This window comes from Ectopseudomonas composti, from assembly GCF_001567565.1.
Taxonomy (GTDB): Bacteria; Pseudomonadota; Gammaproteobacteria; order Pseudomonadales; family Pseudomonadaceae; genus Aquipseudomonas; species Aquipseudomonas composti_A.
Window position 1 is genome coordinate 502,011 of record NZ_LSSW01000029.1, and the last position, 55,973, is coordinate 557,983.

The 55,973-nt window shown below is 62.3% G+C and carries 54 protein-coding genes and 2 pseudogenes (2 of these 56 cut by a window edge); 43 read left to right on the forward strand and 13 right to left on the reverse strand.

The window, feature by feature from the left end; translation table 11 throughout:
* The 18 genes from iscU to PCLY_RS18910 form a co-directional block, all read left to right on the forward strand.
* Window positions 1-161 carry the end of a Fe-S cluster assembly scaffold IscU gene (gene iscU / locus PCLY_RS18825; protein WP_017362576.1) on the forward strand. It extends 226 nt beyond the left edge of the window, so only the last 161 of its 387 coding nucleotides appear in the window; its start codon lies beyond the left edge, outside the window; the stop codon is at window positions 159-161.
* A 13-nt stretch (window positions 162-174) separates the two neighbouring features.
* On the forward strand, window positions 175-498 hold the full coding sequence (iscA, locus tag PCLY_RS18830; RefSeq protein WP_061241133.1) for an iron-sulfur cluster assembly protein IscA: 324 nt from the start codon (window positions 175-177) through the stop codon (window positions 496-498).
* A 9-nt stretch (window positions 499-507) separates the two neighbouring features.
* Complete coding sequence (gene hscB / locus PCLY_RS18835) at window positions 508-1,029, forward strand: co-chaperone HscB (RefSeq protein WP_061241134.1); 522 nt, start codon at window positions 508-510, stop codon at window positions 1,027-1,029.
* 45 nt (window positions 1,030-1,074) lie between these two features.
* Window positions 1,075-2,940 carry a Fe-S protein assembly chaperone HscA gene (gene hscA / locus PCLY_RS18840; RefSeq protein WP_061241135.1) on the forward strand — a complete coding sequence of 622 codons (1,866 nt, stop codon included), beginning with the start codon at window positions 1,075-1,077 and terminating at the stop codon, window positions 2,938-2,940.
* A 3-nt stretch (window positions 2,941-2,943) separates the two neighbouring features.
* Window positions 2,944-3,285, forward strand: a complete 342-nt coding sequence (gene fdx / locus PCLY_RS18845) for an ISC system 2Fe-2S type ferredoxin (protein ID WP_061241136.1) — start codon at window positions 2,944-2,946, stop codon at window positions 3,283-3,285.
* A gap of 16 nt (window positions 3,286-3,301) precedes the next feature.
* Entirely contained in the window at window positions 3,302-3,502 is a 201-nt protein-coding gene (gene iscX / locus PCLY_RS18850) for a Fe-S cluster assembly protein IscX (RefSeq protein ID WP_061241137.1), read from the forward strand.
* Between the two features lie 101 nt (window positions 3,503-3,603).
* Window positions 3,604-4,035: a nucleoside-diphosphate kinase gene (ndk, locus tag PCLY_RS18855; protein ID WP_061241138.1), complete on the forward strand. Its 432-nt coding sequence runs from the start codon at window positions 3,604-3,606 to the stop codon at window positions 4,033-4,035.
* A 26-nt stretch (window positions 4,036-4,061) separates the two neighbouring features.
* A complete protein-coding gene (gene rlmN / locus PCLY_RS18860) occupies window positions 4,062-5,210 on the forward strand; it encodes a dual-specificity RNA methyltransferase RlmN (protein WP_061241139.1) in 1,149 nt (382 codons plus the stop codon).
* Window positions 5,211-5,223: 13 nt separating this feature from the next.
* Entirely contained in the window at window positions 5,224-5,985 is a 762-nt protein-coding gene (gene pilW / locus PCLY_RS18865) for a type IV pilus biogenesis/stability protein PilW (RefSeq protein ID WP_061241627.1), read from the forward strand.
* Window positions 5,982-6,971 (forward strand): RodZ domain-containing protein, encoded by a 990-nt coding sequence (locus PCLY_RS18870; RefSeq protein ID WP_061241140.1) that lies wholly within the window; start codon window positions 5,982-5,984, stop codon window positions 6,969-6,971. The genes pilW and PCLY_RS18870 overlap by 4 nt, the downstream gene beginning before the upstream one ends.
* Before the next feature lie 3 nt (window positions 6,972-6,974).
* Window positions 6,975-8,087: a flavodoxin-dependent (E)-4-hydroxy-3-methylbut-2-enyl-diphosphate synthase gene (gene ispG, locus PCLY_RS18875; protein WP_061241141.1), complete on the forward strand. Its 1,113-nt coding sequence runs from the start codon at window positions 6,975-6,977 to the stop codon at window positions 8,085-8,087.
* 23 nt (window positions 8,088-8,110) lie between these two features.
* Window positions 8,111-9,400, forward strand: coding sequence for a histidine--tRNA ligase (gene hisS, locus PCLY_RS18880; RefSeq protein WP_061241142.1), 1,290 nt, complete (start codon window positions 8,111-8,113; stop codon window positions 9,398-9,400).
* A gap of 32 nt (window positions 9,401-9,432) precedes the next feature.
* Entirely contained in the window at window positions 9,433-10,071 is a 639-nt protein-coding gene (locus PCLY_RS18885; RefSeq protein ID WP_061241143.1) for a tetratricopeptide repeat protein, read from the forward strand.
* Window positions 10,064-11,215: an outer membrane protein assembly factor BamB gene (bamB, locus tag PCLY_RS18890; protein WP_061241144.1), complete on the forward strand. Its 1,152-nt coding sequence runs from the start codon at window positions 10,064-10,066 to the stop codon at window positions 11,213-11,215. The genes PCLY_RS18885 and bamB overlap by 8 nt, the downstream gene beginning before the upstream one ends.
* Before the next feature lie 98 nt (window positions 11,216-11,313).
* Window positions 11,314-12,789, forward strand: a complete 1,476-nt coding sequence (gene der / locus PCLY_RS18895; RefSeq protein WP_061241145.1) for a ribosome biogenesis GTPase Der — start codon at window positions 11,314-11,316, stop codon at window positions 12,787-12,789.
* 145 nt (window positions 12,790-12,934) lie between these two features.
* On the forward strand, window positions 12,935-14,083 hold the full coding sequence (locus PCLY_RS18900) for a pyridoxal phosphate-dependent aminotransferase (RefSeq protein ID WP_061241146.1): 1,149 nt from the start codon (window positions 12,935-12,937) through the stop codon (window positions 14,081-14,083).
* A gap of 28 nt (window positions 14,084-14,111) precedes the next feature.
* Window positions 14,112-14,894, forward strand: a complete 783-nt coding sequence (locus PCLY_RS18905) for an amidohydrolase (protein ID WP_061241147.1) — start codon at window positions 14,112-14,114, stop codon at window positions 14,892-14,894.
* Between the two features lie 16 nt (window positions 14,895-14,910).
* Window positions 14,911-15,366, forward strand: coding sequence for a hypothetical protein (locus PCLY_RS18910; RefSeq protein ID WP_061241148.1), 456 nt, complete (start codon window positions 14,911-14,913; stop codon window positions 15,364-15,366).
* A gap of 234 nt (window positions 15,367-15,600) precedes the next feature.
* Here PCLY_RS18910 and leuA read toward each other — a convergent pair whose 3' ends face one another.
* From leuA to PCLY_RS18935, 5 genes are all read right to left on the reverse strand, one after another.
* A complete protein-coding gene (leuA, locus tag PCLY_RS18915) occupies window positions 15,601-17,277 on the reverse strand; it encodes a 2-isopropylmalate synthase (protein ID WP_061241149.1) in 1,677 nt (558 codons plus the stop codon).
* Between the two features lie 335 nt (window positions 17,278-17,612).
* Complete coding sequence (locus PCLY_RS18920) at window positions 17,613-18,869, reverse strand: mechanosensitive ion channel family protein (protein ID WP_061241150.1); 1,257 nt, start codon at window positions 18,867-18,869, stop codon at window positions 17,613-17,615.
* Window positions 18,870-18,986: 117 nt separating this feature from the next.
* Complete coding sequence (locus PCLY_RS18925) at window positions 18,987-19,829, reverse strand: peptidoglycan DD-metalloendopeptidase family protein (protein ID WP_061241151.1); 843 nt, start codon at window positions 19,827-19,829, stop codon at window positions 18,987-18,989.
* Between the two features lie 6 nt (window positions 19,830-19,835).
* Window positions 19,836-21,215, reverse strand: a complete 1,380-nt coding sequence (gene xseA / locus PCLY_RS18930) for an exodeoxyribonuclease VII large subunit (RefSeq protein ID WP_061241152.1) — start codon at window positions 21,213-21,215, stop codon at window positions 19,836-19,838.
* A gap of 27 nt (window positions 21,216-21,242) precedes the next feature.
* Window positions 21,243-22,121 (reverse strand): LysR family transcriptional regulator, encoded by an 879-nt coding sequence (locus tag PCLY_RS18935; RefSeq protein WP_394326857.1) that lies wholly within the window; start codon window positions 22,119-22,121, stop codon window positions 21,243-21,245.
* An 88-nt stretch (window positions 22,122-22,209) separates the two neighbouring features.
* Here PCLY_RS18935 and PCLY_RS18940 point away from each other — a divergent pair, with 88 nt between their 5' ends.
* Together PCLY_RS18940 and PCLY_RS18945 are read left to right on the forward strand one after the other, a co-directional pair.
* Entirely contained in the window at window positions 22,210-22,677 is a 468-nt protein-coding gene (locus PCLY_RS18940) for a multidrug/biocide efflux PACE transporter (RefSeq protein ID WP_061241629.1), read from the forward strand.
* A 55-nt stretch (window positions 22,678-22,732) separates the two neighbouring features.
* A complete protein-coding gene (locus PCLY_RS18945) occupies window positions 22,733-23,287 on the forward strand; it encodes a hypothetical protein (RefSeq protein ID WP_061241631.1) in 555 nt (184 codons plus the stop codon).
* A 90-nt stretch (window positions 23,288-23,377) separates the two neighbouring features.
* On the opposite strand, the gene PCLY_RS18950 is transcribed toward PCLY_RS18945, so the two are convergent.
* Window positions 23,378-25,495: a TonB-dependent siderophore receptor gene (locus tag PCLY_RS18950; RefSeq protein ID WP_061241154.1), complete on the reverse strand. Its 2,118-nt coding sequence runs from the start codon at window positions 25,493-25,495 to the stop codon at window positions 23,378-23,380.
* A 144-nt stretch (window positions 25,496-25,639) separates the two neighbouring features.
* Between PCLY_RS18950 and guaB the strand changes: the two genes are divergently transcribed.
* Together guaB and guaA are read left to right on the forward strand one after the other, a co-directional pair.
* Window positions 25,640-27,109 carry an IMP dehydrogenase gene (guaB, locus tag PCLY_RS18955; protein WP_061241155.1) on the forward strand — a complete coding sequence of 490 codons (1,470 nt, stop codon included), beginning with the start codon at window positions 25,640-25,642 and terminating at the stop codon, window positions 27,107-27,109.
* A gap of 74 nt (window positions 27,110-27,183) precedes the next feature.
* Window positions 27,184-28,761: a glutamine-hydrolyzing GMP synthase gene (gene guaA / locus PCLY_RS18960; RefSeq protein WP_061241156.1), complete on the forward strand. Its 1,578-nt coding sequence runs from the start codon at window positions 27,184-27,186 to the stop codon at window positions 28,759-28,761.
* A 58-nt stretch (window positions 28,762-28,819) separates the two neighbouring features.
* On the opposite strand, the gene PCLY_RS18965 is transcribed toward guaA, so the two are convergent.
* A complete protein-coding gene (locus tag PCLY_RS18965) occupies window positions 28,820-29,335 on the reverse strand; it encodes a hypothetical protein (protein ID WP_061241157.1) in 516 nt (171 codons plus the stop codon).
* Window positions 29,336-29,337: 2 nt separating this feature from the next.
* On the reverse strand, window positions 29,338-29,808 hold the full coding sequence (locus PCLY_RS18970; RefSeq protein ID WP_061241158.1) for a hypothetical protein: 471 nt from the start codon (window positions 29,806-29,808) through the stop codon (window positions 29,338-29,340).
* 181 nt (window positions 29,809-29,989) lie between these two features.
* Here PCLY_RS18970 and PCLY_RS18975 point away from each other — a divergent pair, with 181 nt between their 5' ends.
* The 9 genes and pseudogenes from PCLY_RS18975 to PCLY_RS19010 all read left to right on the forward strand — a co-directional run bounded on the left by PCLY_RS18975 (window position 29,990) and on the right by PCLY_RS19010 (window position 39,755).
* A complete protein-coding gene (locus PCLY_RS18975; protein ID WP_061241634.1) occupies window positions 29,990-31,363 on the forward strand; it encodes a multicopper oxidase family protein in 1,374 nt (457 codons plus the stop codon).
* A gap of 57 nt (window positions 31,364-31,420) precedes the next feature.
* A complete protein-coding gene (gene tadA, locus PCLY_RS18980) occupies window positions 31,421-31,897 on the forward strand; it encodes a tRNA adenosine(34) deaminase TadA (RefSeq protein WP_061241159.1) in 477 nt (158 codons plus the stop codon).
* Window positions 31,898-32,535: 638 nt separating this feature from the next.
* Window positions 32,536-33,921: a sensor histidine kinase gene (locus tag PCLY_RS18985; RefSeq protein WP_061241160.1), complete on the forward strand. Its 1,386-nt coding sequence runs from the start codon at window positions 32,536-32,538 to the stop codon at window positions 33,919-33,921.
* On the forward strand, window positions 33,900-34,586 hold the full coding sequence (locus PCLY_RS18990) for a response regulator transcription factor (protein WP_061241161.1): 687 nt from the start codon (window positions 33,900-33,902) through the stop codon (window positions 34,584-34,586). Before PCLY_RS18985 ends, PCLY_RS18990 begins: the two co-directional genes overlap by 22 nt.
* A 515-nt stretch (window positions 34,587-35,101) precedes the next feature.
* A pseudogene (locus PCLY_RS25410) lies at window positions 35,102-35,200 on the forward strand (ESPR-type extended signal peptide-containing protein); the annotation flags it as partial.
* Window positions 35,201-35,426: 226 nt separating this feature from the next.
* Window positions 35,427-35,705 (forward strand): hypothetical protein, encoded by a 279-nt coding sequence (locus PCLY_RS25230; RefSeq protein ID WP_061241162.1) that lies wholly within the window; start codon window positions 35,427-35,429, stop codon window positions 35,703-35,705.
* A gap of 38 nt (window positions 35,706-35,743) precedes the next feature.
* A complete protein-coding gene (locus PCLY_RS19000) occupies window positions 35,744-38,803 on the forward strand; it encodes an autotransporter outer membrane beta-barrel domain-containing protein (protein WP_061241163.1) in 3,060 nt (1,019 codons plus the stop codon).
* Window positions 38,804-39,058: 255 nt separating this feature from the next.
* Window positions 39,059-39,266: pseudogene (locus PCLY_RS24585) on the forward strand (tRNA-specific adenosine deaminase); the annotation flags it as partial.
* 21 nt (window positions 39,267-39,287) lie between these two features.
* A complete protein-coding gene (locus tag PCLY_RS19010) occupies window positions 39,288-39,755 on the forward strand; it encodes a hypothetical protein (protein WP_082768110.1) in 468 nt (155 codons plus the stop codon).
* 4 nt (window positions 39,756-39,759) lie between these two features.
* On the opposite strand, the gene mltF is transcribed toward PCLY_RS19010, so the two are convergent.
* On the reverse strand, window positions 39,760-41,226 hold the full coding sequence (mltF, locus tag PCLY_RS19015; protein WP_061241165.1) for a membrane-bound lytic murein transglycosylase MltF: 1,467 nt from the start codon (window positions 41,224-41,226) through the stop codon (window positions 39,760-39,762).
* 167 nt (window positions 41,227-41,393) lie between these two features.
* Between mltF and purL the strand changes: the two genes are divergently transcribed.
* From purL to PCLY_RS19025, 3 genes are all read left to right on the forward strand, one after another.
* The gene (gene purL, locus PCLY_RS19020; protein ID WP_061241166.1) at window positions 41,394-45,290 is read left to right on the forward strand and encodes a phosphoribosylformylglycinamidine synthase; all 3,897 of its coding nucleotides are present in this window, start codon (window positions 41,394-41,396) and stop codon (window positions 45,288-45,290) included.
* Between the two features lie 230 nt (window positions 45,291-45,520).
* Entirely contained in the window at window positions 45,521-45,697 is a 177-nt protein-coding gene (locus tag PCLY_RS24590) for a CDGSH iron-sulfur domain-containing protein (protein WP_231740189.1), read from the forward strand.
* 156 nt (window positions 45,698-45,853) lie between these two features.
* On the forward strand, window positions 45,854-46,171 hold the full coding sequence (locus PCLY_RS19025; RefSeq protein ID WP_061241167.1) for a YqfO family protein: 318 nt from the start codon (window positions 45,854-45,856) through the stop codon (window positions 46,169-46,171).
* A 45-nt stretch (window positions 46,172-46,216) separates the two neighbouring features.
* Here the strand turns inward: PCLY_RS19025 and PCLY_RS19030 are convergent, their stop codons facing one another.
* Together PCLY_RS19030 and PCLY_RS19035 are read right to left on the reverse strand one after the other, a co-directional pair.
* Window positions 46,217-46,720: a L,D-transpeptidase family protein gene (locus PCLY_RS19030; protein ID WP_061241168.1), complete on the reverse strand. Its 504-nt coding sequence runs from the start codon at window positions 46,718-46,720 to the stop codon at window positions 46,217-46,219.
* A 17-nt stretch (window positions 46,721-46,737) separates the two neighbouring features.
* Window positions 46,738-47,292: an NUDIX hydrolase gene (locus tag PCLY_RS19035; protein ID WP_061241169.1), complete on the reverse strand. Its 555-nt coding sequence runs from the start codon at window positions 47,290-47,292 to the stop codon at window positions 46,738-46,740.
* Between the two features lie 323 nt (window positions 47,293-47,615).
* Here PCLY_RS19035 and PCLY_RS19040 point away from each other — a divergent pair, with 323 nt between their 5' ends.
* The 5 genes from PCLY_RS19040 to PCLY_RS19060 are packed head-to-tail and all read left to right on the forward strand — an operon-like array spanning window position 47,616 to window position 50,894.
* On the forward strand, window positions 47,616-48,221 hold the full coding sequence (locus tag PCLY_RS19040) for a CoA pyrophosphatase (protein ID WP_061241170.1): 606 nt from the start codon (window positions 47,616-47,618) through the stop codon (window positions 48,219-48,221).
* Between the two features lie 21 nt (window positions 48,222-48,242).
* Window positions 48,243-48,770 carry a gamma carbonic anhydrase family protein gene (locus tag PCLY_RS19045; RefSeq protein WP_061241171.1) on the forward strand — a complete coding sequence of 176 codons (528 nt, stop codon included), beginning with the start codon at window positions 48,243-48,245 and terminating at the stop codon, window positions 48,768-48,770.
* Complete coding sequence (locus tag PCLY_RS19050; RefSeq protein WP_061241172.1) at window positions 48,763-48,960, forward strand: DUF1289 domain-containing protein; 198 nt, start codon at window positions 48,763-48,765, stop codon at window positions 48,958-48,960. Before PCLY_RS19045 ends, PCLY_RS19050 begins: the two co-directional genes overlap by 8 nt.
* A gap of 21 nt (window positions 48,961-48,981) precedes the next feature.
* On the forward strand, window positions 48,982-50,163 hold the full coding sequence (gene purT, locus PCLY_RS19055; RefSeq protein WP_061241173.1) for a formate-dependent phosphoribosylglycinamide formyltransferase: 1,182 nt from the start codon (window positions 48,982-48,984) through the stop codon (window positions 50,161-50,163).
* Window positions 50,160-50,894: an SGNH/GDSL hydrolase family protein gene (locus PCLY_RS19060; protein ID WP_061241174.1), complete on the forward strand. Its 735-nt coding sequence runs from the start codon at window positions 50,160-50,162 to the stop codon at window positions 50,892-50,894. The genes purT and PCLY_RS19060 overlap by 4 nt, the downstream gene beginning before the upstream one ends.
* Here the strand turns inward: PCLY_RS19060 and PCLY_RS19065 are convergent.
* Window positions 50,866-52,152 (reverse strand): HlyC/CorC family transporter, encoded by a 1,287-nt coding sequence (locus PCLY_RS19065; protein ID WP_061241175.1) that lies wholly within the window; start codon window positions 52,150-52,152, stop codon window positions 50,866-50,868. The two genes, PCLY_RS19060 and PCLY_RS19065, sit on opposite strands and share 29 nt — an antisense overlap.
* Before the next feature lie 10 nt (window positions 52,153-52,162).
* Window positions 52,163-52,963, reverse strand: a complete 801-nt coding sequence (locus PCLY_RS19070; RefSeq protein WP_061241176.1) for a cytochrome C assembly family protein — start codon at window positions 52,961-52,963, stop codon at window positions 52,163-52,165.
* 157 nt (window positions 52,964-53,120) lie between these two features.
* Between PCLY_RS19070 and ffh the strand changes: the two genes are divergently transcribed.
* The 4 genes from ffh to trmD form a co-directional block, all read left to right on the forward strand.
* A complete protein-coding gene (gene ffh / locus PCLY_RS19075; RefSeq protein WP_061241177.1) occupies window positions 53,121-54,500 on the forward strand; it encodes a signal recognition particle protein in 1,380 nt (459 codons plus the stop codon).
* Window positions 54,501-54,641: 141 nt separating this feature from the next.
* Window positions 54,642-54,893, forward strand: a complete 252-nt coding sequence (gene rpsP / locus PCLY_RS19080; RefSeq protein ID WP_021220791.1) for a 30S ribosomal protein S16 — start codon at window positions 54,642-54,644, stop codon at window positions 54,891-54,893.
* Window positions 54,894-54,902: 9 nt separating this feature from the next.
* Window positions 54,903-55,439: a ribosome maturation factor RimM gene (rimM, locus tag PCLY_RS19085; RefSeq protein ID WP_061241178.1), complete on the forward strand. Its 537-nt coding sequence runs from the start codon at window positions 54,903-54,905 to the stop codon at window positions 55,437-55,439.
* 5 nt (window positions 55,440-55,444) lie between these two features.
* Window positions 55,445-55,973: the 5' portion of a tRNA (guanosine(37)-N1)-methyltransferase TrmD gene (trmD, locus tag PCLY_RS19090; RefSeq protein WP_061241179.1), read on the forward strand. Its footprint extends 215 nt past the window's final position; 529 of the gene's 744 nt are visible here — the first part of the coding sequence; the start codon lies at window positions 55,445-55,447; the stop codon falls past the right edge of the window.

The following is a 55,973-nucleotide window of genomic DNA, read 5'->3' on the forward strand; positions in this document are numbered from 1 at the left end:
GGATGAAGGGCAAGACTCTGGATGAAGCCGAGAGCATCAAGAACACCCAGCTCGCCGAAGAACTGGCGCTGCCGCCGGTGAAGATTCACTGCTCCGTACTCGCCGAGGACGCCATCAAGGCTGCCGTGCGCGACTACAAGCAGAAGAAAGGCTTGCTCTGATACGAGGTTTGTAATGGCCATCACCATGTCTGAAGCAGCAGCTCGTCATGTGCAGCGTTCCCTCGAGGGGCGCGGCAAGGGCGAGGGCATTCGCCTCGGTGTGCGTACTACCGGTTGCTCCGGCCTGGCCTACGTGCTCGAGTTCGTCGATGAACCGGCAGCGGAAGATCAGGTTTTCGAGAGCCATGGCGTCAAGGTGATCATTGATCCCAAGAGCCTGGTGTATCTCGATGGCACCGAATTGGACTTCGTCAAGGAAGGCCTCAACGAGGGCTTCAAGTTCAATAATCCCAACGTGCGTGGCGAATGCGGCTGCGGCGAGAGCTTCAACGTTTGAGGCTCTGTCGTGGGTAATCCGTGCCATTTCGCTTTGTTCGATCTGCAGCCGAGTTTTCGCCTCGATCTGGATCAGCTGGCCGTCCGTTATCGTGAACTGGCGCGCCAGGTGCATCCCGACCGATTCGCTGATGCGGGCGAGCGCGAGCAGCGCCTGGCGCTGGAGCGTTCGGCCAGCCTCAACGAGGCCTATCAGGTCCTGAAAACACCTTCGCAGCGTGCGCGCTACCTGCTGGCGATGCGCGGCCCCGAGCTGCCGTTGGAAGTGACGGTGCAGGATCCGGATTTTCTGCTGCAGCAGATGCAGTTGCGCGAAGAGCTGGAGGAATTGCAGGACGACGCCGATCTTGCTGGCGTTGCCGCCTTCAAGCGTCGCCTGAAGTCGGCGCAGGAGCTGCTCAATGACAGCTTCGCGGCGTGCTGGGACGATGAGGCTCGCCGCGAAGAGGCCGAGCGTCTGATGCGCCGCATGCAGTTCCTCGACAAGCTCTCTCATGAAGTGCGCCAGTTAGAAGAGCGCCTCGACGATTAACCTGTAGGTCGCCTGGGCGGCCTGCCTGATGATTTCAAGAAGACCATGGCCTTATTGCAGATCGCCGAGCCAGGACAGAGTCCGCAACCGCACCAGCGTCGGCTGGCAGTGGGCATCGACCTGGGTACTACCAACTCGCTGGTTGCCGCTGTACGCAGCGGTCTGGCCGAGCCTCTGGCTGACGCTGATGGCGAGGTCATCCTGCCTTCCGCCGTGCGCTACCACGCAGCAAGCGTCGAGGTTGGTGGGTCGGCCAAGCTGGCCGCCGCCTCTGATCCTTTCAATACCGTGCTGTCAGTCAAGCGCCTGATGGGGCGTGGCATTGCCGATGTTCATCAGCTTGGTGAGCAGATGCCGTATCGCTTCTCCGCGGGCGAGTCGCATATGCCCTTCATCGAGACGGTGCAAGGGGCGAAGAGCCCGGTAGAAGTGTCGGCAGAAATTCTCAAGACCCTGCGCCTGCGCGCCGAGCAGACCCTGGACGGGGAGCTGGTTGGTGCGGTGATTACCGTTCCGGCTTATTTCGACGATGCTCAGCGTCAGGCCACCAAGGACGCTGCGCGCCTGGCGGGTCTCACCGTTCTGCGTCTGCTCAATGAGCCGACTGCTGCTGCGGTCGCTTATGGCCTGGATCAGAAGGCCGAGGGCGTGGTCGCCATCTATGACCTCGGTGGCGGTACCTTCGATATTTCCATCCTGCGCCTGACTGGCGGTGTGTTCGAAGTGCTGGCCACCGGCGGCGACAGTGCGCTGGGTGGCGATGACTTCGATCATGCCATTGCCGACTGGATCATCCAGCAGGCTGGCATTTCCAACGATCTCGACCCGGCGACCCAGCGCAGCCTGTTGCAGGCCGCCTGTGCGGCCAAGGAAGGACTGACTGAGGCAGCCTGTGTCGAGCTGAGCCACGGCGACTGGCGTGGTTCGTTGTCGCGTGAGCAGTTCGAGGCACTGATCGAGCCGATGGTGGCGCGCAGCCTCAAGGCTTGCCGCCGCGCGGTGCGCGATTCGGGTGTCGAGCTGGAAGAGGTCAGTGCAGTGGTCATGGTGGGCGGTTCGACCCGTGTGCCGCGTGTGCGCGAGGCGGTTGGCGAGCTGTTCGGTCGTGCGCCGCTGACCAATATCGATCCGGATCAGGTGGTGGCCATTGGCGCCGCGATCCAGGCCGATGCCCTGGCCGGCAATCAGCGTAGCGATGGCGAAGAGTTGCTGTTGCTGGACGTGATTCCGCTGTCGCTCGGCCTGGAAACCATGGGCGGGTTGATGGAGAAGGTGATTCCGCGCAATACCACCATTCCGGTGGCGCGTGCGCAGGAGTTCACGACTTACAAGGATGGCCAGACGGCCATGATGATTCACGTGCTGCAGGGTGAGCGCGAGCTGATCGCCGATTGTCGCTCCCTGGCGCGCTTCGAATTGCGCGGCATCCCGCCGATGGTGGCAGGGGCGGCGAAGATTCGCGTGACCTTCCAGGTCGATGCCGACGGCCTGCTCAGTGTCGCGGCTCGCGAGCTGAGTTCGGGTATCGAGGCGAGCATTCAGGTCAAACCCTCTTACGGTCTGACCGATGGCGAAATCGCCCGCATGCTGCAGGACTCCTTCCAGAACGCTGGAGATGACAAGGCGGCCCGTGTACTGCGTGAGCAGCAGGTCGATGCCCAGCGCCTAATCGAGGCGGTCGAAGCTGCGCTGGAGGCCGATGGTGAGCGTTTGCTGGATGCCGAGGAGCGCGAGGTCATCGAACTGCAGGTGCAGGAGTTGCGTGATCTGCTTGCGGGTAGCGATGGCGCGGCGATCGAGCGGCAGACCAAGCGTCTGTCGCAGGTGACCGATGCGTTTGCTGCCCGCCGCCTGGATTCGACGGTAAAAGCCGCGTTGGCAGGGCGTAATCTGAATGAGATCGAGGAATAATTGATGCCGCAGGTAATTTTTCTGCCCCACGAGCGATTCTGCCCGGATGGTCTGGTGGTAGAGGCCGAGCCTGGCGTTTCCATCCTCGAGCTGGCGCATGAGCACCACATCGAGATGGAGAGCGCCTGCGGTGGTGTATGTGCCTGCACCACCTGTCACTGTATCGTGCGCGAAGGCTTCGATTCGCTGAACGAGGCCGACGAGCTGGAGGAAGACTACCTGGACAAGGCCTGGGGGCTCGAAGCTCAGTCGCGCCTGGCGTGTCAGGCCATAGTCGGTGAGCAAGACCTGACCGTCGAGATTCCCAAGTATTCGCTTAATCACGCGGCTGAAGCGCCGCATTAATCCAGGAAGCATCATCATGAGTCTGAAATGGGCCGATGTACTGGACATCGCCATCGAGCTGAGCGAGCAGAAGCCGGATGTCGATCCGCGCTACGTGAACTTCGTCGATCTGCACCGTTGGGTCGTATCCTTGCCAGAGTTCTCCGATGACCCGCAGCGCGGGGGGGAGAAAGTGCTGGAGGCGATACAGGCCGCCTGGATCGAAGAACTCGATTGAAACAGGCGCTTACGGCGCCTGCCCTACGCTTTTAACCGGAACCCGCGTATAATTCGCGGGTTTAATTTTTCGCTTTAACCCTAAAGTTTCTGGAGCTTCACATGGCTGTTCAACGTACTTTCTCCATCATCAAGCCTGACGCCGTTGCCAAGAACGTCATCGGTGAGATCACCACCCGTTTCGAAAAAGCCGGCCTGCGCGTTGTCGCTTCGAAGATGGTGCAACTGTCCGATCGCGAAGCTGCTGGTTTCTACGCTGAGCACAGCGAGCGTGGCTTCTTCAAGGATCTGGTTGCCTTCATGACTTCCGGCCCGGTCATCGTTCAGGTTCTGGAAGGCGAAGACGCCGTCCTGAAAAACCGTGAACTGATGGGCGCTACCAACCCGAAAGAAGCTGCTGCCGGCACCATCCGTGCTGACTTCGCCGTTTCCATCGACGAAAACGCCGTTCACGGTTCGGATTCCGAAGCGTCCGCTGCTCGCGAAATCGCTTACTTCTTCTCCGCTACCGAGCTGTGCGCGCGCATTCGCTGATTGGCGAATGAAGCGAGGATGAAGCCATGACCAATACCACCGGCAAGATCAACCTGCTGGGCCTGACCCAGCCGGAAATGGAACAGTTCTTCGAGTCCATCGGCGAGAAGCGCTTCCGTGCCGGCCAGGTGATGAAGTGGATTCACCATTTTGGCGTCGATGATTTCGCCGCCATGACCAATGTCGGCAAGGCCTTGCGCGAGAAGCTCGAGGCCTCTGCCGAGATTCGTGGCCCGGAAGTGGTCAGCGAAAATATTTCCGCCGATGGCACGCGCAAGTGGGTCGTGCGTGTGGCGTCTGGCAGCTGCGTGGAAACCGTGTACATCCCGCAGAATGGCCGCGGCACGCTGTGCGTGTCGTCGCAGGCCGGGTGTGCCCTGGATTGCAGTTTCTGTTCCACCGGCAAGCAAGGCTTCAACAGCGACCTGACCAGTGCCGAGATCATTGGCCAGGTATGGATCGCCAGCAAATCCTTCGGCTCCGTGCCGGCGAAGATCGACCGCGCCATCACCAACGTGGTGATGATGGGCATGGGCGAGCCGCTGCTGAATTTCGACAACGTCGTCTCCGCCATGCAGATCATGATGGACGACCTCGGCTACGGCATTTCCAAGCGCAAGGTGACCCTGTCCACCTCCGGCGTGGTGCCGATGATCGACAAGCTGGCCGAAGTGATCGACGTGTCCCTGGCTCTGTCGCTGCATGCGCCTAACGATGAGTTGCGCAATCAGCTGGTGCCGATCAACAAGAAGTATCCGCTGGAAATGCTGTTGGCCGCGTGCAAACGCTACATCTCCAAACTGGGCGAGAAGCGTGTGCTGACCATCGAGTACACCCTGCTCAAGGGCGTCAACGATCAGCCTGAGCATGCTGAGCAGATGATCGCACTTCTGGCCGATGTACCTTGCAAGATCAACCTGATTCCGTTTAATCCCTTCCCCTTCTCGGGGTACGAGCGGCCGAGCAATAACGCCATTCGCCGCTTCCAGGACCTGTTGCACAAGGCTGGTCATAACGTCACGGTACGTACGACGCGTGGTGACGATATCGATGCCGCCTGTGGCCAGTTGGTTGGCCAGGTCATGGACCGTACTCGGCGCAGTGAGCGTTATATTGCCGTGCGCCAACTGGGCAGCGAGGCGCAAGAGCCTCATGCTGCCACCAATCGAAATTGAAGAGAGGATGCCCATGACCTTGCGCCCTGCGCTGTTGTTGCTAGTTGTCAGTCTGCTCGGTGGTTGTGTGACCACTGGCGATGTCGACCCCATGCGTACGGCGAAAGGGCGTGATGAGGCACGTGATGCCTATGTTCAGCTGGGCCTGGCCTATATCCAGCAAGGCGATACCCAGCGCGCCAAGGTGCCGCTGAAGAACGCGCTGGACCTGGACTCCTCCAACGCTGATGCGCATGCCGCGCTGGCCATCGCATTCCAGCTGGAGATGGAGCCGAAGCTGGCCGACGAGCATTTCCGTAAAGCCCTGTCCCAGCGCCCGAAGGATGCTCGCCTGCTGAACAACTACGGCGGTTTTCTGTTCGAGCAGAAGCGCTACCAGGAAGCCCTGAGTACTTACCTCAAGGCTGCTGAGGACAATCTGTATCCGGAGCGCTCCCGGGTTTTCGAGAACTTGGGGCTGACAGCACTGCAGCTTGGTCAGCGCGAGCAGGCCAAGGAATACTTCCAGCGCGCCTTGCGCCTGAGTAGCCGGCAACCGCGCGCCTTGCTGGAGATGGCTGTGCTGTCCTACGAGGACAAAGAATATGTACCGGCTCGTCGTTACTACGACAGCTACAGCGAAATAGCACCGCAGAATGCTCGTAGCCTGCTGCTCGGTGCGCGCCTGGCAGAAGTGTTCGAGGACCGCGACCGGGCAGCCAGCCTGGGCCTGCAGCTACGACGTCTGTATCCGGCTTCTCAGGAATATCAGCAATTTGTTTCGGGGCAACGATGAACGCGGCACATAGTGAAGTGACATCTCAGTCGATGCCGACCAATCCAGGCGAAACTCTGCGCCAGGCCCGAGAGATCAAGGGCTTGGGCGTTGCCGAGGTGGCTGCTCAGCTCAACCTGACTCCGCAACGGCTTGCCCAGATCGAGGCGGGTGCTTTCGACAAACTCCCGGGTACCACCTTTGCCCGTGGCTACATTCGTGCCTATGCCAAGCTTCTGGAGATGGATCAGAACCGACTGGTGCTGGAGTTCGACCAGTTCACGGGCACTGATGCCACTGGCAGCAACGTGCATGCACTTGGTCGTATCGAAGAGCCCGTGCGTTATTCGCAGAGCATCCTGCGCCTGGTGAGTTTCCTGCTGCTGCTGGCGCTGATCGGCGCCGGTTTTCTCTGGTGGCAGGATCAGGGCCGTCCAGGTGCCAACTTGGCTGATCTGGGGCTGGAGCATGTAGAAGTGGAGGGGGCCGATGGCACCACCCAGGTGCACTCGCTCGCCGAACCAGAAGACCAGGCAGTGGCAGATGCTCAGGGTAGCGACCAGGGCACTCCCTTGCTGTTGCCGGTCGAGCCGGGCGAAGCGCCGGAAGATTCCACTGCCGTAGAACAGCCTGCCACCCAGAGTACGGCGCCTGAACAAAGCGCGCCAGAAGCGCCGGCTGCTCCCGTATCGACCGAGCCAGCTGCCGCTGCCAGCGTGCCGGAGTCTGCTGCTGCGCCTGCCGCCCCGGTGGTCGCGACTGCCGGACAAGGTGCGCTCAACGTGCAGTTCACCGCCGATTGCTGGACACAGGTGACCGATGCCGATGGCAAGGTGCTGCTCAGTGCGCTCAAGCGCAGTGGCGAGCGTATCGACCTGACCGGCAAAGCACCGCTGGAGCTGCGCCTGGGTTTCGCCCGGGGCGCCCAGGTGACCTACAACGGCCAAAGCGTGGACGTTGCGCCGCACATGACCGGCGAAACCGCGCGCCTGAAACTGGGGTTGTAAAGCATGCATTGCGAATCGCCGATCAAGCGCCGACTGTCGCGCAAGATCTGGGTTGGCTCGGTCCCGGTGGGCGGCGATGCGCCGATCGCCGTACAGAGCATGACCAACACCGACACTAACGATGTGGCCGCCACCGTGGCGCAGATTCGTCGCCTGGAAGATGCCGGCGCCGATATCGTGCGTGTTTCCGTGCCGGACATGGATGCAGCCGAAGCTTTTGGCCTGATCAAGCAGCAGGTGCGCGTGCCGCTGGTGGCCGACATTCACTTCGACTACCAGATCGCCCTGCGCGTGGCTGAGCTGGGCGTCGACTGCCTGCGTATCAACCCGGGCAACATCGGCCGTGAGGATCGTGTCAGGGCAGTGGTCGAGGCCGCGCGTGACAAGGGCATCCCGATTCGCATCGGCGTCAACGCCGGCTCCCTGGAAAAGGACCTGCAGAAGAAGTACGGCGAGCCAACGCCGGAAGCGCTGGTCGAGTCCGCGTTGCGCCATGTCGAGCATCTCGACCGTCTGAATTTCCCCGACTTCAAGGTTAGCGTGAAGGCCTCTGACGTATTCATGGCCGTCGAGGCTTACCGCCTACTGGCCAAGCAGATCGAGCAGCCGTTGCACCTGGGCATTACCGAAGCCGGTGGCCTGCGCTCGGGGACGGTGAAATCCGCTGTCGGCCTGGGCATGCTGCTGGCCGAGGGCATTGGCGATACCATTCGCATTTCTCTGGCTGCCGATCCGGTGGAGGAGATCAAGGTCGGTTTCGACATCCTCAAGTCCCTGCGCCTGCGTTCGCGTGGTATCAACTTCATCGCCTGCCCGAGCTGCTCGCGGCAGAACTTCGATGTGGTCAAGACCATGAACGAGCTGGAGAGCCGAGTCGAGGATCTGCTGGTGCCGCTCGACGTGGCCGTGATCGGTTGTGTGGTCAACGGTCCTGGTGAAGCCAAGGAGGCACATATCGGCCTCACCGGCGGTAGCCCGAACAACCTGGTCTATATCGACGGCAAACCAGCCTCGAAACTGACCAACGAAAACCTGGTGGATGAGCTGGAAAAACTCATCCGCGACAAGGCGGCCGAGAAGGTCGCCGCCGATGCTGCCGTGATCGTGCGCGGCTGATCGCTGCGCTTTAAGGATTCTTAGTGAGCAAGTCCCTACAAGCCATCCGTGGCATGAACGACATCCTGCCGGAGCAGACGCCTGCCTGGCGCTACCTGGAAAGTACCCTGGTCAGCCTGCTCGATGGCTACGGTTACAAGGAAATCCGTCTGCCCATCGTCGAGTACACCGAGCTTTTCGCTCGTGGTATCGGCGAGGGCACCGACGTGGTCGACAAGGAGATGTACACCTTCCGCGACCGCAACGAAGAGTCCCTGACCCTGCGTCCGGAGGGCACTGCCGGTTGTGTGCGTGCTGTGCTCGAGCATGGTCTGGCTGGCGGCGGTCAGGTGCAGAAACTGTGGTACGCGGGGCCGATGTTCCGCTACGAGAAACCGCAGAAAGGTCGTTACCGGCAGTTCCATCAGGTTGGTGTGGAGGCGTTCAATCTGCCCGGCCCGGATGTCGATGCCGAGTTGATCGTGCTCACCTGGCGCTTGTGGAAAAAACTCGGTCTGGCCGACGCCGTTACCCTGCAGCTCAACAGCCTGGGCTCCAGCGAGGCACGCGCAGCCTATCGTGACGCCCTGGTGGCCTATCTGCAGGAGCGCTTCGAGCAGCTCGATGAAGACAGCCAGCGCCGTCTGACCACCAACCCGTTGCGCATCCTCGACAGCAAGAACGCGGCGACTCAAGCTGTTCTGGTCGGCGCGCCGACCCTGGGCGATTACCTCGACGAGGAGTCGCGTCTGCACTTCGAGGGTGTCAAGGCGCGTCTGGACGCAGTCGGCATTCGTTACGAGATCAACCACAAGCTGGTGCGCGGTCTGGATTACTACAACCGCACGGTGTTCGAGTGGGTCACCACCAAGCTGGGCGCGCAGGGTACTGTCTGCGCTGGTGGCCGCTACGATGGTCTGGTCACTCAGCTGGGCGGCAAGGCCACACCTGGCGTCGGCTTCGCCATGGGTGTCGAGCGCCTGGTTCTGTTGCTGGAAACCCTGGAATTGTTGCCGGCCGACCTCAATCGTGCGGCCGATGTTTACGTCTGCGCCTTTGGCGAGGCGGCCGAGCTGGCTGCATTGACTTTGGTCGAGCGCCTGCGCGACCAGTTGCCGGGCCTGAATCTGCTGCTCAACAGCGGTGGCGGCAGTTTCAAAAGCCAGTTCAAGAAGGCCGACAAGAGCGGTGCACGCTATGCACTGATTCTGGGGGACGACGAATTGGCAGCACGCGTGGTAGGTTGCAAACCGCTGCGCGATGATAGCGAACAAAAAAGCGTTGCCTGGGATGCTCTGGCCGAGCATCTGGCCGCCTGTCAGCAACAGGCCTGAGCAGGCTCTCGATTAGGAGTACGGGGTTAGACATGCAGACCGAAGACGAACAGATCGCGCAAATCAAGGACTGGTGGGATCGCAACGGCAAGCCTTTGCTGGCTGGCGGTGTGCTCGCGCTTGTCGCCGTGCTCGGCTGGCAGGGCTGGCAGAAGTACCAGACCAATCAGGCTCAGGGGGCCTCGGCGCTTTATCAGCAATTGCTGGAAACCGCACTGGATCCGGCTGGCAAGCCCGACGCCGGTAAGGTGGCGGAGCTAGCCGGCAAGCTCGACAGCGAGTTCGGTGGTACTCATTACGCCCAGTACGGCAACCTGTTCGTGGCCAAGGTCGCTGTTGAAGCGAACCGCCTCGACGATGCTGCCGCTGCGTTGCAGGGCGTATTGGACAAGCCCGCTGACGCGACCCTGGATGAGCTGGCGCGCCAGCGTCTGGCCCGCGTTTTGGCCGCTCAGGACAAGACCGATGAGGCGTTGAAACTGCTCGATGCCAAGGTCGATGATGCTTTCCTCGCCAGCCGCGAAGAACTCAAGGGCGACCTGCTGGTGCAGTTGGGCCGCAGCGATGATGCTCACGCCGCCTACCAGAAGGCCAAGGACGCGCTGGCCGAAGACGCCGCCGTTGGTGGTTTGCAGATGAAGCTGGACGACCTGGCAAAAGGGGATGCGTGACGTGATGCGTTGGAAGAATGCCGCACTGCTGGCTCTGGCCCTTCTGGCCGTGGGTTGCAGCAGCAATAGCAAGAAGGAACTGCCGCCCGCCGAACTGACCAAGTTCGATGAAGAAGTCGAGCTGCGCACCGAATGGAGCCGCTCCATCGGTGATGGCCAGGGCGAAACCTTCAACATGCTGGTGCCTGCCATCGATGGCGACGTCATTTATGCCGCCGATGTCGAAGGCCTGGTCATGGCCATGGACCGCACCAGCGGCAAGGTCATCTGGCGCAAGAAGCTTGAAATCCCGGTCTCCGGCGCTATCGGCGTTGGCTACGGTCAGGTGTTGCTGGGTACCCTCAAGGGCGAAGTGATCGCCCTGGACTCCAGCGACGGTGAAGAACAGTGGCGTTCGCGCGTGACCAGCGAAGTGCTGGCGGCTCCGGCCACCAATGGCGATATCGTCGTGGTGCAAACCCAGGACGATCGTCTGATCGCTTTCGATGCCAGCACCGGTAGCCAGCGCTGGATCGTCGAGAATACCCCGGCCGTATTGACCCTGCGCGGTACTGGCGCTCCGCTGGTGACCAACCGTCTGGTGGTCGCCGGCCTGTCCAGTGGCAAGGTCATTGCCGTTGACGCCCAGCGCGGCCTTCCGGTCTGGGAACAGCGCGTCGCCATTCCGCAAGGTCGCTCCGAGCTGGAGCGCGTGGTCGACATCGATGGCGGTCTGCTGTTGTCTGGCGGCACCGTCTACGCGGTGAGCTACCAGGGCCGTGTCGCGGCCATGGATCTGGAGTCCGGTCGCGTGCTTTGGCAGCGCGAGGCGTCCAGCTCGGTGGGTGTGGCTCAAGGCTTCGGCAATCTCTATGTCAGCATGGCCAGCGGAACCGTCGAAGGTATCGACGAGCGCAGCGCTTCGGCCCTGTGGAGCAACGATTCGATGGCCCGCCGCCAGCTGTCCGGGCCGGCGGTATTCTCCAGTTATGTCGCCGTGGGTGACTTCGAGGGCTATCTGCACCTGCTGAGCCAGGTCGATGGACGCTTTGTCGGCCGTACCCGTATCGACAGCGACGGCCTGCGTGCCCAGCCGCTGGTGGTGGGTGACTGGCTGTACGTCTACGGCAACAGCGGCAAGTTGGTGGCACTGACCATCAAGTAACGCGCTATGCTGGCGGTACCCCCGACAGCACGAAACATCCTGGCCGCTGCCCATGCAGCGGCCTTTGCATTTTCTGAATTAACCGAGTGGAGAGCCTGATGGTTCCCGTAATTGCCCTGGTGGGCCGGCCGAATGTCGGCAAGTCCACGCTCTTCAACCGCCTGACCCGCAGCCGCGACGCCATCGTCGGCGACCTGTCCGGTCTGACCCGCGACCGCCAGTATGGCGAGGCGAAGTGGCAGGGGCGCACCTATATCGTGATCGACACCGGTGGTATCTCTGGTGACGAGGAAGGCATCGACGCGAAGATGGCCGAGCAGTCGCTGCAGGCCATCGAAGAGGCCGATGCCGTGCTGTTCCTGGTGGACGCGCGCGCCGGTATGACCGCCTCCGACCAGATGATCGGCGAGCACCTGCGGCGTCGTAACAAGCAGAGCTTCCTGGTGGTGAACAAGGTCGACAACCTCGACGTCGACCTGGCCCGCGCCGAGTTCAGCCCCATGGGCCTGGGCGAGCCACTGGCGATTGCCGGTGCGCATGGCCGCGGCATCACCCAGATGCTGGAAGTCGTGCTCGGTGCGTTCCCCAAGGACGCTGGCGAGCTGGAAGAGGGCACCGAGGAAGAGGAGGAAGTGCTCGAAGGCCAGGAGGCCAAGCGCATTCCCGGGCCGAGCGAGAAGGACGGCATCAAGCTGGCCATCATCGGCCGGCCGAACGTCGGCAAGTCCACTCTGGTCAACCGCATGCTTGGCGAGGAGCGGGTCATCGTCTATGACCAGGCCGGCACCACGCGTGACAGCATCTACATTCCCTTCGAGCGCGATGAAGAGAAGTACACCCTGATCGACACCGCCGGCGTGCGCCGTCGCGGCAAGATCTTCGAGGCCGTGGAGAAGTTTTCCGTGGTCAAGACGCTGCAGGCCATTCAGGACTCCAACGTCGTGGTGTTCGTCATGGACGCCCGCGAAGGGGTGGTCGACCACGACCTCAACCTGCTCGGCTTCGTGCTGGAAAGCGGTCGTGCGTTGGTCATCGCCCTGAACAAGTGGGACGGCATGGATCAGGGCCAGAAGGATTACGTGAAGACCGAGCTGGAGCGCCGGCTGTTCTTCGTCGACTTCGCCGACATCCACTTCATTTCCGCCCTGCACGGTACCGGCGTCGGCCATCTGTACAAGTCGGTGCAGGCGTCGTTCAAGTCGGCCATCACCCGCTGGCCGACCAGCCGCCTGACGCAGATTCTCGAAGATGCCGTCAGCGACCATGCACCGCCTCTGGTCAACGGTCGCCGCATCAAGCTGCGCTATGCCCACCTGGGTGGCGCCAACCCACCGCTGATCGTGATTCACGGTAACCAGGTCGACGCCGTGCCGCGTGCCTACAGCCGTTACTTGGAAAACACCTTCCGCCGCGTATTGAAGCTGGTGGGTACGCCGATCCGCATCGAGTACAAGGGCGGCGAGAACCCCTACGAGGGCAACAAGAACAAGCTCACGGATCGTCAGGTGAACAAGAAGCGCCGGTTGATGAGCCACCACAAGAAGGCCGAGAAGAAGCGCAAGGACAAGCGCTAGTAATCTTTGTGCCAGGGTGTGCGCCGGTGTTAGTCCGGCGCGCACCGCATAAGCTTCCAACGCTTTTTCATAAGCGCTGCGGGTGCCGCCTGTGGCGCCCTTCGGCTATCCTCGCGGCTTGCCTAGTTCTTCGTAGGAAGTCGCGATGCTCGTCAGCAAACTGCCCAACGTCGGCACCACCATCTTTACGCGGATGTCCCAGCTTGCGCTGGAGACCGGCGCGATCAACCTGTCCCAGGGCTTCCCCGACTTCGACGGGCCGCAGGCGCTGCGTGAGGCCGTGGCGCGTCATGTCATGGACGGGCGCAACCAGTATTCGCCAATGACCGGGCTGCCGAGCCTGCGCCAGCAGGTAGCGGCCAAGTTGGCGCGCAGTTATAGCGTGCAGCGCGATGCCGACAGCGAGATCACCATTACCCCGGGCGCTACCGAAGCGATCTTCTGCGCGGTGCAGGCACTGATTCGTGCCGGTGATGAAGCCATCGTGCTCGACCCTTGCTACGACAGTTACGAGCCCTCGGTGGAACTGGCTGGCGGACGCTGCGTGCATGTGCCGCTGGCACTGCCGGATTTCGCTGTCGATTGGCAGCGTCTGGCCGATGCCATCGGCCCGCGCACGCGGCTGATCTTCCTCAACTCCCCGCACAACCCGAGCGGTGCGCTGCTCAGCCGCGCCGATCTGGACAAGCTGGCCGAGCTTATTCGCGGGCGCGATATTCATGTGATCAGTGACGAGGTTTACGAACATCTGATCTATGACGGCCAGCGTCATGCCAGCGTACTGGCCCACGATGAGCTGTATCAGCGGGCGTTCGTGGTCAGCTCCTTCGGCAAGACCTATCACGTGACTGGCTGGAAGACCGGCTACGTGGTGGCGCCGCCGGCGCTGACGGCCGAGCTGCGCAAGATTCACCAGTACGTCAATTTTTGCGGCGTGACGCCGCTGCAGTTCGGTCTCGCCGATTTCATGGCCGCGCACCCTGAGCATGTCGAGGAGTTGCCGGCCTTCTACCAGACCAAGCGCGATCTGTTCTGTGGCCTGCTGGCTGACTCGCGTTTTACCTTCAGCCGCGCACCGGGCACCTATTTCCAGCTGGCGGATTACTCTGCCATTCGCCCGGATCTGGACGACGTGGCCATGGCCGAGTGGCTGACCCGCGAACATGGCGTGGCGGCGATTCCGGTATCGGTGTTCTACCAGTCGGCGCCCCAGGATATGCGCCTGGTGCGCTTCTGCTTCGCCAAGCGTGAGGACACCCTGCGCGAGGCTGCCGAGAAACTTTGCGCTGTATGAGCGCCTACCGATTCTCCGAGGCATCGAAATGAGCAACAAACCTGACATCGAGCTGGCGCTGATCCAGACCACCCTGGCCTGGCACGATCCTGCCGCCAACCGAGAGCACTTCCAGGCGCTGCTGGAACAGGCGCGCGGCGCCGATCTGGTGATCCTGCCGGAAATGTTCACCACCGGTTTCTCCATGGAGTCGTCGGTGCTGGCCGAACCGGAAGATGGCCCCAGCAGCGCCTGGCTGCGTGAGCAGGCCCAGCGAATTGGCGCAGTGATCTGCGCCAGCCTGATCATCCAGGCCGCCGATGGCAGCTACCGCAACCGTCTGCTCTGGGCTCGCCCGGACGGCTCTGTGGCGCATTACGACAAACGCCACCTGTTCCGCATGGCTGGTGAGCACAAGCACTACCGGGCTGGCGAGCAGCAGGCGGTGTTCGATCTCAAGGGGTGGCGCGTGCGAGCGCTGATCTGCTACGACCTGCGCTTCCCGGTGTGGAGTCGCGATGCAGCAGGCACTGACCTGCTGCTGTACACCGCCAACTGGCCGGGTGCACGTCGTCAGCACTGGAACCGTCTGCTGCCGGCGCGGGCCATCGAGAACCTGTGCTATGTCGCGGCTGTGAACCGCGTCGGCGAGGACGGCAAGGGCCACGGTTATACTGGCGATTCCCAGGTGCTGGACTTCCAGGGCGAGGCGCTGCTGGCGGCTGGCGATGGCGATGGTGTATTCCGCACCTGGCTATCGAGCGAGGCGCTGAGTGCCTATCGCGAGCGCTTCCCCGCACACCTGGATGCGGATGTTTTCACCTTGAACTGATCAGGAGCTACATGACATGGACGTACAACAGAGCAATCCCTTCCAGACGCCGCAGGCTGACCTGCAACCGGCCACCACCACTCGGTCGCCGCTCTACAGCATTGCTGGTATCGGCGTGGCGACGTTCATCGGCACGCCGCTGGCCGGCGCATGGCTGCTGGCGCACAACCTGCAGTTGCTCGGCAAGGCCGATCGGGTTGCGCTGGTGTGGGGCCTTTCTGTCGTATTGCTGCTGGTCACGCTGGTATTGGCCTTCGTGCTGCCGGAATCGGTGCCGGCCATGCCATTCGCCATCGCGCAACTGATGGCGATGATCATGCTGGCCAAGAATCTGGTCGAGGCGGATCTCAAGCAGCATGCCGAAGCGGGCGGTGCAGTGCTTTCCAACTGGCGGGCGGCGGGTATCGGTCTGATGTTCACCATCGGCCTGGCCGCGCTGATGTTCGCCGTGCTGATGATGTTCGATATCTGAGCAAACCTTATCTTGGGCCTTCTTCGGAAAGCAGGCTCCAGCTGATTCAAGCACGCAGCCTCTCGAGTGCCGGTGGAACTGGTGGCAGCGAATGCGCTACCGGACATAGGCAATTCGCCAATAAATTCCGGACGGCCGCTACCAGCGGGTTTCGCCGGTGGTCAGCTATTGAGCCTCGGCAGAAACGAAGAACCCCGCCAGTTGGCGGGGTTCTTTTTTTCAGCCTGGTCGTGTTCAGGCCGCTTCGGTTTTCAGCTCGGCCTGCTTGACGGCGCGGTTCAGCGCACTGAACAGGGCGCGGAAGCTGGCGGTGGTGATGTTTTCGTCGACACCGATGCCATGCAGTGGGCGCTGACCCTCCAGACGAATCTCTATGTAGCAAGCGGCCTTGGCATTGGCGCCACCACCGATAGCGTGCTCATGGTAGTCCATGACTTCGACGGCGACCGGCAGGCTCGATGCCAGCGCTTCCAGCGCGCCTTTGCCGGTGCCATTCCAGCGTTGTTGCTGGCCGTCGACCTGAACCTTCACCTCGACGCTGCTTTCGCCGTTCTCTTCCTGCAGGCGGTGGCCTTCCAGAGCATAGGGCTGGGTCGCTTGCAGATACTCGGTTTCCAGCAGCTTGTAAATTTGAGCGGCAGTCATTTCCAGGCCAAGGCGGTCGGTTTCGCGCTGCACCACCTGGCTGAATTCGATCTGCATGCGGCGCGGCAGGCTGATGCCGTATTCCTGTTCGAGCAGGAAGGTGATGCCGCCTTTGCCGGATTGGCTGTTCACGCGGATCACGGCTTCGTAGTCACGGCCGATGTCGGCCGGATCGATCGGCAGGTACGGCACTTCCCACAGTGCGTCTTCCTTCTGCTGGGCGAAGCCCTTGCGGATGGCGTCCTGGTGCGAGCCAGAGAAGGCGGTGTGTACCAGGTCGCCCGCGTAGGGGTGACGCGGGTGCACCGGAATCTGGTTGCAGTCCTCGACCACCTTGCGCACGGCGTCGATGTCGGAGAAGTCCAGCTCGGGGTCGACGCCCTGGGTGTAGAGGTTCAGCGCCAGGGTCACCAGGCACACGTTGCCGGTGCGCTCACCGTTGCCGAACAGGCAGCCTTCGACGCGGTCGGCGCCGGCCATCACGGCCAGTTCCGAAGCGGCGACACCGGTGCCACGGTCATTGTGCGTGTGCACGCTGATCAGCACGCTGTCGCGGCGGTCGACATGACGGCCGAACCACTCGATCTGGTCGGCGTAGTTGTTCGGCGTGGCGCATTCGATGGTGGCCGGCAGGTTGAGGATCAGCTTGTTCGCCGGGGTCGGCTGGAACACGCCGATTACCGCGTTGCACACCTCGACGGCGAAGTCGATCTCGGTGCTGCTGAACACTTCCGGCGAATACTCGAAGCCCCACTGGGTTTCCGGTGCGGCATCGGCCAGGCGCTTGATGGTGGTGCCAGCGGCCACGGCGATGGCTTTGACGCCAGCCTTGTCCTGGTTGAAAACGATCTTGCGGAAGCTCGGCGCGCAGGCGTTGTAGTAGTGGACGATGGCTTTCTTAGCGCCCTTGAGGGACTCGAAAGTGCGCTCGATGAGGTCGTCACGGGCCTGGGTCAGCACCTGGATGGTGACGTCGTCGGGGATGTGGCCGCCTTCGATCAGTTCGCGGACGAAGTCGAAGTCGGTCTGCGAGGCGGACGGGAAGCCCACTTCGATCTCTTTCAGGCCCACGGCCACCAGGCACTTGAAGAAGCGCATCTTCTTCTCGGCGTCCATCGGTTCGATCAACGACTGGTTGCCGTCGCGCAAGTCGGTGGACAGCCAGATCGGCGCCTTGTCGATGACCTGGTCCGGCCAGGTGCGGTCCGGAATCTGGATCTGGGTGAAGGGGCGGTACTTCTTCGACGGGTCTTTGAGCATGGTCATGGTGAGAATCCTTGGGTCCAGACGCCTTGTCTGGGAAAACGAATAGGGCGGTCGACGGTGGCCGGATGGCCGCAGAGATTCAGCCCCGCAGTCGCGGGCTGACCAGGCGTAGGCAGCGATGTTGCCGTAGCAGAATGAGGGTGTGTGCAGTGTTCATGCAGCCAACCCTAGTGATATTGGGGAAGGCTGGCAAGCATTGCGTAAAAATTGGTAGAAACGATCTTATTCTGCGCTGTGGAGACGTTTTATGGCGCTGCGTGGCGATTGATTGAAGGAACATTGCGCAGCGCGCGCAGAGGGTCGAGGCCGGGCAGGGCCGGCCTCTTCGTCGTGCCTCAGTTCGTCTGCTGAGCCACCAGGTTCGGGCGCAATTCACGCATGTCCGCACCACTCGGGTGCTGGAACACGCGCAGGCCGAACTCGGGGAGGATGGCCAGCAGGTGGTCGAAGATGTCCGACTGGATACCTTCGTAGGCACTCCAGGCGATGGTGTTGGTGAAACAGTAGATTTCCAGCGGCAGGCCATCGGCAGTCGGGCTGAGCTGACGCACCATCAGGGTCATGTTCTGGTGGATGTTCGGGTTGTGTCGCAGGTAGTGCTCGACGTAAGCGCGGAAACTGCCGATGTTGGTGATGCGCCGGGTATTGACCGCTTCCTTGCCGTGTTCGGCCAGCTTGGTGTTCCAGTCCTGCAGTTCCTGGTCCTTGTGGTCGAGGTACTCATCCAGAAGCATGAAGCGGCGCAGCCGTGCGATGTCCTCTTCGCTGAGAAAATGCACGCTGGTCTGGTCCAGATAAAGAGCGCGCTTGATTCGACGCCCGCCAGACTCCTGCATGCCGCGCCAGTTCTTGAACGGGTCGGTGATGAAACGTCGGGTCGGGATGGTGGTGATGGTCTTGTCCCAGTTCTGCACCTTGACCGTGTGCAGGGCGATGTCGATCACGTCGCCGTCGGCGTTCAGGTTGGGCATCTCTACCCAGTCACCGACGCGAATGATGTCGCTGGAGGAAATCTGCACGCTGGCCACCAGTGACAGCAGCGTGTCCTGGAAGATCAACATCAGCACGGCGGCCATGGCGCCGAGGCCGGACAGCAGGATCAGTGGCGAGCGGTCGATCAGGGTGGCTACCATCAGGATCGCGGCGATGGCGAAGATGGCGATCTTGAATACCTGCAGGTAACCCTTGATCGGCTTCAGGTGCGCGTTGGGACGACGCTGGTAGAGGGTGTTGAGGATGTCCAGCAGCGCGCCGATGGCCAGGGCTATGGTCAGCACGACGAAAGCGCCGCAGACGTTCTGCGTCACAGTCACCACGGCCTCGGGCATGCCAGGCACCAAGGCCACGCCGGAGGAGAGCACCAGCGCCGGGACGACGTTGGACAGGCGCTTGATGATGCCGCTTTCCTTGATCTGGCCGTGACGGCCCAGGGCCGTTACGCCGACCACGCGGTAGATGGCGCGTACCAGAATGCGTTTGACGATCCAGTTCGACAGCCAGGCGGCGAGGATCAGGGCGAAAGTGGCAGTGAGGGTGAGCAGTTCTGGCTGCGTATTCAGCCAGTCCATCCAGATTTTCAGCTCATTCGGCATTTCCGACTCCGAAGCGGGCAGGAGCAAGGCCGACTTAAGGGCCGGCCATTTGAGCCGCCGTACCCTAGCAAAAACACGCCCTTAACCCAAACGGCAGGTGTTGCAGACTGCGTCGGCTCAGGGCTTGAACGCGCCGATGAAGATGGCCGGGTCGACGCGGGCGTCGTTGAGGCTGACGTTCCAGTGCAGGTGCGGGCCGGTGGCGCGCCCGGTAGCACCGACCTTGCCGACATGGCCGCCGCGCGGGATCTCGTCACCCAGCTTCACGTCGATGGCCGAGAGGTGGCAGAACATGCTGATCAGCCCCTGGCCATGGTCGAGGAACACCGTCTTGCCGTTGAAGAAGTAGTCGCCGATGAGGATGACCTTGCCGGCTGCCGGAGCCTTGATCGAAGTGCCACGGTTGGCCGCGAAGTCCAGGCCCGAGTGTGGGTTGCGCTCCTCACCATTGAAGAATCGGCGCAGGCCGAAGGGGCTCGACAGCGGGCCATTGACCGGTTTGTCGAACAACAGGTTGCTCGGCTGGCGCGCGCTCAACTGCCGGTAGGCGCGGGTCTGCTCGGCCAGTTCGCGCTCGATGCGTGCGAGATTCTTGGCGTTGGGGGTGACCTGCTGCTGGTTCTTGATGGTGATGCGCTGCTCGGCGTAGTGCTTGGCGCCGACCTGGAAGCTCAGCTTCTGGCCGCCTTCGACCTCGACCTGCTGGCTGCCTGGCTTGGTGCTGAGCGGGACGCCGACTATGGCGATCCAGCGCTGGCCGTCCTCGTGCACGGTCAGCACCGGTTTGCCCTGATAACGCACCTTCGGCGCCTGCGCCGGATTGCCCAGGTCGATCACCGCTACACCGCCGGGCACCGGCTTGTTCAGCAGGCGGGTGATGAAACCTTCGGCATGGGTAGGCAGAGCGAGCAACAGGGCCAGCAGGCCGGCGAACATTTGTGTGTGGGTTGCGCTGTACATCGGCTTTCAATCCAGTAGCGACAGGGTCGCCGGTTGTATGTGGTTGTCTTCGACGCGCACGTCCAGCTCGCCTTCGCTCAGGCGCGCCTTGAGGCGTTGCCCTGGCCGGGTCTGCGCGGCACTGCGCACGGCCTGGCCGCGCTCATCGAGGAGGATGCTGTAGCCGCGGCCAAGGGTGGCTAGTGGGCTGACGATCTGCAGTTGCGCGGCCAGTGCGCCCAGTTGCTGGCGCTGGCTGCGTAGCTGAGCTTGCATCGCGCGTGGCAGGCGCGTGGCCAAACCATCCAGGCGCTGGCGCAGCAGGGCCAGGTTGCGCCCCGGATGCTGCGCAGCCAGGCGAGCATCAAGGCGCGCCAGGCGTTCGCGCTGGTTGCCGAGCTGCTGGTTGAAGGCGCGGCGCAGACGCATGTCCAGGTCGTCCAGGCGCTGGGCCTGCTGGCGCAAACGCTCACCAGGGTGACGCAGGCGTTTGCTGACACCCTCGAGGCGCAGGCGCTCGCGGGCCAAGCGACCCTGCATCTGCAGCCGCAGGCGACGTTGCAGGTTGTTGAGGCGCTGCACCAGTTCGCTGCTGTCGGGGGCCAGCAGTTCGGCGGCGGCCGATGGCGTCGGGGCGCGCACGTCGGCGACGAAGTCGGCGATGGATACGTCCGTCTCATGACCCACGGCGCTGACGATGGGGGTCACGCAGGCCGCCACGGCGCGGGCCACGGCCTCCTCGTTGAAGCACCACAGGTCTTCCAGCGAGCCTCCGCCACGGGCCAGGATCAACGCATCGAAACCCTGCGTGTCGGCGCGTTGCAGGGCGCGCACGATCTGCGCGGTGGCTTCACGGCCCTGCACGGCAGTGGGGATCAGGTTCAGCTCCACCTGCGGCGCACGGCGGCGGAACACGCTGATGATGTCGCGGATCACTGCGCCGGTCGGTGAGCTGACGATGCCGATGCGCTTGGGATGAACGGGCAGGGCGATCTTGCGCTCGGTCGAGAACAGGCCCTCGGCGCCGAGCTTTTCCTTGAGCGCCTCGAAAGCCAGGCGCAGGGCGCCGTCACCGGCCGGCTCGACCGCGTCGAGGATCAACTGGTAGTCGCCACGGCCCTCGAACAACGAGACCTTGCCGCGCACCTTGACCGCCAGGCCATCGCGCAACGCCTGGCGCACGCGCGCGGCGTTCTGCCGAAACAGTGCACAGCGCACCTGGGCCTGGCTGTCCTTGAGGGTGAAATAGATGTGGCCGGAGGCGGGACGGGCGAGGTTGGAGATTTCCCCCTCGACCCAGATGCCGGAGAACACGTCCTCCAGCAGCAGGCGAGCGCGGTTGTTGAGCTGGCTGACGCTGAGCACCTCGCGGTCGAGGTTCAGGCGGGCAAAGGGATCATTGATCATGGGGCGGCATGATAAGCGCAGAGGCGCTCAACTGTCTTCGAGCAGACGGTCGAGCAACCAGGCTGCCACCGGCCCGAGTTCACGCTGGCGCGACCAGATGGCGTCCACCGTGACCCGGCGCGGCCAGCCGTTGCAGGGCAGTTCATGCAGGCCGCCAAAACCGTAGGCATCGACCAGTTGCCGGGGCAGTTCGGCCCAGCCGAAGCCCAGGCGCGCCATTTCCAGCAGCATCAGGTAGTCCGGCGCAGCCCAGCAGCGTCCGCCGCTGCCGGGCAGGTCGTCGCTGTTCGCATCGTCATGGGCGACGCTGCTCAGGCGCAGCAGGCGCCAGCGCGACAGGTCGTCATGACGCACCTGTGGCAGTTTGCTCAGCGGATGGTCCTTGGCCACGAACAGGCCGAACTCGCTGCTCATTTCCAGGCGGGTGTGGGCAATATGTGGTGGGTAGGCCGGCAGTGCCGCGATCAGGCCCAGCTGTGCGCGGCCCTGAGTGACCAGGTCGAGCACGTCGGCCTGTTCGGCGATCAGGCTCTCGAACTGCAGGTCGGGAAAGCGTTGGTCCAGCTCCTGCAGGCGCATCTCGTATTGTTTGGGCTGGTAGGCATCGGACAGCGCCAGGGTCAGACGTGCCTCCTGACCCTTGGCCAACCCTGCGGCGTGTCGCGCCAGGCGATCGCTGGCACAGAGCACTTCCTCGGCATGGGCCAGCAAGCTGGCGCCGGCTTCAGTCAACTGCAGCTGACGCGGGCCGCGTTCGAACAGCATCACGCCCAGGTCGATTTCCAGGCGGGCGACCGCTTCGCTGATGGTCGACTGACTCTTGCCCATACGCCTGGCCGCTGCGCTGAACGAGCCACTGTTGGCGGCATGGGAGAACGCCTGGAGGGATTCGGGAGATATGTTCATATCGGTTAAGCCGATGGTTGCTGCCTTTGAGTTGGCTGGTATGCCGATGATCATAGCGCTCATCGCCAATCATCACGAGGTTCGCTTCATGACTCAGCCCCTGCCGCGCTCCCTGCGTGAGCGCATCGGTCACGCCCTGGCCTTCGAGGGAATCGCCGTGCTCATTTGTGCGCCGGCCATGGCCTGGTTCATGGATAAGCCGCTGCTGCACCTGGGGCTGCTGACCCTGATGTTTTCTACCGTCGCGATGCTGTGGAACATGCTGTTCAACTACCTGTTCGACCGCGCACAGGGGCGCCTGGGCTTCGAGCGCGGCCTGTGGGTGCGAGTCAGCCATGCACTTCTGTTCGAGGGCGGTCTGGTCGTCACCCTGGTGCCGCTGGCGGCCTGGTGGTTGTCGATTGGTCTGCTCGAGGCGTTGCTGCTGGATATCGTGCTGATCCTGTTTTTCCTGCCTTACACTCTGGTGTTCAACTGGAGCTATGACGTGTTGCGCGCTCGCTGGCTGGCGCGCCGTGAGGTGCAGGCGGCCGCTTCGATCTGTCGCGGGGCTTGATTTGCTGGCGGTAGCGCCTAAGCTGCCGGCTTTTCTTGCCAGCCGCCCGAACACCATGACCGCGCAACTGATCCTCGTCCCACAGATATCCACGCTTCCCGCTCATGAGCACAAGGCCCAGGCCATGCTGCGCTGGCTGGTCAAGCGGGAGATCGTCGAGGCGCTGCCGACCACCTGCGGCCAGGGCGGCAACGGTATGGCCTACGCCATCGGGGCGGGCGCTCGGCGCATCGCCCAGCATTCCGAGTTGCTGCCTTACGGGCAGCCGCACAATGGTCTGGAGATCATCGCCAAGCGCTGCATCTACGTGCCGACGCGCGGCTTTCTCGAAGAGGCGGGCTGCGCCGAATGTCGCCGCGAAGTGGGCGTGCCGCTGTTCGACAGCCTGGAAGTGTGGTGGCCGGGGGAGACCGACAACTTCACCTGCCCGGAGTGCGGGCATGAAGACGACATCAACGGCTTCCTGTTCCTGCAACCCTGCGGCTTTTCCAACCTGGGTTTCATCTTCAACGGCTGGGCCGATGCCGGACTGCGCCCGGCGTTCCTCGAGGAATTCGGCGAACGCCTGGGTTTTGCGGTGCGTCAGGTGCGGGTCGAAGATCCGGTTTGAGCGGCTTTTCAGTCGCTTGTGGGAGGTTTAGCGGCGACTTTTGCTGCCTTCGGTCGCCGCTGAAGCGCCTTCCACAGGCGCTCAGTAGGCTCAGAACTCGACGCTGGCCGACAGGCGTAGCGAGCGCGGCTGACCGACATTGACCTGCAGCGGGCTGCCGGTACTCGACGGGTAGTAGTGCTTGTCGAACAGGTTGTCGACGTTGAGCTGCAGGCGTGTCCCATAGTCGCGAGTCGGCAGATCCCAGCGCAGGAACGCGTCGCTCACCGTGTAGCTGCTCATGTAGTAGCTGTTTTCGTTGTCGCCGGCGCGCTCGCCGACGTAACGGGTGCCGGCGCCCAGGTGCCACTGGCCGAAGCTCTCGGGTGTACGCAGGTGGTGAGTGAGGTAGAGGCTGGCGCTCTGGCGCGGCGCCTGGGTCAGTCGGTTGCCCTCGTTTTTCGGGTCGTCGAGGATTTCCGTGTGGGTGTAGGCGTACGTGGCGATCATCTGCCAGCGCTCGGCCAGGCGCCCGGTCAGATCCACTTCCACGCCGCGTGAACCGACCTTGCCGGCGGCCTCGCTGATACTCAGGCCGCCGACGTTGGTGTTGGTGACCACGTTTTTCTTGACGATATCGAACAGCGCCAGGTTCAGGCTCAGGTTCGGATTGAGGTCGTACTTGGCGCCCACTTCATAGCTGCGACCTTCCTCCGGGTCGAACACCTTGTTCTGGTCGTCGACGGTGGTGTTCGGCACGAAGGAGCGGCTGTAGTTGCCGTACAGCGATAGCGCGTCGTCGAGCTTGTAGACCAGCCCGGCGAAGGGGATGAAGGTCTGGTCGTTGCTGTCCAGGCTCGGTTCGCGGTCGGCGGCGAGGCCCTGCACGCTGTACTGGTCGTAGTGCTGGTAACGGCCACCGAGCACCAGGATCCATTGCTGGTTCAGGTGCCAGTTGTCCTTGAAGTACAGCGAGGTGGAGGTCAGCTCGTTACGCGTGTTGCTGCGGTTGGCGTCGACCACGCTGGGCTCGCCCAGGTCGCCGTAGTGGGGGTTGTGAATGTCGATGTTGCGCCGGGTGCCGTTGGGGTTGCGGTAGGTGGTGCCGCGAAAGTTGTCGTTGACCTCATTGTCGATGCCCAGCAGCAGTTCGTGGGTCTGGCCGAACAGGCGCTGCTGGCCGATGAAATCGAGGCTGGCGTAACGCGTTTCGTAGTCGTACCGGCCGCCGTTGGCGGTGCGCAGCAGCTGGTTGCCGCTCAGCGAGACCGGCTGGGCGATGGCCAGATCATAGCGATCGTTGTTCCAGGCGTAGGTCAGGCGGGTCTTCCAGGCGTCGCTGAGCTCGTACTCGAAACGCGCACTGGCGCTTTCGCCAATGCCTTCATTGCCTTCCCATTTCTCGCCCAGGCGCTTGTCGTAGTCGATATCGGCCGGGTGGCCGTCGACGAACACCGTGCCGCGGTCGAACGGGGTGCTGTAGTCGTTGTATTCGTAAGCCAGGGTCAGGCTGGCGCGCTCGCCGACCCAACTCAGCGAGGGAGCGACCAGGGTGTGCTGGTCGACGCCATAGTTGCGCCAGTAGTCGCGGCTCTGCCGTTCGGCGACCAGGCGATAGGCCAGGCCGCTGTCGCCCAGTGGCCCGGTGGTGTCCAGGCTCAGGCTGCCGCCGCCTTCGCCGAAGGCCGTGCCACCGATCTTGGTGCGTTGCACGTACTGCGGCTGCTTGCTGATCACATTGATCAGGCCGCCGGGCTCCAGTGCGCCATACAGTAGTGAAGCCGGGCCCTTGAGCACCTCCACGCGCTCGGTGGTGGCGCCGAAACTGCGCGACAGGTTGGAGCGCACGCCATCGCGCAGCACCGAACCGTCGGAGTTGTTGCCGAAGCCGCGCTTGATCAGGGCGTCACGGGTGTTGCCCAGGGTATTGCCCTGACTGATGCCGCTGACGAACTTCAGCGCATCATCCAGCGTGTTGGGCTGAAAGTCCTCGATGGTCTGCGGGGTCACCACCTGTACCGACTGAGCCTCATCCTTGAGTGCGACTGAGGATTTGCTTGCCGTGCTGGCGCGCTTGGCCTGGTAGCCGTCTACATCGGCGATGGGGGAGGCGACGATGTCCTGGCTGGGCAGCTCCAGCTCCTGGGCCAGCAGGTTGCCGGCTGGAAGCAGGCAAAGGGTGAGCAGAGCAGCGCCGTGGCCACTCAAGGAACAGCGGTTGAATTTCATTTGGCACTCAGGTGCAGGGGTTTTTGAGAATCATTATGTTATGCGTTTCTAGGTATGACTGCCTAGACACACACTTTGCATTGAGTGAAATGAGGTGGCTGGGTATAATGCCGCGCTTCTTATTTTCCCGCTCGGGAGCCCTCCATGCTGCGCATCAGCCAAGAAGCACTCACTTTCGACGACGTCCTGCTTATCCCGGGTTACTCCGAGGTTCTGCCCAAGGACGTCAGCCTGAAGACCCGCCTGACCCGCGGCATCGAACTGAACATCCCCCTGCTGTCCGCTGCCATGGACACCGTCACCGAAGCACGTCTGGCCATCGCCATGGCCCAGGAAGGCGGCATCGGCATCATCCACAAGAACATGACCGTCGAGCAGCAGGCTGCCGAAGTGCGCAAGGTCAAGAAGTTCGAAGCCGGCGTGGTCAAGGACCCGATCACCATCGAAGCCGACGCCACCGTGCGTGACCTGTTCGAGCTGACCCGTCAGAACAACATTTCCGGCGTACCGGTGCTTTCCAATGGTGATCTGGTCGGTATCGTCACCTCCCGCGACGTACGCTTCGAGAATCGCCTGGACGCTCTGGTGCGTGACGTGATGACCCCGAAAGAACGCCTGGTCACCGTCAAGGAAGGCGCTTCCAAGGAAGTCGTACGCGAGCTGCTGCACAAGCACCGCATCGAGAAAGTGCTGATCGTCGATGACGCTTTCGCCCTCAAGGGCATGATGACCGTCAAGGACATCGAGAAAGCCAAGGCCTATCCGCTGGCGAGCAAGGACGACCAGGGTCGCCTGCGCGTTGGTGCTGCCGTTGGTACCGGTGCCGACACCGCTGACCGCGTCGCTGCTCTGGTCAATGCCGGCGTCGACGTGATCATCGTCGACACCGCTCACGGCCACTCCAAGGGCGTGATCGACCGCGTGCGCTGGGTCAAGGAGACCTTCCCGGAGGTCCAGGTGATCGGTGGCAACATCGCCACTGGCGCAGCGGCCAAGGCACTGGTCGAAGCCGGCGCCGATGGCGTCAAGGTTGGCATCGGCCCAGGTTCGATCTGCACCACCCGTATCGTCGCCGGTGTTGGCGTACCGCAGATCAGCGCAGTGGCCAATGTTGCCGCCGCCCTGGCCGGCACTGGTGTACCGCTGATCGCCGACGGTGGCATCCGCTTCTCCGGTGACCTGTCCAAGGCCATCGTTGCCGGTGCTTCCGCGGTGATGATCGGTTCCATGCTGGCCGGTACCGAAGAGGCTCCGGGCGAAGTCGAGCTGTTCCAGGGCCGTTCCTACAAGGCATACCGTGGCATGGGTTCGCTGGGTGCCATGGCCCAGGCGCAAGGCTCGAGCGACCGTTACTTCCAGGACTCCTCTGCCGGTGCCGAGAAGCTGGTACCGGAAGGCATCGAAGGCCGCGTACCTTACAAGGGCGCCATGGCTGCCATCGTCCACCAGCTGATGGGTGGCCTGCGCGCTTCCATGGGCTACACCGGCTGCGCCACCGTCGAGGAAATGCGCACCAAGCCAGAGTTCGTGCGCATCACCGGTGCCGGCATGGCCGAATCGCACGTCCATGATGTGCAGATCACTAAAGAGGCACCCAACTACAGAGTTGGTTGATTCGCCGCAATGTATGAATAACGGGGCTGTTCGATCAGCCCCGTGTCATTTGTGAATACCTACGAGAGACGGCCATGGCCCACGACATTCACGCCCACCGCATCCTCATTCTGGACTTCGGTTCCCAGTACACCCAACTGATCGCCCGTCGCGTGCGCGAGATTGGCGTCTATTGCGAACTGCACCCCTGGGACATGAGCGACGAGGACATTCGCGCCTTCGCCCCGCGCGGCATTATCCTCGCCGGTGGCCCGGAGTCGGTGCACGAAGCCAATAGCCCGCGTGCGCCGCAGGCGGTGTTCGACCTGCAGGTGCCGGTACTGGGCATCTGCTACGGCATGCAGACCATGGCCGAGCAGCTCGGCGGCAAGGTGGAAGGTTCCGAGCTGCGTGAGTTCGGTTATGCCCGGGTCGACGTGGTCGGCAAAAGCCAACTGCTGGCCGGCATCGAAGATCACGTCGACGCCGATGGCGTATTCGGTCTGGACGTGTGGATGAGCCACGGCGACAAGGTCACCCGCCTGCCGGAAGGTTTCCACATTCTCGCCAGCACCCCGAGCTGCCCGATCGCCGCCATGTGCGACGACACTCGCCACTACTACGGCGTGCAGTTCCACCCGGAAGTGACCCACACCAAGCAGGGCGGTCGTATCCTCACGCGCTTTGTGCTGGAAATCAGCGGCTGCGAAGCCCTGTGGACCCCGGCCAACATCGTCGAAGACGCAGTTGCTGCCGTGCGCGCCCAGGTCGGCGATGCCAACGTGCTGCTCGGCCTGTCCGGCGGCGTGGACTCCTCGGTGGTCGCGGCGCTGCTGCACAAGGCCATCGGCGATCAGCTGACCTGCGTGTTTGTCGACAACGGCCTGCTGCGCCTGCACGAAGGCGACCAGGTCATGGCCATGTTCGCCGAGAACATGGGCGTCAAGGTCATCCGCGCCAACGCCGAAGAGCAGTTCCTCGGCAACCTGGCCGGCGAAGCCGATCCGGAGAAGAAGCGCAAGATCATCGGCCGCACCTTCATCGACGTGTTCGATGCTGAGGCCAGCAAGCTGGACAATATCCAGTTCCTCGCCCAGGGCACCATCTATCCGGACGTGATCGAGTCGGCTGGCGCCAAGAGCGGCAAGGCCCACGTGATCAAGAGCCACCACAACGTCGGCGGCCTGCCCGAGGAAATGAACCTCAAACTGGTCGAACCGCTGCGTGAACTGTTCAAGGACGAAGTGCGCAAGATCGGCCTGGAACTGGGCCTGCCCTACGACATGGTCTACCGCCATCCGTTCCCAGGCCCGGGCCTGGGCGTGCGCATCCTCGGCGAAGTGAAGAAGGAATACGCCGACATCCTGCGTCGTGCCGACCACATCTTCATCGAAGAGCTGCGCAAGGCCGACTGGTATCACAAGACCAGCCAGGCGTTCGTGGTATTCCAGCCGGTGAAGTCCGTCGGTGTGGTGGGTGACGGCCGTCGCTACGCCTGGGTCGTCGCCCTGCGCGCCGTGGAAACCGTGGACTTCATGACCGCGCGTTGGGCGCACCTGCCCTACGAGCTGCTGGAAACCGTCAGCGGCCGCATCATCAACGAAATCGACGGTATCTCCCGCGTCACCTACGACGTGTCGAGCAAGCCGCCAGCGACGATTGAGTGGGAGTGATCCCTCAGTGCTGCATGAAGAAACCGGCTTAGGCCGGTTTTTTCATGCCTGCATGCTTTCAGCGTTGCAGCAGGGACAGCGTGACGGTGAGTACGAACAGGCTCAGGCTTAGCGCGCTGATCAGCAGCATGCGCCTGTCCTGACGAATCTGGCTGGTGAGTATCGCTTTGCGCTGGCGCCAGTCGCAGGCGATGGTGATCCATCGTTTCTCCAGCAGTTGGCGCCAATCGTCCTCGCTCAGCCAGCAGGCAACATGGTGTGCCGGCAGATCCAGCGCGGGGAACAGCTCTTCGCAGGTCAACGGGCCCAGGGATATCTCGAAGCGCTGTCCATGGCGCTCGCAATCCAGCGCGAGGCGTATTTGCGGGCGGGTATCCTGGACGTGGATGTCCTCGGGATCGGGTGTGAGGACTTCATAGGCCGTGATTTGCGCCGTACCTGGGCGCAGCAAAGCTAGGTGGATTTTTTCCCAGAGCAGTCGCGCGAGTTTGTAGAAGCCCCAGGCAGAAAAGGCTAAAAGCAGCAGGCTGATCAGCCACAGCAGGCCGCCGAGCAGAATGAAGACCACGATCATGCTCAGAGCCCTGTCAGCAGGGTCGGCGCGGCTTCCCAGATCATGTAGCCCATGATCATCAGCATGATCGCGGCGAAGGGCGATGCGGCGTTTGGTGATTCCGGGGTGGCATCGGCCGGGTTCGCTTTGGGAACGTAGAGTAGAAAGGTACCAGCCTGCTGGTTGAGCTCGACGTGCTCTTGGTTGAGCACGAGATGCTCCACTTCGTAGGTACGCTGTTCGTACTCGTAACGCAGGCGATAAACCGGCTTGAGGGTGACCATTGTGGTTTTGCCAGCGCTGATGCGTGCGTTGACGAGCTTCTGACCGATGATCGCCGCTTTCACGATGTCGTGCGGGCGGCTGAGCCTGTAGCAGTCCGCCCAGATCATTTCGCCGAATGCGGCCATGAGCCCGATCCACATCAGCAGGAGCAGGGGCGTGATCGCTGCGATCATGATCCCCAAGGGTACGTCGAATAAAAGGCTGTCCATGTCTGGTTGAGCGTGTCCTGTTGATCGCTTGGGGATTCTATCCCGGTAAGCACCGTCTTTTCTCGGCGTTATCTCGCAGTGGCGTCCGCGGCAATTTGTCTTTCCAGAGCACTCGTCGCACTAGGCATGAAAATGAGAAGATACCGCAATTGAGTATGCCTGCAGATTGCCGAGGATGAAGATGTCGTTTACCCGCAGACAAGTGCTCGCCGGCCTGGCCGGTCTCGGAGTTGTCGGTCTGGGCGCCGGTGGCGTGCGTTACTGGCTGGGTCGCCCGGAGAATGTGGCGACCCATGATTACGAGCTGATCGCTGCGCCAGTGGACGTGGAACTGGTGCCGGGGCATATGACGCCCGCCTGGGGCTATGGCGGGCAGGCGCCTGGTGTCGAGTTGCGCTGCCGTCAGGGCGAGCGCTTGCGGGTGCGCTTCATCAACAAGCTGGAGCAGCAGAGCACCATCCACTGGCATGGCATCAGGCTGCCGCTGGAAATGGACGGCGTGCCCTATGTGTCCCAGGCGCCGGTGTTGCCGGGCGAGTATTTCGACTACGACTTCATTTGCCACGACGCGGGCACCTTCTGGTATCACCCACATACCACCAGCGCCGAGCAGCTGGGGCGCGGCCTGGTCGGGCCGCTGATCGTCGAGGAGCGCGAGCCGACCGGGTTCCTTCATGAACGTACGCTGAGTCTGAAGACCTGGCATATCGATGAGCAGGGCGCCTTCACGCCGTTCATGGTGCCGCGCCAGGCGGCGCGCGAAGGTACCCGCGGGCGCCTGACCACCATCAATGGCGAACCCAATCCGACTATCGAGCTGCCGGAAGGACAGGTGGTACGCCTGCGCCTGGTCAACCTCGACAACACCGTCACCTATCGCCTCAATCTGCCGGGCGGCGAGGCGCGTATCTATGCGCTGGACGGTAATCCGGTGCCGCCGCGGCCGCTGGGCAAGGAATACTGGCTTGGCCCGGGCATGCGCATCGATCTGGCGCTCAAGGTACCGGCTGCCGGTGAAGAGCTGTCGTTGCGAAATGGGCCGTTGCGCCTGGCGACGCTCAAAGGTGCCGTGAGCACTCAGGTGGCCGGCGACTGGCCGCCGGCGCTTCCGGCCAACCCCATCGCCGAGCCGGACCTGTCACGTGCCGAGACGCTGCGCTTCAACTTCGAGTGGGCCGCAGCGCTGGCCTCGCCGGCCGATGAAGCGGCTGGGCGCTACAAGTACTGGCAGATCAACGGCCAGGCCTGGGACATCAACGACAAGACCTGTGCCGACCGGCCGATTGCCACGTTGAAGAAGGATGGCCACTACATCTTCGTGCTGCGCAACATGGCGCAGTACCAGCACCCGATCCACCTGCATGGCATGACCTTCAAGGTGCTGGGCTCGGACCGGCGCAAGATCACTCCGTATTTCACCGATACCTATTTGCTGGGCAAGAACGAGACGGCGCGCATCGCCTTCGTGGCCGATAACCCCGGTGTGTGGATGTTCCACTGCCACGTCATCGACCATATGGAAACGGGGCTGATGGCGGCCATCGAAGTGGTGTAGGGTAGGCGCCGTTTTTCAGGCCGCCCAAGGTGGCGGGTTGCCCTACGGATTGATGCAATGAAACGACCGCAGATCATCGACCGCTCGCGTGACGAGCATTTCATGCGCCTGGCGCTGGCGCAGGCGTGCCTGGGTGCCGAGCAGGGTGAAGTGCCGGTTGGCGCCGTGCTGGTGCAGGACGGTGAGGTGGTCGGGCAGGGCTTCAATTGCCCGATTCTGCGGCATGACCCCAGTGCCCATGCCGAGATGGTGGCGATCCGTGCAGCGGCGGAAAGTGTGCAGAACTATCGGCTGCCAGGCAGCACCCTGTACGTCACGCTGGAGCCCTGCAGCATGTGCGCCGGGCTGATCGTGCATGCACGCATCGCCCGCGTGGTGTTCGCAGCCAGTGAGCCGCGCGCGGGGGTGGCGATCAGCCAGGGGCAGTTCTTCGATCAGGGCTTTCTCAATCACCGCGTACAGGTGGAGGGCGGCTTGTTGGCCGATGAGAGTGGGGCGCTGCTGAAAGCATTTTTCAAGGCTCGGCGCGGCTGATCAGTCGCCGTTTCACAGGTGCGGCGCGTCGTCGTCCCGCGATGCTCTTAATTGGGGCGAGGCGGTTGGATACGCCGTAGGACGAGATATCGGTTGTCGCTAAGCTGATCGCGCTCGGTGGAACAGGTAGTAGACCGCCAGTCCGGGAGCAAGGAACAGGAGCCACAGCAGTCCTCCGAGAGCCAGCAAGAGACTGACGAAGAGAGTTTCCATCGTTATATCCAGGCCAGCTTGAAGAGGGCTCTAGCTGGCGTAAGCCTTATCAGGCGGCCGTCAGGGCCATTTCTCTCGGCTGCTATGGCTTTGTGGTATCACACTTGCTTAAGCTTTAGAGTGCTGGGGGGCAGGGCTTCTGCTGATAAGTTTCGTGCTCCAAGTGCAGAAACCTTTGGTGCACTGCTGAGAGCTGAGTAGGCGGTTATCAACGCGCTTACTTGAAGTGTGACCTGCCCCGCTCAATACGTGAGCGAAGCTCAAGTCGCAGTTTGGCAATCAGAAACTGCGCTGCCAGGCTTTTATTACTGTGCTCTGAGCTTGGCTGGCAGGATGGTCCGACGCCAGTTTAAGAGCCACATTGCACTCAGCTCTCGCTGTGATCGAGGTATTGGGCGAGTGATTGATTAGAAGGTAGGATTTTTGTGGCGCTTGATTTCAACACCATACTTCTGATGATGGCGGTCATTTCATGCCTGTCAGCTATCGCGCTTTATTTACTTTATCGTTTGTTACCGGAAACTCCCGGCCTCAGGCACGCGGCTATTGCCGGCGCCTGCCAGGCGGTCACCCCTGTGGTTCTCCTGGCCCGTGGCATCATCGACCCGATGATATCGATTCTGCTGTCAAATGCGGCCTACCTTCTCGCAGGCGCGTTCTACTATCAGGCAGTACGGCAGCTCTGCGATCTCGCCATGGAGTGGCGTTGGCCAATGACCATCATACTGATGTTCTACCCGCTGATTATTATTTTTCTAGATGGTGAGGACCTGAGTAAACGCGTTTTCATCAGCTCAATAGCGATAGGCTGTCTTACCTTTATGAGCAGCTGGGTGTTATGGAAAGGTCAAATACAGTTATCTCGGCGCGCTCTGGCAATCGTTTTTGCGACGGCTACCCTACTTTGTGTGATCAGGGTTTTCTTCATTCTGGGTCAGCCGAGCATGAGTCAGTCAGACTTTAAGAGTGCTTACTTGATATTCATGCTGGGAATAGTTACCAGCATTGGTGTAATGGTCGGTATTGTTGTAATTGTCTTTGATCGCCTGCGTGAGCAATTAAAGTTCCAGTTGCAGGAGGTTACGGCGGCCCATGATGTCGCGCGTATTGCCTTGCGTGAGCAGAAAGATTTCATGGCCATGCTATCTCATGAGTTCAAAACCCCATTGAGTATCATCAAGGCCAATGCCGATGCGGTGGCGATGATCGATAACCCACCAGCACCCTTCATTAGAGAAAGTTTGGAGCGAATACAGCAAACTTCCTTGCGCCTGAGCGATCTGGTTGATGGCTGCCTGAGTGATGAGCGGATCTCGACCGTTATCGAAGAGAATGAATTGTTCATGACGTCGCTCGATCTGGTCGAACTATTGAGGGGCTTGAGTCAGGAGTACGGTGTTCGTTTTGTCGATGCGCATGCTCCCGCGGCGCTGCACATACAGGGTGATCGCTACCTTGTGTCGATTTTGTTTTCAAGCCTGATAAGCAACGCCCGGAAATTTGCACGCAAACACGAGAATACTGAAATTCGGCTGCTATCCCCGCCGCAGAATAGTGCCGCCCCGATAACGGTGGAAGTATTTGACGACGGCCAGGGTGTTGCGGAGCAGGAACGCCAACGGATCTTTGATAAATACTATCGTGTGTCGTCGGAAACACAGCCGCAGGGATCAGGGCTGGGGCTTTTCTTTGTCAAACGGATTGTTGAACTGCACGGTGGTACGGTGAGTGTCGAGCGCCGGCAGGGGACCATTTTTTCCGTGACATTACCTGCTGGGGGAGCGGTCAGATGCAACAGTTGCGCGTATTGATCGTCGACGATGAGGCACACTTCCGTGCACCCATACGCGCCGTGCTGGAGAGTATCGGGATGGACGTCATGGAGGCCGGTTCGGCAACGCAGATGGATGCCATCATGAGCCGTTTCGAGGTCGATATGCTGCTGCTGGATGTCAATCTGCCCGGCGAGGGCGGTTTGCAAATCGCCAGTCGCCTCAAGCAAACAAGGCGTATCGAGATCATCATGATGTCAGCCTTGGGCGATGTTGAACATCGCGTCAACGGTCTGTCCTCGGGGGCCGATTACTATTTGCCCAAGCCAGTTGATATCAGAGAGTTGCTGGCAGTGATGCAACGCTGCAAGCGACACGGCAGTGTTGAAAAGGCAGCGCCCACCCCCTGGCAGTTTCAGGCAGCCAAATGGTTGCTGATCACGCCGGACGGTGAAGCGCATGAGTTGTCAAAGTCCGAGCGGGATATATTGGACCGGTTGATATCTCTGGCCGGAAAGCCCGTAACCCGACAGCAACTGTATGCTGCCATGGGTGTTCCAAATTACCCGCCGGAAAGCAGAAGCCTGGATGTCCATATCACCCGCATTCGCCGCCGTTTTACGACCGGTAGTTATGCCATCCCGATCAAGACCGTACGCAATGTCGGTTATCTGTTTTCCGAAGCGGTGCGTGTGCATCATTGAGGTTTATCGGGGCTTTAATAATTTGAGTGCTGTCGTGCGCCTAGGCCTGCTTTAGTGATGTAAACCGGTTTCTTATCAAACTCTAAAACCAGCCCTTTCCTGACGGCGCTGTTGATTGAGCATTGCTGGTCTTCAGCATTACTGCCGCCATCCAGTAGCTACGTCATGTCGTTCTATGAGTCGACGCCGAATTCTGCCGTGGCCATGCTTATTACTGATGGTTTATTGGCTGTACTTGGTTGCTTTGTTGTGCGCGTGATTCTTCGTGATGCATGAAGTTTGGTGGGCCTGAAATTATTTAACTTTCAATTTTTGTCTTATGCAAAGGGTTGATCAGCCAAGTCCCTGTCATGTTACACGGTGAAACATAAGCTTTTCTCGCGTTGTGCTAGTGTCGCGTTTTCGTTGTTTCTCAGGGGACGCTTGTTTCGTCTGCGCAGACTTTCTGCGCCCTGAGAAAAGAGATGCGTGCTAGCTCAATTTGATAAAAGCAAAAGGTTTTCGCAATGAACAGGATGTATAAGATTGTCTGGAGTGCTGCTCGTCAGGTATGGGTAGTGGTGGGTGAGTTGGCCAAAGGCAGAAGAAAAAGTTCCTCATCTCAATCAACCATCGCCCTTGCAGGCCTTGTTTCATCTCGTTGCGATGTCACGCCTTTTAAAAAGTGGAGCTGGCGCTATAGCGCTTTGCATGCTGCCGTGATCTCGGTGGTGGCCCTGGGGAGCGCGATGTCGATGTCCGCCTATGCGCAGGATCCAGCTGCTGGCGGCCAGGGCGGTGGGCGTGACAATTTTGGTGGTGGCTCAGGCGGGACATCAAGCCTAACGGGCGCCGGTGGAGATGGCAGCCAAGGGAGCTTGGGCTCTTCCTCTGCTGGCGGTGGCGGTGGTGGTGGCGCCGGGATCGGTGCGGCTGGCGCTGGCGGTGCGGGCGCTGAACACGGTGGTGTGGATGATGGCGCTGGTGGGGCCGGCGGCGCAGGCGGGGCTTCGGATGGCGCCAACGGCGGAGATGGTGGTGACGGGGGCGACGACAACATCCGTGCGGGCGGCGGCGGTGGTGGTGGTGCGGGTGCCGTGGGCGGTGTGGGTCTTCTCAATGATCTTCCATCGACCGTAACGGGCGGGGCGGGCGGAAACGGTGGAAACGGTGGCTCGTTGACCGCCAACACAGGCCTTTCCAGCGGCGGCGGTGGTGGCGGCGGCGTAGGCGGCTACGGCTTTGTGTCCACGGACAGCGATCCAGCCACATTGTCCGGGTTCACCGTGCAGGGCGGTGATGGCGGCGCCGGCGGCAATGGCGGTCGCGGCGGCAATAACTCCCAAGCGGGTCACGATGGTGGTGGCGGCGGCGGCGGCGGGCTCGGCCTACTCGTCCAAGGTGCAGGGGTGTCACTCGTCATTGGTTCCACGGTAGCCGGGGGGGGCGGAGGCAATGGCGGTCGCGGGGGCGATGCGGCGGTCGGTTTCCTCCTAGGGCGTGGCGGCGCCGGCGGTAATGGTGGTGACGGCTTGATATTCACGCAGGCTGCAGCAGCCAGCATCGAGGGCAGCGTCACCGGCGGGAGCGGCGGCAACGGCGGCGCCAGCGGTGATTCGGGTGGGGCTCCGGTCATCAGCGGCAGGGCGGGAAACGGCGGCAACGGCGGCAGCGGCGTGGTTCTCGAGGCCGGCGGCAGTGTTCAGATTTCCGGCACTGTCACTGGTGGTGCCGGTGGTGATGGCGGCGAGAACATCAACAACACGAACGCTAGTGCGGGTGGCGCGGGCGGTGCCGGTTTGCTTGGGCTCAATGGCGGAACCATCGAAGTCACCGCCACTGGCAGTGTCACCGGTGGCGATGGTGGCGACGGCGGCGCCTCCTTGGGGGATGATGGCGTCGGTGGCGCCGGCGGCGTTGGCATCCAGGGTTCTAACCTGACGGTTACTGTTGCTGGCAGCGTTAGCGGCGGCGTCGGCGCCGATGGAACCGAGGCCAACGCCATCGAATTCACCGGCGGCACCAACCAACTGATCGTGCTCGGCGGCTCCCGGGGCGGCGCGGTTGTCGCGAACGGGGAGCACGACACGTTGACGATTGGTGTAACTGGTGAGTTTGACGTCTCGGGATTCGACAGCGTCAGCGGCGACTTCAGGGGCTTTGAGGCCTTTGAGAAGATCGGTGCCGGTACCATGGCGCTCGTCGGTTCGACCGCGGAGACGACGCCATGGACGGTATTGGCGGGTACGCTTTCGATCGATAGCGGCGGTGCGCTGGGTACATCGGACAGTCTGCTGACCCTCAACGGAGGGGCGCTTGCCGTAACCGCTGATACCACGGTGGAGAATAATGTGCTGATCGGTGCTGACAACGGCACGATTTCCGTCGCCAATGGTGTGGCGGCCACGGCAAGTGGGGCGCTTTCCGGAACTGGCGCCTTCACCAAGGACGGCGCTGGCACGCTCACTCTCAGCGGAACCAACAGCTACACCGGCGGCACGACCATTTCGGCGGGTACATTGATCGGTGACACGACAACTCTGCAGGGCGACATTGTGAACAATGCCGCGCTGACTTTCGATCAGGGTATGAATGGCACTTATGCTGGTGCCCTCTCGGGTATGGGCGTGTTGACCAAGGAAGGCGATGGCGAACTGGTCCTGAGCGGAAACAGCTCTACCTATGCAGGAACAACCATTCTCAGTGGCGGTCTGCTGAGCGTGAACAATGCACTCGGCGGCACCGTGAACGTGACGGGCGGCAGGCTCGGTGGTTCTGGCTCGCTGGGCGCTCTCAACGCCGCTTCTGGCGGTACGGTGGCGCCGGGTAACTCCATCGGCACTCTGAATGTGAACAGCGACTTCAGCCTGGGGGCGGGCTCGACGCTGGAGGTGGAGCTGAATGACGGTGGCAACGTCGCCGGTGTAAATAATGACCTGGTGAATGTGACGGGTACCGCCACCATAGAAGATGGTGCCATCGTTCATGTGATGCCGGTCGCTGGCAGCGGCTCCAACTACGCCGCCGGTACGACCTACACCATCCTTGAGGCCGGAACCCTCGACGTTCAAGGCACGCAGAGGCTGAACATCGACTTCGACTACGCCTACCTGAGCTTTGTGCTGGGGCAGGTTGGTAATGCCCTCACCCTGACCAGTAGCCTGGATAACGCCCTCGGGCAGACCTTTGCCCTGGCTGGCATGAGCCGCAACCAGCGCTCGACGGCGACGGGGGTCTTTACGCAGGGAGCGGGTAAGGCTGTCTTCGATCAGGTGCTCAACATGAGCGAGCGTCAAGCGTTTGCCGCGATGGATGCCCTGTCGGGCGAAGTGCACGCCAGTGCCCGAACCGTTCTGCTCGACAGCGCCAGCCAGGTACGCAGCGCTTTGCTGCAGCGCGCGCGCAGCACCGAGCGCAGCGAAGGGCAGGGCGTATGGTTCGAACTGCTCGGTGGTCGCATGAATCTGGATGGCAACGGCAATGCCGCAGCGCTGGACAGCGACGAGCAAGGGCTGTTGCTCGGCATCGATAAGCGTCTGAGCAATGGCTGGCGCGTCGGCCTGTTCGGCGGTGCCAGCTACAGCGACTTCGACGTCAATGACCGTACCTCCAGCGGCGAAAGCGACAACTACCACCTTGGGGTCTACGCCGGTCAGAACTGGGATCAGCTCAGCCTGAACCTGGGCTTGGGGTACACCCGATCCCAACTGGAGACCAAACGAGGCGAGGTGCTCGGTCAGACGCTGCGCGACGACTATGACACCGACAGCCTGCAGGCGTTTGCCGAGCTGGGCTACCGTATCGAGCGTGAAGGCTACTGGCTGCAGCCTTTCGCCAATATCGCCTGGGTCAACCTGCGCAACGAGGCGAGCGAGGAGCGCGGTGGCAGCGCGGCACTGCGCATCAAGGCCCACGACACCGCTACCGGCTCCAGCACTCTGGGGCTGCGCAGCGGTACGGATATCAGCGTGGGTGGCACCACCGCCAACCTTTACGGCTCGCTGGGTTGGAAGCATGGTTTTGCTGACCTTGAGCCGGACAGCCGCCATGCCTTTGTCGAGGGTGGCAGCAGTTTTACCATCCATGGTGCCCCCTTGGCCCGCAATGCGGCGGAGGTGGAGGTTGGCGCGGCATTCCAGGTCACACCTGAGTCGACCCTGAGCGTGAGTTATCAGGGCGAGTTTGCCAGCAACGCCCGGGATCAGGGCGTGCGACTGAACTGGGGAATGCGTTTCTGATGGTTCACCTGGAAAGTGGCTGACGGGTAGAACTTCAACGCTATACCTATGCGCTTTGCAGGTTTGGTCAGGTGAGGCGGGGCAAAGGCCCCGCCTCAGCGTTTACGGCCGGCCTGATCTGGAACTGGGCGATTCAGGCTTTCAGGCACTTGCGGACGGTTCCTGTGGCCGGTTGTTAGATGTGTCTGGTAAGTTTCCATGCCAAGCACCCGTGGTCAGTGTTACGACTGGGTCTAGCGTCCTGTTCCGTAACGATGCAGGCGCCGCTCTGGCCTCATCGTGCATGCACGTATCGCCCGTGTGCTGTTCGGTACCGGTGAGCCGCGCGCGGGGGGGGGCGATCAGCCAGGGGCAGTTCTTCGATCAGGGCTTTCTCAATCACCGCGTGCGGGTTGAAGGTGGCTTGCTGGCCGAGGAGAGCGGGGCGCTGCTGAAAGATTTCTTCAAGGCTCGGCGAGGCTGAGCGTCGTCACTGGGAATGAGCATGAACAAACGGATCTTGAGTCTGCTGGCGGTTCTGGCTGCGCCAGCGTTCGCGGAGCAGCCTGAGGTGTATCTGGTCGCCAGTGTGCAGCTGGGCGGTTCCAATCTGGCGCAGAGCATTTTCCTGCACGAGCCGCAGATCACCACGCTGGAGGCGTGCCAGGAGGCTGTGCGGGTCGGTCAGCGTGATCGCGACTGGCAGCACTATCACCACATCTTCATGCGTGATCGCTTCCAGGGCTTTACCGGTCATCTGGACTACCGCTGCGTGTTCGCCACCCAGCGTTTCAGCGCCTGGAACGACCGCGCCCGCTACAGCCATCCCTACCTGATCAGCATTGATGAACAGGCCAATCTGCAGGTCGAGCGGATGCCGAGTCAGGCGCAGTGCGCGACTCGACTCAAGGGGCTGGTGCAGGCACGGCAGGCGATCAGTCGCTGTGCGGTGGGCAATCAGAGTTTGCTCTGACAGCTCAGAGCGGCGGGGTTTCTTCTTCGGGCTTGCGCTTGTCGATGCCGGGCAGGTGGATACCGTTCTCGGCGACCTGCGAGCCCTCCAGCTGGGGCTGGGTTACCCAGGTGAGGATGTCGTAGTAGCGGCGGATGTTGCGTACGAAGTGCACCGGCTCACCACCACGGGCGTAGCCGTACCGGGTCTTGCTGTACCACTGCTTCTGCGCCAGGCGCGGCAGGATCTTCTGTACATCGGCCCATTTGTTCGGGTCCAGGCCTTCGGCTTCGGTCAGCTTGCGGGCATCTTCCAGGTGGCCGCCGCCGACGTTGTAGGCGGCCAGGGCGAACCAGGTGCGATCCGGCTCGGCGATACCTTCCGGCAGTTGCTGGTGCACCTGGATGAAATAGCGGGCGCCGCCGTCGATGCTCTGCTTCGGGTCCAGACGATTGGACACGCCGACCGACTGGGCGGTGCGCTGGGTCAGCATCATCAGGCCGCGTACGCCGGTCTTGGAGGTGGCGTTGGGCTGCCACAGCGATTCCTGGTAGCCCATGGCCGCCAGCAGGCGCCAGTCGATCTGGTGAGTGTGGGCGGCCTGGCGGAACATCTTTTCGTAGCGCGGCAGGCGCTTTTGCAGGTGCTGGGCGAAGGTGTAGGCGCCCACGTAGCCGAGCACGTCGACATGGCCGTAGTAGCGCTCCTTCAGGCGCTGCAGGGTGCCGTTGGCCTCCGCGCGCTTGAGGAAGGCATCGATTTCCAGCAGCAGGCTGTCATCCTCACCGGAGGCCACTGCCCAGCGCATGCTGTTGGTGTTGCCGAGGTCGAAGGCCACGCGCACGTTGGGGAAGTACACCTGGTTCATTGCCAGTTCGTTGGAGTCCACCAGGGTCAGGTCGATCTGCCCCTCGTCGACCATGCGCAGCAGGTCGACCACCTCGACCGCGTCGGAAACCTCGAACTCCAACTCGGGCAGCTCCAGCTTGAGAGCCGCCAGCTGTTCGGCGTGGCTGCTGCCGGCCAGCACCAGAATGCGTTTGCCGATCAGGTCTTCGGGTTTGGTCGGGCGGCTCTCGCCCTGGCGATAGATGACCTGCGGCGTGACTTCCAGATAAGGGATGGAGAAGCGCGCCTGACGCTGGCGCTGCGGTGTGTCCACCAGGCCTGCGGCAGCCATGACCGGACCGTTGGCGCGGCCAAGGCTGGCGAACAGGCTGTCGAGGTTGTCGGCGGTTTCGATCTTCAGTTCCAGGCCGAGATCGGCGGCAAAGCGCTTGGCCAGTTCATATTCGAAACCGGTGGCGCCGTTGCGGTCCTGGAAGTAGGTGGCGGGGCTGTTACGAGTGACCACGCGCAGCTCACCCTCCGCCTTTGCCTGCTCAAGTACGCTGGGCTTGGGTTCTTCGCCACAGCCAGCAAGCATCAGGAGGGTTCCAATCGCCAACAGCCCTTTGGCGCAACGCATGCGTATCGCAGGTCGTGCAAACATCGGCGCAGTATACGCAAAGCGCAGGCGGCGCCATATCTCGACAGCGCTTCGCTTCTCTGCTAGTGCGCGTTCGTCCTTAAAGGGCCTGGCTACAGGTGCCGCCGGCTGTCGCTTTAGGGTAGAATGCCCGGCCTCCAGCACACCCCTTCCCAGAGGCTGTTCCGACGATGTTGATTCTGCGCGGCGCTCCCGCCCTTTCCGCTTTCCGCCATGGCAAATTGCTCGAGCAACTGACCAGCAAGGTGCCGGCCGTGACCGGGCTGTACGCCGAGTTCGCGCACTTCGCCGACGTCACTGGCGTGCTCAACGCCGATGAGGAACACGTGCTGGCCCGGCTGCTCAAGTACGGCCCGAGCGTGCCGGTGCAGGAGCCCAGCGGCAAACTGTTCCTGACCATTCCGCGTTTCGGCACCATTTCGCCCTGGTCGAGCAAGGCCAGCGACATTGCCCGCAACTGCGGCCTGGCCAAGATCCAGCGTCTGGAGCGTGGTATCGCCTATTACGTCAGTGGCGAGCTGAGCGAAGCTGACAATGCCGCTGTCGCCGCTCTGTTGCACGACCGCATGACTCAACTGGTGCTGAGCGCCCTCGAGGACGCCGCCGCGCTGTTCAGTCACGCCGAGCCCAAGCCGCTGACCGCCGTGGACGTCCTTGGTGGTGGCCGCGCCGCGCTGGAGCAGGCCAACCAGGATCTGGGCCTGGCCCTGGCCGAAGACGAAATCGACTACCTGGTGAAGAGCTTCAATGACCTGGGGCGCAATCCGCACGACATCGAACTGATGATGTTTGCCCAGGCCAACTCCGAGCACTGCCGCCACAAGATCTTCAATGCCAGCTGGGACATCGACGGCCAGAGCCAGGACAAGTCGCTGTTCGGCATGATCAAGAACACCTACCAGATGCACAACGAAGGCGTGTTGTCTGCTTACAAGGACAACGCCTCGGTCATCGTCGGCCACACCGCCGGTCGCTTCTTCCCCAATCCTGAGACCCGCCAGTACGGCGCGGTGCAGGAGCCGGTACACATTCTGATGAAGGTGGAGACGCACAACCACCCGACCGCCATCGCCCCGTTCCCGGGCGCTTCCACCGGTTCCGGTGGCGAGATCCGCGACGAAGGTGCGACCGGTCGTGGTGCCAAGCCGAAGGCCGGCCTGACCGGTTTCTCGGTCTCCAACCTGAACATCCCCGGTTTCCTCCAGCCCTGGGAAAAGCCCTACGGCAAACCCGAGCGCATCGTCAGCGCGCTGGACATCATGATCGAAGGCCCGCTGGGCGGCGCCGCGTTCAACAACGAATTCGGTCGTCCGGCGCTCAACGGCTACTTCCGTACCTTCGAGCAGGCGGTCAGCAGCCCGCGCGGTGAGGAAGTGCGCGGCTACCACAAGCCGATCATGCTGGCCGGCGGCCTGGGCAACATCCGCGAGAACCACGTGCAGAAGGGCGAGATTTCGGTTGGCGCCAAGCTGATCGTGCTCGGTGGCCCGGCCATGCTCATCGGCCTGGGCGGCGGCGCTGCTTCGTCGATGGCCACCGGTGCCAGCTCGGCCGACCTGGACTTCGCCTCGGTACAGCGCGAGAACCCGGAAATGGAACGCCGCTGCCAGGAGGTCATCGACCGCTGCTGGCAGCTGGGCGAAGACAACCCGATCAAGTTCATCCACGACGTCGGTGCCGGTGGTATCTCCAACGCCTTGCCGGAGTTGATCAACGACGGTGGTCGTGGTGGTCGCTTCGAGCTGCGCAACGTGCCCAACGACGAGCCGGGCATGGCCCCGCACGAAATCTGGTGCAACGAGTCGCAGGAGCGTTACGTCATGTCCGTCGACGCTGCCGATTTCGAGCGTTTCAAGGCCATCTGCGAGCGTGAGCGCTGCCCGTTCGCCGTGGTCGGCGAGGCCACCGCCGAGCCGCACCTGACCGTGACCGACAGCCACTTCAGCAATACCCCGGTGGATATGCCGCTGGAAGTGCTGCTGGGCAAGCCGCCGCGCATGCACCGCAGTGTCAGCCGCGAAGCCGAGCAGGGCGATGATTTCAGCGCCGCCAGCGTGAGCATCGAAGAAGCGCTGGGCCGCGTACTGCGTCACCCGGCCGTGGCCAGCAAGAGCTTCCTGATCACCATCGGCGACCGCAGCATCACCGGCCTGGTGGCGCGCGACCAGATGGTCGGCCCCTGGCAGGTACCGGTGGCCGATTGCGCCGTGACCGCCACCAGCTTCGACGTCTACAGCGGTGAAGCCATGGCCATGGGCGAGCGCACCCCGCTGGCCCTGCTCGACGCCCCGGCGTCCGGCCGCATGGCCGTCGGCGAGACCATCACCAACCTGGCTGCCGCGCGCATTGGCAAGCTGTCCGACATCAAGTTGTCGGCCAACTGGATGGCCGCCGCTGGCCACCCGGGCGAAGACGCCCGTCTGTACGACACCGTCAAGGCTGTCGGCATGGAGCTGTGCCCGGCGCTGGGTATCACCATTCCAGTGGGCAAGGACTCCATGTCCATGAAGACCCGCTGGCAGGACGAGGGCGTCGACAAGAGCGTGACTGCGCCGCTGTCGCTGGTCATCTCCGGCTTCGCCCCGGTGCAGGACATCCGCCAGACCCTGACCCCGCAACTGCGTATGGACAAGGGCGAGACAGACCTGATCCTGATCGACCTCGGTCGTGGTCAGGACCGCATGGGCGCCTCGATCCTGGCTCAGGTGTATGCGCAGATCGGCCAGCAGGTTCCGGACCTCGATGACGCCGAAGACCTCAAGGCCTTCTTCGCCGTGATCCAGGGCCTCAATGCCGACGGCCACCTGCTGGCCTACCACGACCGTTCCGACGGCGGCCTGTTGACCACCGTGCTGGAAATGGCCTTTGCCGGTCACTGCGGTCTGTCGCTGAACCTCGACGCGCTGGCTGACGACAGCTCCGAGCTGCCGGCCGTGCTGTTCAACGAAGAGTTGGGTGCGGTCATCCAGGTACGCCAGGACGCCACGCCGGAAGTGCTGGCGCAGTTCAGCGCAGCCGGCCTGGACGACTGCGTGGCGGTGATCGGTCAGCCGGTCAACAACTGCGACGTCAGCATCAGCTTCAACGGCGAGCCGGTGTTCAGCGGTGATCGTCGCCTGCTGCAGCGTCAGTGGGCCGAGACCAGCTACCGCATCCAGCGTCTGCGCGACAACGCCCAGGGCGCCGACCAGGAATTCGACCTGCTGCTGGAAGAAGACAATCCCGGCCTGTCGGTCAAGCTGGGTTTCGACGTCAACCAGGATATTGCCGCGCCTTACATCAAGAAGGGTGTGCGTCCGCAGGTGGCGATCCTGCGCGAGCAGGGCGTCAACGGTCAGGTGGAAATGGCCGCCGCGTTCGATCGCGCCGGTTTCTCCGCTATCGACGTGCACATGAGTGACATCCTCGCCGGTCGCATCAGCCTGGATGAGTTCAAGGGCCTGGTGGCTTGCGGCGGCTTCTCCTACGGTGACGTGCTCGGCGCCGGTGAAGGCTGGGCCAAGTCTGTGCTGTTCAACGCCCGTGCTCGTGAAGGCTTCCAGGCCTTCTTCGAGCGCAAGGACAGCTTCGCCCTTGGCGTGTGCAATGGCTGCCAGATGATGAGCAACCTGCATGAGCTGATTCCGGGCACCGAGTTCTGGCCGCATTTCGTGCGCAACCGCTCCGAGCAGTTCGAGGCGCGCGTGGCTATGGTCCAGGTGCAGGAGTCGGCGTCGATCTTCCTGCAGGGCATGGCCGGTTCGCGCATGCCGATCGCCATCGCTCACGGCGAAGGCCATGCCGAGTTCGAAAGCGAAGAGGCGCTGCTGGAAGCCGATCTGTCCGGTAGCGTGGCCCTGCGCTACGTCGACAACCATGGCAAGGTCACCGAAGCCTACCCGGCCAACCCCAACGGTTCGCCGCGTGGCATCACCGGCCTGACCAGTCGTGACGGTCGCGTGACCATCATGATGCCGCACCCGGAGCGGGTATTCCGCACCGTGCAGAACTCCTGGCGCCCGGACGAGTGGCAGGAAGACGGTGGCTGGATGCGCATGTTCCGCAACGCCCGCGTCTGGGTGGACTAACAGCGGCCGCGTAGCGGCCTTCTGCTGACCCTCTCCCGCTGCGGGAGAGGGGAGCAGGGCGCCGTAGCCTGGAGGCAATCCGGGACAGCGCAGCTACACCCCTCCCCGGATTTCATCCGGGCTACGCAGGCCCTGCGATGGCCGATGATTCCCAGCAGACCCTCCCCGAAGTTCGCCAGGTCAAACCCGGTGAAGTTCATCGCCTGTGCCGCTGCGGGCACTCACCCAAGATGCCGAACTGCACATCCGGCTGCGCCCAATCCCTGATTCTGTACCCCGAGCGCGAGCAGCGCCTGCTGCTTTGCCGCTGTAGCCGATCCGCGGATCTGCCCTACTGCGATGGCAGCCACAGCCCTCCCGTCAGTGGTCTTGCCGACAGATGGCGGCGCTTTTTCAGCGGCCGTTGAGAACGTCACGCCTGTCGACCGAGTCGAAAGCGGTGAAGCGTTTTAACGCTACGCTTGGATTTGTGCGGGCGGTCTCAAGACAAGTCCATGTCAAAATGCCATCATATTGGCGCCATGGATTGTCTGTTGTTCGGTTGCCCATCTGCGGAGAGTTTGATGTACAAACTGTGTTTCTACGTGCCGGAAGCCCATCTGGAACCGGTGAAAAAAGCGGTGTTTGCAGCGGGAGGCGGACGTATCGGTCTGTATGACAGTTGCTGCTGGCAGGTGCTGGGTGATGGCCAATTCCGTGCTCTGCAAGGTAGCCAGCCGTTCATTGGCCAGGTCGGCAGCGTCGAGCAGGTCGCCGAATGGAAAGTGGAAATGGTCGTCGCCGACGAGTTGATCCATGATGCCGTCAAGGCTCTGAAAAAGAGCCATCCCTACGAAACCCCGGCCTTCGATGTCTGGCGGTTGTCCGACCTGCAGTTTTGAGTCGATATTAAAAAGGCGCCGATGGCGCCTTTTTCAATGCAGGGCTCAGGGCCTGATTTCGATCAGTGTGCCGTCCTTGACCAGGCTCCACACCTCACGCATGTCGTCGTTCTTCATGGCGATGCAGCCCTCGGTCCAGTCCAGGGTATGGAAGAACCACTCCGGGTATTCCTCGTCCAGTGGTGTACCGTGGATCATGATCATGCCGCCCGCTGGCACGCCGGCAGCCTTGGCCTTGGCCAGATCACGGGCGTTGGGGTAGGAAATGTGCAGCGACAGTTGGTACTTGTCGCTCGGTTTGCGCCAGTCGATCCAGTAGAAGCCCTCCGGCGTACGCAGATCGCCTTCGCGCTGCTTGGCGCCACTGGGCTGTTTGCCCAGGGAAATGCGGTAGGACTTGATGGTCTTGCCGTGTTGCTGCAGGTGCAGTTTGCGCTCGGACTTGAGTACCAGCACCTTGTCCACGGTGCGGCTGCTGCTCACGGGCGTGGCGCTGGCCATGGCGTTGAAGCTGAGGATCAGGCAAAGCAGGGGCAACAACCAACGCATCGGGGACGTCCGCAGGGTCAACGGGGTGTGTAATGGGCACGCAGCGCTTCGAGAGGCTCGTTGCGTACCGGAAAGAGATTCTGCCGACGGTCGGCGAAGAAGCATTCTAAGGTACGGCCTATGGTCGGGAAAGCCAGCTCTGACCAGGGAATCTGCGATTCCTCAAACAGGCGTACTTCCAGGCTCTCTTCGCCGGCGGCGAAATCCAGGTCGACCAGCTCGGCGCGGAACAGCATGTACACCTGGCTGATATGTGGCAGGTCGAAAAGGGTATAGAGGCTGAGGTCGCGCACGCGGGCGCAGGCCTCTTCGAGCGTTTCACGGGTGGCGGCTTGCTCGGTGGTCTCGCCGTTCTCCATGAAGCCGGCCGGCAACGTCCAGTAGCCGCGGCGTGGCTCGATGGCGCGGCGGCACAGCAGCACTTGGTCGCGCCACACGGGCAGGCAGCCGGCAACGATGCGCGGGTTTTCATAGTGCACGGTGGCGCAGTGGCCACAGACATGGCGCATGCGGTTGTCACCAGCCGGGATCATGCGGCTGACCGGGTTGCCACACTGGCTGCAGAATTTCATGCCCGCTCCTCTTTTCTGGGGCTATCTTGGCGGCCGGCGTGCTGGCCGGCAAGCCCGCTAGCGGGCACCTCTAAAAACTACCTACGTTGACATCGCTGCGTTAAAAACAGGCTGGAACGCCAGCTTGGTCAAATGCTCATTTACAACCCGTGAACCCGAATGCGGGCCCAGTGCTTTTTTTTCCCCTATTTTGCCTTGCGCTGGCTGCCTCGCCTGCGTTTCTAGGGCGCCCGAGTACGGCCAGCTTGTGCCGTCGTCGGGGGTTGGGCGGGCGGCCGCTTTCATGCCATGATGCCTGGTAAAACAAGACTCCGAGTATGCCCATGCTGGACGAGTTGCTCCACCGCGTGCGCGGCTACAGCCCGCGCCCTCTGGAGACCGAGCGCAGCTTCCCCGAGGCGGCGGTGCTGGTCCCGATTACCCGCAGTGATGAACCGGAACTGGTGCTGACCCTGCGCGCCAGCGGTTTGTCGACTCACGGTGGCGAGGTCGCCTTCCCTGGTGGCCGGCGCGATCCTGAGGACCGCGATCTGGTCGATACCGCGCTGCGTGAGGCCGAGGAAGAGATCGGCCTGCCGCCGGGCTTGGTCGAGGTGGTCGGGCCGCTCAGTAGTCTGGTTTCACGGCATGGCATTCAGGTCACGCCCTATGTCGGGGTGGTGCCCGATTACGTCGAGTACAAGGCCAACGATGCCGAGATCGCCTCGGTATTCTCGGTGCCGCTGGAGTTCTTTCGCTCCGATCCACGTGAGATGACCCATCGCATCGATTATCTCGGGCGCAGCTGGTACGTGCCGTCCTACACCTATGGCGAGTACCGCATCTGGGGCCTCACGGCGATCATGGTGGTGGAGCTGGTCAATCTGGTCTTCGACGATGCGCAGATTGCCCTGCACCAGCCGCCCGAACACTTCATACACCTGCGCTGATAGCGCCGAGGACTGACGAGCATGAAATACCGCCTGGGAAGCTTCCGTGTCGACGCCCATCCCGATAGCTGGGTTGCGCCAAGCGCCGACCTGATCGGCAAGGTCCGCCTGGACGCGGGGGCCAGCGTCTGGTTCGGTGCGGTGCTGCGTGGCGACAACGAACTGATTCATATCGGTGAGAACAGCAATGTGCAGGACGGCAGCGTCATGCACACCGACATGGGCTTTCCCCTGACCTTGGGCAAGGGCGTGACCGTCGGCCACAACGTGATGATGCATGGCTGCACGGTGGACGATTACAGCCTGATCGGCATCAACGCGGTGATTCTCAACGGCGCCAAGATCGGCAAGTACTGCATCATCGGCGCCAACAGCCTGATTCCCGAGGGCAAGGTCATCCCCGATGGCAGCCTGGTGATGGGCAGCCCGGGCAAGGTGGTGCGCGAACTGACCGAGCAGCAGAAGCAGATGCTGGAGGCCAGTGCCGCTCATTACGTTCATAATGCGCAGCGCTATTCCCGTGAACTGGTACCTGATGACGATGAGTGACGTAGAAAAGCCCGTGCGTTCGCCCTGCGTGCATGTCTGCGCGCTGGATGAGCAGGACGTCTGCATCGGCTGTCAGCGTACCGCTGCCGAAATCACCCGTTGGGGCCGCATGGACAATGCCGAGCGCCGCGTGGTGCTGCAACGCTGCCTGGAGCGCGCCCGTGCTTCAGGCCTTTTAATGCCTTCCTGATTCACTGTTCGAGGAACCCTCATGCCCCGTATTGGAACCCCTTTGTCGTCCTCCGCGACCCGTGTACTGCTGTGTGGCTGCGGCGAGCTTGGCAAGGAAGTGGTGATCGAGTTGCAGCGCCTGGGCTGTGAAGTCATCGGCGTCGACCGTTACGCCAATGCGCCGGCCATGCAGGTGGCGCACCGCAGCCACGTCATCGACATGCTCGATGGGGCGGCTCTGCGTGCCGTGATCGAGAAGGAGCAGCCGCACTACATCGTGCCCGAGATCGAGGCCATCGCTACTGCCACGCTGGTCGAGCTGGAGGCCGAAGGGTTCAACGTGGTGCCCACTGCCCGTGCCGCGCAACTGACCATGAACCGCGAAGGCATTCGTCGCCTGGCAGCCGAAGAGCTGGGCTTGCCGACTTCGCCGTATCACTTCTCCGATACCTACGAGGACTACGCCGCAGCGGTGAAGTCGGTCGGTTATCCCTGCGTGGTCAAACCGATCATGAGCTCCTCCGGCAAGGGCCAGAGCGTGCTCAGAAGCGATGCCGACCTGCAGAAGTCCTGGGACTATGCCCAGGAAGGCGGCCGTGCCGGCAAGGGCCGGGTGATCGTCGAGGGCTTCATCGATTTCGATTACGAGATCACCCTGCTCACCGTGCGTCATGCCGGTGGCACCAGCTTCTGTGCGCCGATTGGTCATCGTCAGGAAGGCGGCGACTATCAGGAGTCCTGGCAGCCGCAGCCTATGAGTCCGAAGGCGCTGGCCGAGTCCGAGCGCGTGGCGCTGGCGGTGACCGAGGCGCTCGGTGGTCGTGGCCTGTTCGGCGTCGAGCTGTTCGTCAAGGGCGATCAGGTGTGGTTCAGCGAAGTCTCGCCGCGCCCGCACGACACGGGGCTGGTGACGCTGATCTCCCAGGAGCTTTCCGAGTTCGCCCTGCATGCCCGTGCCATTCTCGGCCTGCCGATCCCGGTGATTCGTCAGATGGGGCCGTCGGCTTCGGCGGTGATCCTGGTCGAGGGCAACTCGCAGCAGGCCAGTTTCGCCAATCTCGGCGCTGCGCTGAGCGAGGAGGACACGGCGCTGCGTCTGTTCGGCAAACCTGAAGTCAAAGGTCAGCGCCGCATGGGTGTAGCGCTGGCGCGCGATGAGTCCATCGAGGCCGCTCGTGCCAAGGCGCTGCGCAGCGCACAAGCGGTACGCGTCCAGTTGTGAGCCGGCATGCGCTGTGGTGGCTGGCGACCTTGCCATTGCTGCCACTGGCGCTGCCGTTGGCCCTGCATACCCGGCGCACCGCTCTGCGTCTGCCGGTTGCCGAGGGTGAACCCTGCGGTATCGCCGCTGCGCATTTTCCGGGGCAGCCCTTGCGCCTGTTGCTGATCGGTGAATCGACAGTGGCAGGCGTCGGGGTCAGTCACTTCGAGCAGTCACTGGCGAGTTGCCTGGCCGCAGCCCTGGCCGAGCGCCTGCGGCGACCAGTGCGCTGGCGTGCGTGCGGCGAGAACGGCATCACCGCGTCTCAGGCCCATGAGCGCCTGCTGCCGTTGGCGTTGGCAGAGCCGGCCGACCTGGCGCTGCTGGTCTTCGGTGTCAATGACACCACTCATCTCACGCCGAGCGAGCGCTGGCAGCAGGCCCTTGCCGGCATGGCGGATGCATTGGGCGAGCGGGGCTGTCGCGTGGTCTTCAGCGGGGTGCCGCCGCTGCAGCATTTCACGGCCTTGCCCTGGTTGCTGCGACAGTTGATGGGCTGGCGGGCCAGTTTGCTGGATGCTGAACTGCAGGGCCTGGCGCAACGCCTTGGGGCGTTGCATTGCCGGCTGGACCTGCCGTTCGAGGCGCATTACCTGGCCGAGGATGGCTACCACCCGTCGGCATTGGGTTACCGGCAGTGGGCCAATGGCCTGGCCGAACGCCTCACTCCGTTGCTGTTGTGTCCGGCTTGACCTTTTTCACCTGCCATACGCGCACGCTCTTCACCCGGTTATCCGCTGCCTGGAGAATTTCCAGGCGATAGGGGCCGATCTTCAGGCACACGCTGCTGTCAGGGATGCTCTCCAGCGCTTCGGTGATCAGGCCGTTGAGGGTCTTGGGACCATCGCTGGGCAGATGCCAGCCGAGCGTCTTGTTCACTTCGCGAATGTAGGCGGCGCCGTCGATGACCAGCGTGCCGTCTTCCTGCGGGTGGATGTCGGGGCTGCGCAGGCTGTCCTGATTGCTGAAGTCGCCGACGATCTCTTCCAGAATGTCTTCCAGGGTGACGATGCCGATCACGTCGCCATACTCGTCGACGACGATGCCGATGCGTCGCTTCTGTTTCTGGAAGTTGATCAGCTGGGTCGCCAGGGGCGTGTTTTCCGGAATGAAATAGGGTTCGTTGCAGGCGGCCAGCAACGCTTCCTTGGTCAGCTGGTTATGCGTCAGCAGACGGGCGATCTGGCGCATGTGCACCACGCCCTCGATCTGGTTGATGTCGCCACGAAACACCGGCAGGCGTGTGTGCGGCGTGCTGCGCAACTGGCCAACGATGGTTTCCAGGTCGTCTTCGAGGTCGATGCCGGCCACTTCGTTGCGCGGGATCATGATGTCGTCGACCGTGACGCGCTCCAGGTCGAGGATGCCCAGCAGCATGTTCTGGCGGTTCAGCGGCAGGTCCGAGCCGGACTCGCGCACCACGCTGCGCAGCTCCTCGGTGGACAGGCTGTCGCTGGCGCGTTGCGACGGGTCGACGCCGAGCAGGCGCAGCAGGCCGTTGCTGATCGCGCCGGTCAGCCACACCACCGGATAGAGCACGCGCTGCAACAGGCTCAGCACGCGGCTGGCGGGAAAGGCCACCAGCTCTGGGCGCAGGGCTGCCAGGGTCTTGGGTGTGATTTCGCCGAAGATCAGCACGACGATGGTCAGGCCAGCCGTTGCGATGGCGATACCGGCTTCGCCCCACATGTCCACGGCCAGCACGGTGGCGATGGAAGCCGCAAGGATGTTCACCACGTTGTTGCCAACCAGAATGGTGCCGAGCAGGCGGTCCGGGCGGTCGAGCAGGCGGGTGACGCGCTTGGCGCCGCTGTGCCCTTCCTTGGCCAGATGCTTGAGCCGATAGCGGTTGAGGCTGAGCATGCCCGTCTCGGAGCTGGAGAAGAACGCCGAGCAGAGAATCAGGAAAATCAGCAGGCCGAGCAGGTAGCTCGAATGAAGTTCGTCCACGGCGTCTGCCTCAGATGTGCAGGATGAATTCGCGCACCAGCTTGCTGCCGAAATAGGCCAGCATCAGCAGGCAGAACCCGGCGAGGGTCCAGCGAATGGCCTTGTGACCGCGCCAGCCGAGTTGGTGGCGACCCCACAGCAGAACGGCGAACACCACCCAGGCGAAGCAGGAAAGGATGGTCTTGTGCGCCAGGTGCTGGGCGAACAGGTCATCGATGTACAGCGCGCCGGACAGCAGTGACAGCGACAGCAGCAGCCAGCCGGCGAAGAGGAAGCCGAACAGCAGGCTTTCCATGGTTTGCAGGGGCGGGAAGTTGCGGATCAGCCCGGACGGGTGCTTGTGCTTGAGCTGATGGTCTTGCAGCAGCAACAGAATCGACTGGAACACGGCGATGGTGAGCATGCCATAAGCCATGATCGAGAATAGGATGTGGGCCAGGATGCCGGGGTGCTCGTCGATCGGATTGATGGTGCCGCTGGGCATGAACTCCGCCGCCAGCACCGTCAGTGTGCCGAGCGGGAAGAGCAGCAGCAGGAGGTTTTCCACCGGGATGCGCAGGCAGGCCAGCAGGATCAGGCCGATGACCGCCCAGGCGATCAGGCTGGCTGCGTTGAAGAAGTCCAGGTTGAGGCCGTGCACGTCATACAGCTGGTAGAACAGGCTGATGCCATGCAGGCACAAGGCGAGCACGCCTAGCGACGCCAGTAGGCGTTTGTCGGGGATGCTGCGCTGCGTCAGGCGCAGACCTTGGTAAGCGGCGGCGCCGGCATAGAGGAGGGCGGCGGCGAGACTGGGCAACAGAGGGTGCATAAATCCGTGTAAGGCGAGCCCGAAAGGCGCTGAGTGTGGCACAGATGGGCGTCAGCACGAAAGACTGCCGGCGGTGTCGGCAACTCGGCGAGTTCGCTATAATCCGCCGCCTGTCGCACACCCGGCGCGCCGGGTCGCCCCTATCGAAGGAACGCGCATGTTCGAAAATCTTACCGATCGCCTGTCCCAGACGCTGCGTAACGTCACCGGCAAGGCCAAGCTGACCGAAGACAACATCAAGGATACGCTGCGCGAAGTGCGCATGGCCCTGCTCGAGGCCGACGTGGCTCTGCCAGTGGTCAAGGACTTCGTCGGCAAGGTCAAGGAGCGTGCCGTTGGTACCGAAGTCTCCAAGAGCCTGACTCCGGGCCAGGCCTTCGTGAAGATCGTTCGCGCCGAGCTGGAAGAGCTGATGGGCGCGGCCAACGAAGATCTGGCACTAAACGCCGCACCGCCTGCCGTGGTGCTGATGGCGGGTCTGCAGGGCGCGGGTAAGACCACTACCGCCGGCAAGCTGGCCAAGTTCCTCAAGGAGCGCAAGAAGAAGTCGGTGTTGCTGGTGTCTGCCGACGTCTACCGGCCGGCGGCGATCAAACAGCTGGAAACGCTGGCGGGCGATCTGGGCGTCACCTTCTTCCCGTCCGATGCCAGCCAGAAGCCTGTGGATATTGCCAATGCGGCGATCCGCGAGGCCAAGCTGAAGTTCATCGATGTGGTCATCCTCGATACTGCCGGTCGCCTGGCCGTGGACGCCGAGATGATGGCCGAGATTCAGGCGCTGCACGCGGCGGTCAAGCCGGTCGAGACCCTGTTCGTGGTCGACGCCATGACCGGCCAGGATGCCGCCAACACGGCCAAGGCGTTCGGCGAGGCGCTGCCGCTGACCGGTGTGGTGCTGACCAAGGTCGATGGTGACGCCCGTGGCGGCGCCGCGCTGTCGGTGCGTCATATCACCGGCAAGCCGATCAAGTTCATCGGTATGGGCGAGAAGAGCGATGCGCTCGAGCCCTTCCATCCGGATCGTATCGCTTCGCGCATCCTCGGCATGGGCGATGTGCTCAGTCTGATCGAGCAGGCCGAACAGACCCTCGATCGCGAAAAGGCCGAGAAACTCACCAAGAAGCTGAAGAAGGGCAAGGGCTTCGATCTCGAAGACTTCCGTGATCAGCTGCAGCAAATGAAGAGCATGGGTGGTCTCGGCGGCCTGATGGACAAACTGCCGTCCATCGGTGGCGTCAACCTGTCGCAGATGGGCAGCGCCCAGGGTGCAGCCGAGAAGCAGTTCAAGCAGATGGAGGCGATCATCAACTCGATGACGCCTGCCGAGCGTCGCGACCCGGAGATCATCAGCGGCTCGCGCAAGCGCCGCATCGCTCTCGGTTCCGGCACCCAGGTGCAGGACATCGGACGGCTGATCAAGCAGCACAAGCAGATGCAGAAGATGATGAAGAAATTCACCGCCAAGGGCGGCATGGCCAAGATGATGCGCGGCATGGGTGGCATGCTTCCGGGCGGCGGCGGAATGCCGAAATTCTGAGGTCTGCGCCCCGGTCGATGGCCGGGAGGAAAAAGAGATTTGCAAACCGCCGCATAATCCTTAAAATATGCGGCCTTTCGGGCCTAGGCCCATTTTTGATGTGTGCCTCAAGTTAGCACCGACTACAGGAACGATGTTCTCATGGTAACTATTCGTCTCGCTCGCGGCGGCTCCAAAAAGCGCCCCTTCTACCACCTGACCGTGACCAACAGCCGCAATGCGCGCGACGGTCGCTTCGTAGAGCGTATCGGTTTCTTCAACCCGGTCGCTTCGGGTGCTGAAGTCAAGCTGTCCGTGAACCAAGAGCGTGCCACCTACTGGCTGAGCCAGGGTGCGCAGCCGTCTGAGCGCGTTGCTCAGCTGCTCAAGGAAGCTGCCAAGGCTGCTGCCTAAGCATCTTTTATGAGTACGACGCCGGCCGTCGCCGAGGATTTGATCGTTCTCGGCAAGATTGTTTCGGTGCACGGCGTCAAGGGCGAAGTGAAGGTGTATTCCTTTACCGATCCCATCGATAACGTGCTCGATTACCAAAGCTGGACGCTCAAGCGTGACGGTGAGGTAAAGAAAGTGGAATTGGCCAGCGGCCGCCTGCAGGGCAAGGTGCTGGTTGCCAAGTTGAAAGGTCTGGATGATCGCGAAATTGCGCGTACTTACGCCGGTTTCGAGATTTGCGTGCCGCGTAGCGAGCTGCCAGATCTGGAAGACGGCGAGTTCTACTGGTACCAGTTGCAGGGCTTGAAGGTCATCGATCAGGCGGAGCAGTTGCTCGGTGTGGTTGACCATCTGTTCGAGACCGGTGCCAATGATGTGATGGTGGTCAAACCCTGCGCGGGTAGCCTGGATGATCGCGAGCGCCTGTTGCCCTATACGGAGCAATGCGTACTTTCGATCGATCTGGCAGCCGGCGAGATGCGGGTCGACTGGGATGCGGATTTCTAAGGCTCATGCGCGTAGAAGTCATCACCCTGTTCCCGGAAATGTTTGCCGCCATCGGCGAGTACGGCATCACCAGTCGTGCGGTCAAGCAGGAGCTGCTCAAGCTCAATTGCTGGAACCCGCGGGACTACACCACGGATCGCCACCATACGGTGGATGACCGCCCTTTCGGCGGTGGCCCGGGGATGGTGATGAAGATCAAGCCTCTCGAGGACGCCCTGGCCAGTGCCAGGCAGGCCGCGGGAGAGGCGGCGAAGGTGATTTACCTGTCGCCGCAGGGGCGTCGTCTGAATCAGGCAGCGGTCCGCGAGCTGGCGCAGGAGGATGCATTGATCCTGATCGCCGGTCGTTATGAAGGTATCGACGAGCGTTTCATTGAAACGCATGTCGACGAGGAATGGTCGATTGGTGACTACGTCCTGTCCGGCGGTGAGCTGCCGGCCATGGTACTGATCGATGCGGTGACGCGCCTTTTGCCTGGTGCATTGGGTCATGCCGATTCGGCCGAGGAGGATTCCTTTACGGATGGCCTGCTCG

Bases quoted from the DNA above. Each gene is read 5' to 3' on its own strand.
- PCLY_RS18885 (WP_061241143.1), top strand. From the start codon at position 9,433: ATGCAGACCGAAGACGAACAGATCGCGCAAATCAAGGACTGGTGGGAT.
- PCLY_RS19070 (WP_061241176.1), bottom strand. From the start codon at position 52,963: ATGCACCCTCTGTTGCCCAGTCTCGCCGCCGCCCTCCTCTATGCCGGC.
- PCLY_RS18910 (WP_061241148.1), top strand. From the start codon at position 14,911: ATGGACGTACAACAGAGCAATCCCTTCCAGACGCCGCAGGCTGACCTG.
- PCLY_RS19040 (WP_061241170.1), top strand. From the start codon at position 47,616: ATGCTGGACGAGTTGCTCCACCGCGTGCGCGGCTACAGCCCGCGCCCT.
- PCLY_RS18975 (WP_061241634.1), top strand. From the start codon at position 29,990: ATGTCGTTTACCCGCAGACAAGTGCTCGCCGGCCTGGCCGGTCTCGGA.
- mltF (WP_061241165.1), bottom strand. From the start codon at position 41,226: ATGTTTGCACGACCTGCGATACGCATGCGTTGCGCCAAAGGGCTGTTG.
- hscA (WP_061241135.1), top strand. From the start codon at position 1,075: ATGGCCTTATTGCAGATCGCCGAGCCAGGACAGAGTCCGCAACCGCAC.
- PCLY_RS19010 (WP_082768110.1), top strand. From the start codon at position 39,288: ATGAACAAACGGATCTTGAGTCTGCTGGCGGTTCTGGCTGCGCCAGCG.
- PCLY_RS19025 (WP_061241167.1), top strand. From the start codon at position 45,854: ATGTACAAACTGTGTTTCTACGTGCCGGAAGCCCATCTGGAACCGGTG.
- PCLY_RS18900 (WP_061241146.1), top strand. From the start codon at position 12,935: ATGCTCGTCAGCAAACTGCCCAACGTCGGCACCACCATCTTTACGCGG.
- rimM (WP_061241178.1), top strand. From the start codon at position 54,903: ATGAGTACGACGCCGGCCGTCGCCGAGGATTTGATCGTTCTCGGCAAG.
- PCLY_RS18970 (WP_061241158.1), bottom strand. From the start codon at position 29,808: ATGGACAGCCTTTTATTCGACGTACCCTTGGGGATCATGATCGCAGCG.
- bamB (WP_061241144.1), top strand. From the start codon at position 10,064: ATGCGTGACGTGATGCGTTGGAAGAATGCCGCACTGCTGGCTCTGGCC.
- guaB (WP_061241155.1), top strand. From the start codon at position 25,640: ATGCTGCGCATCAGCCAAGAAGCACTCACTTTCGACGACGTCCTGCTT.
- PCLY_RS24590 (WP_231740189.1), top strand. From the start codon at position 45,521: ATGCCGAACTGCACATCCGGCTGCGCCCAATCCCTGATTCTGTACCCC.
- guaA (WP_061241156.1), top strand. From the start codon at position 27,184: ATGGCCCACGACATTCACGCCCACCGCATCCTCATTCTGGACTTCGGT.
- PCLY_RS18965 (WP_061241157.1), bottom strand. From the start codon at position 29,335: ATGATCGTGGTCTTCATTCTGCTCGGCGGCCTGCTGTGGCTGATCAGC.
- ndk (WP_061241138.1), top strand. From the start codon at position 3,604: ATGGCTGTTCAACGTACTTTCTCCATCATCAAGCCTGACGCCGTTGCC.
- purT (WP_061241173.1), top strand. From the start codon at position 48,982: ATGCCCCGTATTGGAACCCCTTTGTCGTCCTCCGCGACCCGTGTACTG.
- PCLY_RS18935 (WP_394326857.1), bottom strand. From the start codon at position 22,121: ATGAACATATCTCCCGAATCCCTCCAGGCGTTCTCCCATGCCGCCAAC.
- iscX (WP_061241137.1), top strand. From the start codon at position 3,302: ATGAGTCTGAAATGGGCCGATGTACTGGACATCGCCATCGAGCTGAGC.
- PCLY_RS19030 (WP_061241168.1), bottom strand. From the start codon at position 46,720: ATGCGTTGGTTGTTGCCCCTGCTTTGCCTGATCCTCAGCTTCAACGCC.
- rlmN (WP_061241139.1), top strand. From the start codon at position 4,062: ATGACCAATACCACCGGCAAGATCAACCTGCTGGGCCTGACCCAGCCG.
- PCLY_RS18950 (WP_061241154.1), bottom strand. From the start codon at position 25,495: ATGAAATTCAACCGCTGTTCCTTGAGTGGCCACGGCGCTGCTCTGCTC.
- pilW (WP_061241627.1), top strand. From the start codon at position 5,224: ATGACCTTGCGCCCTGCGCTGTTGTTGCTAGTTGTCAGTCTGCTCGGT.
- PCLY_RS18990 (WP_061241161.1), top strand. From the start codon at position 33,900: ATGCAACAGTTGCGCGTATTGATCGTCGACGATGAGGCACACTTCCGT.
- rpsP (WP_021220791.1), top strand. From the start codon at position 54,642: ATGGTAACTATTCGTCTCGCTCGCGGCGGCTCCAAAAAGCGCCCCTTC.
- PCLY_RS18870 (WP_061241140.1), top strand. From the start codon at position 5,982: ATGAACGCGGCACATAGTGAAGTGACATCTCAGTCGATGCCGACCAAT.
- PCLY_RS19035 (WP_061241169.1), bottom strand. From the start codon at position 47,292: ATGAAATTCTGCAGCCAGTGTGGCAACCCGGTCAGCCGCATGATCCCG.
- purL (WP_061241166.1), top strand. From the start codon at position 41,394: ATGTTGATTCTGCGCGGCGCTCCCGCCCTTTCCGCTTTCCGCCATGGC.
- tadA (WP_061241159.1), top strand. From the start codon at position 31,421: ATGAAACGACCGCAGATCATCGACCGCTCGCGTGACGAGCATTTCATG.
- PCLY_RS19045 (WP_061241171.1), top strand. From the start codon at position 48,243: ATGAAATACCGCCTGGGAAGCTTCCGTGTCGACGCCCATCCCGATAGC.
- leuA (WP_061241149.1), bottom strand. From the start codon at position 17,277: ATGACCATGCTCAAAGACCCGTCGAAGAAGTACCGCCCCTTCACCCAG.
- PCLY_RS19050 (WP_061241172.1), top strand. From the start codon at position 48,763: ATGAGTGACGTAGAAAAGCCCGTGCGTTCGCCCTGCGTGCATGTCTGC.
- PCLY_RS25230 (WP_061241162.1), top strand. From the start codon at position 35,427: ATGGCAGCCAAGGGAGCTTGGGCTCTTCCTCTGCTGGCGGTGGCGGTG.
- PCLY_RS18940 (WP_061241629.1), top strand. From the start codon at position 22,210: ATGACTCAGCCCCTGCCGCGCTCCCTGCGTGAGCGCATCGGTCACGCC.
- der (WP_061241145.1), top strand. From the start codon at position 11,314: ATGGTTCCCGTAATTGCCCTGGTGGGCCGGCCGAATGTCGGCAAGTCC.
- PCLY_RS18920 (WP_061241150.1), bottom strand. From the start codon at position 18,869: ATGCCGAATGAGCTGAAAATCTGGATGGACTGGCTGAATACGCAGCCA.
- ffh (WP_061241177.1), top strand. From the start codon at position 53,121: ATGTTCGAAAATCTTACCGATCGCCTGTCCCAGACGCTGCGTAACGTC.
- xseA (WP_061241152.1), bottom strand. From the start codon at position 21,215: ATGATCAATGATCCCTTTGCCCGCCTGAACCTCGACCGCGAGGTGCTC.
- ispG (WP_061241141.1), top strand. From the start codon at position 6,975: ATGCATTGCGAATCGCCGATCAAGCGCCGACTGTCGCGCAAGATCTGG.
- PCLY_RS18925 (WP_061241151.1), bottom strand. From the start codon at position 19,829: ATGTACAGCGCAACCCACACACAAATGTTCGCCGGCCTGCTGGCCCTG.
- iscA (WP_061241133.1), top strand. From the start codon at position 175: ATGGCCATCACCATGTCTGAAGCAGCAGCTCGTCATGTGCAGCGTTCC.
- fdx (WP_061241136.1), top strand. From the start codon at position 2,944: ATGCCGCAGGTAATTTTTCTGCCCCACGAGCGATTCTGCCCGGATGGT.
- PCLY_RS18945 (WP_061241631.1), top strand. From the start codon at position 22,733: ATGACCGCGCAACTGATCCTCGTCCCACAGATATCCACGCTTCCCGCT.
- PCLY_RS18905 (WP_061241147.1), top strand. From the start codon at position 14,112: ATGAGCAACAAACCTGACATCGAGCTGGCGCTGATCCAGACCACCCTG.